This is a genomic window from Streptococcus mitis (genome assembly GCF_946188695.1).
In the GTDB taxonomy this organism is placed as follows: Bacteria; Bacillota; Bacilli; order Lactobacillales; family Streptococcaceae; genus Streptococcus; species Streptococcus mitis_DF.
Genome location: NZ_CAMHWI010000001.1, coordinates 57,672 through 115,342 on the forward strand (window position 1 = coordinate 57,672; position 57,671 = coordinate 115,342).

Sequence of the window (57,671 nt, forward strand, 5' to 3'; positions counted from 1 at the left end):
CATCTGGGATAAAGGGTCTAGAAAACTTATTAGCAAAATAAACACTATACTCATTCCCCAGCCTAGCTTCTACCAAGGCAACCTCTTCTCGGGTAATTTTTTGCAGAGGCGTACCTCCAATAAGTACATAATTATCATAGAGTGTTTGAATCTCGTGGTCTTGAGGTCTCACTCCACGACGAATATTTGTGAAAAAATCAGCCACACCTTCAAAGGTAATCTCTTCTGGCGAACCGAATGTCATCATTAAAATTGCTTTTTTCATAACTGCTTCCTTGTGATATTTTTATCAAGTTTATTTTATCATTTATCCATTAATAAGTAAACGCCAACATAGTGAATTTCCCTAACTTCTGTCTTTTGTTTTTCTCTTCTTTCTATGATACAATGGAAAAAATGAATTCAAAAGGAGTTTTTTATGACTTACCCCAATCTCTTGGACCGCTTCTTGACCTACGTTAAGGTCAACACGCGCTCTGATGAACACTCTACTACTACTCCAAGTACACAGAGTCAGGTTGATTTCGCAACCAATGTCCTAATCCCTGAAATGAAACGTGTCGGACTGCAAAACGTCTACTACCTTCCAAATGGTTTTGCGATTGGTACCTTGCCAGCCAATGATTCATCTTTAACACGTAAGATTGGTTTCATTTCCCACATGGATACTGCTGATTTTAATGCCGAAGGAGTCAATCCACAGGTAATTGACAACTACGATGGGGGCGTGATTGAACTAGGAAATTCTGGTTTTAAACTAGATCCAGCCGACTTCAAGAGTCTTGAGAAATATCCAGGACAAACGCTCATCACAACCGATGGAACAACCTTGCTAGGAGCTGATGACAAGTCAGGAATTGCTGAGATTATGACTGCCATTGAATATCTGACTGCTCACCCTGAAATCAAGCACTGTGAGATTCGTGTTGGCTTTGGTCCAGATGAAGAAATCGGTGTTGGTGCAAATAAATTTGATGCAGAAGATTTTGATGTTGATTTTGCCTACACAGTTGATGGGGGCCCACTAGGTGAACTTCAGTACGAGACCTTTTCAGCAGCTGGTGCTGAATTGCATTTCCAAGGACGCAATGTCCACCCTGGTACTGCCAAAGGTCAGATGGTCAACGCCCTTCAGCTAGCAATTGATTTTCATAATCAACTTCCAGAGAATGACCGACCTGAGTTAACAGAAGGTTACCAAGGTTTCTATCATCTTATGGATGTGACTGGTAGTGTAGAGGAGGCGAGTGCAAGCTACATCATTCGTGATTTTGAAAAAGATGCCTTTGAAGCGCGTAAAGCAGCTATGCAGTCTATCACTGATAAGATGAATCAAGGACTTGGGAGCGACCGTGTCACCCTAAACTTGACAGATCAGTACTACAATATGAAAGAAGTCATTGAAAAAGATATGACTCCAATTACCATTGCTAAAGCCGTTATGGAAGATCTGGGAATCACTCCTATTATCGAACCAATCCGTGGAGGGACAGACGGCTCTAAGATTTCCTTTATGGGAATCCCAACTCCTAATATCTTTGCTGGTGGCGAGAATATGCACGGACGTTTTGAATACGTTAGCCTTCAGACTATGGAACGTGCACTTGATACCATCATTGGTATCGTAGCTTATAAAGACTAAAAATAGGCTGGGCAAAAACTCAATTTTAAGAGAAAATGAAGTAAATCTTCACACAATAAAACGCATAGTATCAAGGTTTTTGGCTCCTGATACTGTGCGTTTTTTGATTATAAATGCGAATTATTTAGTAGCACTTCTCTTTATTGATGAACTGCTTGAGCTGCTGTGATAAGAGTCAACTTGTACACATCATCTGCATTACATCCACGAGAAAGGTCGTTAACTGGCTTATTCAAACCTTGTAAAACAGGTCCTACGGCCGCAAAGCCACCAAGACGTTCGGCCATCTTGTAGCCGATATTTCCTGCCTCGATACCTGGGAAGATGAAGACATTTGCTTGACCAGCTACTGTACTTCCAGGAGCTTTCAGAGCTGCAGTTTCTGGAACAAAGGCCGCATCAAATTGCAACTCACCATCGATTTCAAGGTCAGGGCGCAAGTCGTGAGCAATTTTAGTTGCTTCAACAACCTTATCAACGCTTTCTCCAAATCCTGAACCTTTAGTAGAATAGCTTAGCATAGCAATTTTAGGCTCGATTCCAAACATCTTAGCTGTAATTGCTGAGTTGATCGCAATTTCAGCCAAGGCTTCTGCATCAGGATTGATATTGATAGCACAGTCTCCAAATAGGTAACGTTCCGTACCACGAACCATGAGGAAGGCACCTGAAGTACGAGTCACATTTGGACGAGTTTTGATGATTTGAAGGGCTGGGCGAACTGTTGAAGCAGTTGAGTGAATAGCTCCAGATACCATTCCATCAACCAAGCCCAAGTAAACCAACATAACACCAAAATAGTTGACATCTTCAACCAAAACCTTGCGTGCATCTTCTTCAGACATTTTGCCCTTGCGACGCTCTACCAAGGCAGCAACCATTTCTTCAAATTGAGGATAATGTTGAGGGTCAATGACTTCATAACCATCCATGATCCCTTCAATTTCAAGATAAATTTTAATTTTTTCAGGATTTCCAAGCAAAACAGGAATCACTTCTGTTTCTTTTACCAAGCGTTTAGTCGCTTGAAGAATACGAGGCTCTTCCCCTTCAGGGAGAACGATACGAGCATTTTTACCAACCAGGTTGGCTTTGAGACTTTCAAAAACTTCCATGAGTTTTCTCCTTTTAGATAATAATTATACTCTGAAACAGTTTTTATAGAGTATTAGTTGATAACTGGGTAATAAGGTTGCTAAAATCATCCGGCAAGGGACTTTCTAACTGCAAATCTTGCTCTAAAAATGGATGATAAAAGGATAGGTAATGGCAATGCAGGGCCTGACGTTGAATGCCGTCGTCCAAGCTACCACCATACAAGTCATCTCCCAACAAAGGAAAACCAATATGAGAAAAATGGACTCGGATTTGGTGGGTTCGACCAGTATGCAAGCGAATGTCGACCAAGTGAATATTCCCATAAGATGCTACAATCTTATATGAAGTATGGGCATACTTTCCACCTTTAGCCACTCTTCGGGTGATAATGGAGTCTTCATCACGCGCAATCGGGGCAATAATTTCCCCCTCTGGCTCCAAGTGTCCATCACCTTTAACCAAAGCAAAGTAGCGTTTTTCAATAGACTTTTTCTGCAACTGCTTGTCTAATCGTGCATGGGCATAGCCGTGCTTAGCAAAGAGCATCAAGCCAGAAGTATCTCTATCAAGCCTGGTCACAATGTGAACCTGCTGATTTTCATAGTTTTGCTTGACATAGTAACCCTTGATAAAATTGGCAATGGTATTGGAGTGATTGACACTAGGAATAGAAGCCACTCCATAGGGTTTATTTAAGACTAGAAAATGGTCATCCTCATAGAGAATATCCAGCGGGCGCTCGATTGCTTCTAGAGTTTCAAAGCCTTCCTCAGCGGGAATGTCAATGGTAACGCGGTCTCCAAGATCCAATAGATACGTTGCATTTTGCGGTTGATCATTAACTAGAATAGCTCCACCTCGAAACTTAATCTTGGCCAAAAGTCCCTTAGAAACCTCGTGCTTTTTCAAAAAGGTCTTAACCTTGACATGTTCATCTGCGATAAATTCAAACCTCATTCGTCCACCTCGCCGATAAAAGCGTCCTTAACGCGGTTCCAGAAACTGGTATGACTAGGTGATGCGACAAAATGAATCTTATGATGGTCGATTTGATACTCGATTCGCTCGATATTGCGGAAGGAATAGACGCTATTGTCAACCGAAATAGTATGGTAATCGTTTCTCGTCGGAATGAGTTCAATCTTATCCTTCTTAGGAACAATAATGGACGAACCGAGCGTACGATAAACACGATTGTTAAGGCTGGCAATTTCCGTTAACTGAAGAGCTTCAATGGTAGGGTGCAAAACAGCTCCACCGAGCGACTTGTTATAGGCTGTACTACCAGTCGGTGTCGAAACTGTTAGCCCATCTCCGCGAAAACGTTCAAAGGGAACACCATTGATGACAATATCTGCCACCATGGTTCGATCAGACCTGCGGATGCTGGCTTCGTTGAGGGCACGAAAAATCTTGACCTCTCCATTTCCAAGAAAAACCTTCACATTTAGAACAGGGTAAGAGACTCTTGCTCCGGTATCTAGCTGCAAATTAGTCACTAGCTTGTCCAACTCAAAATCACGGTAGTCCGTATAGAAGCCCAAATGTCCAGTGTGAACACCGATAAAGCGTACCTTGTCAAGCTGGTTTTCGTACTTATGAAAAGCCGACAAGAGCATGCCATCCCCGCCTATGGAGATGACAATATCCGGATTGGTATCATTGAGTATAAACTGATTTCTCTTCAAACGATCTCGCAATTCATACAAAACCCTTTGACTCTGCGGTTTTCTATTAGCTATCAGATCAATTCGTTTACCTGTATTCTTCATCTGTATCGTCACTGTTTCCTACACCGTCATTTAATTTTCTACTCAAAGGATCAAAAAGAGCCTGGGCTTCCTGGATATCATCTCGAATTTTACCCATTTCTTCATCCAACTGATGGGCAATCTTGGCTGTAATTTCCAGTCTCTTTTTAATTTCCTCTGGGAAATCCCCTTGGTACTTGTAGTTGAGAGAATGTTCTATCGTTGCCCAGAAATTCATGGCCAAGGTACGAATTTGAATTTCCGCCAAAATGGTCTTGGCACCATTGACAGTATCAACCGTATATTCTACTACCACGTGATAGGAACGGTAGCCTGATGCTTTTCGATGAGTAATGTAATCTCGCTCCTGTATAATTCGCATGTCCTGACGCTTGTGCAAAATTTCCACTACTTCCTTGACGTCATCTACAAACTGGACCATCACACGCAAACCAGCAATATCCTGCAAATCGTGTTCCAAGGTTGCATAAGTAATGCCACGACGAACCATTTTTTCCTTGATACTTTCAATCGGCTTGACTCTACCAGTCACAAACTCAATCGGAGAATGCTTATTTTGCTTACGATATTGCTTACGAATACCACGTAGTTTAATCTTTAACTCACCAACAGCTTGAATGTAAGGATCTAGAAATTCTTCCCATTCTATGGTCATATATTCTCCCTTGTTCTCATATTATCCTTCAAAAATATCTTTGATTTTTTCTCCAGATTCATATACAATAAATACAATGCTTATTATACCATAAATCCGCTTTCAACGATAAAGAAAAGGTAAGAAAAATGAAACATTTAGAAATTGAATTGAAAACACTCTTGAAAAAAGATGAATACAATCATCTAAAAGACAAGTTCACAGATGTCACTCCTGTTCTTCAAAAAAATTACTACATGGACACGCTTGATTTTGAACTGCGAGAAAAGAAAGTTGCTATGCGCATTCGAACCTTTGAAGACTGGGCAGAACTAACACTCAAAGTCCCGCAAAGTGTTGGAAATATGGAATACAACCAAAAATTGCAACTAAAAGATGCTGAAAACTATCTAACCAAGGAAGAACTTCCTCAAGGGCTGGTTCTTAATGAATTGGCGAAACATGGTATTCAAAGCAAGAAATGGCAGGTACTCGGTTGTCTAACAACACTTCGCTATGAAATGCAAACAGCTATTGGCCTCATGGCGCTGGATGAAAGTCAGTACTTTGATATGACAGATTACGAATTAGAGCTTGAAGTGGAAAATCACGAGCAAGGCAAACAGGATTTCCAACAATTTTTAGAGGAAAATCAGATTACTTATCAAAAAGCTCCCTCAAAATTGGTCCGATTTGTCAAAAGCATGAAAAATAGCTGAAATAATCTCTATTTTTTGGTAAAATAGAAAAGATAAAATACAAAAATCCCAGTTCATATAGGCTAGGCAGATATGGCTAGGATTTAAAAAGTTTACAGAGGACGGTCTATAATGTCAGATAGAAAAAACATGAAACTTTTCGCACTCAACTCTAACCAAGAGATTGCACAGAAAATTGCTCAAGCTGTTGGTGTCCCACTTGGAAAACTATCATCACGTCAATTTTCAGACGGAGAAATCCAAGTAAATATCGAAGAAAGTGTCCGTGGTTATGATGTTTACATCATCCAATCAACAAGTTTCCCTGTTAACAACCACCTAATGGAATTGTTGATCATGGTTGACGCTTGTGTGCGCGCAAGTGCCCACAGTATCAACGTTGTCCTTCCATATTTTGGCTATGCACGTCAAGACCGCATTGCTTCACCACGTGAGCCACTTACAGCTAAACTAGTTGCTAATATGCTGGTTAAGGCTGGAGTTGACCGTGTCCTTACGCTTGATTTACACGCTGTTCAGGTTCAAGGTTTCTTTGATATTCCTGTCGATAACCTCTATACAGTTCCCCTATTTGCAAAACATTACTGCGATAAGGGGCTCCTTGGGTCAGATGTTGTCGTGGTTAGCCCTAAAAATTCAGGTGTAAAACGTGCTCGTAGCCTGGCTGAATATCTTGATGCTCCTATCGCCATTATCGACTATCCTCAAGACGATGCAACTCGCAACGAAGGTTATATCATCGGTGATGTTGAAGGTAAAAAAGCCATCTTGATTGACGATATTTTAAATACAGGACGTACCTTCTCTGAAGCTGCTAAAATCGTTGAACGTGAAGGGGCTACAGAAATTTATGCTGTTTCTAGCCACGGTCTCTTCGTTGAAGGTGCTGCTGAACTTCTTGACAATACTAATATTAAAGAAATTCTTGTGACTGATTCAGTAGCAACAAAAGAAAAAACTCCTAAAAACGTATGCTACATCACTGCTAGTGAGTTAATTGGTGATGCTATCGTCCGTATCCACGAAAGAAAACCAGTCAGCCCACTCTTTGCCTACAACAAAAAGAAATAAGGTGATTCTTTGATTTATTTGGACAATGCTGCAACGACTCCTATGTCAGCAGTTGCTATTTCAGCTATGACCAAGGTGATGCAAGAAACCCATGGAAACCCTTCTAGTATTCATGGTCATGGTCGTCAAGCTGGCAAACTCTTGCGAGAAGCCCGTCAGGAACTAGCTCAGTTACTAGGGACAAAACCTCAACATATCTTTTTCACTTCTGGTGGGACTGAAGGCAACAATACTGCTATCATTGGGTACTGCCTTCGTCATCAAGAACAAGGAAAACATATCATCACAACTGCCATTGAGCACCATGCCGTCCTTGAAACCATTGATTACTTGGTTCAACACTTCGGTTTTGAAGCAACCATTATCCAGCCAGAAAATCAAGAAATCACAGCCCAACAAATTCAAAAAGCTTTACGTGGCGATACGATTTTGGTTTCAACCATGTTTGCCAATAATGAGACAGGAAACCTACTGCCCATTGCTGAAATTGGCCAAATACTCAAGCAACACCCTGCTGCCTATCATGTCGATGCAGTTCAGGCAATCGGAAAAATCCCTATACACCCAGAAGAATTGGGCATTGATTTTCTCACCGCTTCTGCCCATAAATTCCATGGTCCTAAGGGAATCGGCTTTCTCTACGCATCTGGCATGGACTTTGATTCCTATCTCCATGGCGGAGACCAAGAACAGAAAAAACGTGCAGGGACTGAAAATCTAGCTGCCATAGTGGCTATGGTTGCAGCCCTAAAAGAAGACCTAGAAAAACAAGAAGAACATTTTCAACATGTACAAAATTTAGAAACTGCCTTTCTGGCAGAGCTAGAGGACATTCAATATTACTTGAATAGAGGAGAACATCATCTCCCTTATGTTCTCAATATTGGATTTCCTGGCCAGAAAAATGATCTCTTACTCCTTCGTCTAGATTTGGCTGGAATTTCAATCTCTACTGGCTCAGCCTGTACGGCAGGCATTGTTCAATCCAGCCATGTTCTTGAAGCTATGTATGGGGCAAATTCAGAACGCTTGAAGGAATCCGTTCGTATCAGTTTGTCGCCAGAAAATACTGTTGAAGACCTACAAACCCTCGCAAAAACCTTAAAAGAAATTATCGGAGGTTAGCCATATGGCATTTGAAAAAACCATTCAGTTAAAAAATTGTCGTTACGACTACACTCTTAGCCCTTCTGTTAAAAAATTCACCCTCAAAGACAACACTTTTTTTGAGACAAAGGTTGGTAACTATGAATTGACTCGCCTTTTGGAAAAAGTGCCAAACAGCGGTGAAGGCTTCCAACTCAAAATCATTATTAACAAGGAACTTACAGGGGCTAAAATCAATATCACTGACAAGTTTGGCCTTCGTCTAGTTGATATTTTCAAATCAGAAGACCACCACATTCATCAGGAAAAATTCTACTTCCTCATGGATAGCTTGGTAGAACGTGGTGTCTTTACAAAATCAGAAAGATAGAGCCAAAATGTTTGAACTGACCTATAAGGATAACTATCATGTAGAGCGGACTCTCAAGTATGAAGATTATGAGGCTCTCATGCTGGCTCTGTCAGGATGTGTGACCCTACCAGATACACTTTATGTGACTTCTTTGACTTTTAAGGGCCAGGAAGTTTACCAAGGTCTGGTCGGAGACCTCTACCGTTTTCTATCACATGCAGATTTTTTACATTAAAACTAAGATTTTTCTTAGTTTTTTCTTGTTTTTGTTGATTTTTTCACAATGTTTCTATAAAATAGAAGAATAGAAAGGTTGTGATTTTGTGAAAGATAAACAGTCTGCTATTCCAAAAGCTACAGCAAAAAGACTCTCTCTCTACTATCGAATTTTTAAGAGATTTCATGCAGAAAAGATTGAACGTGCCAACTCTAAGCAAATTGCAGAGGCCATTGGGATTGATTCAGCGACCGTACGTCGTGATTTTTCCTATTTTGGTGAACTAGGTCGGCGTGGATTTGGCTATGATGTCAAAAAACTGATGACATTTTTTGCCGATTTGCTCAATGATAACTCTATTACCAATGTCATGCTGGTTGGTATTGGAAATATGGGCCATGCCCTTCTCCACTACCGCTTCCACGAGCGTAACAAGATGAAGATTATCATGGCTTTTGACCTAGATGACCATCCCGAAGTCGGAACCCAAACTCCTGATGGAATTCCTATTTACGGGATTTCTCAAATCAAGGATAAAATCAAGGATGCTGATGTGAAGACTGCTATCCTGACCGTTCCTAGCGTTAAATCACAAGAGGTTGCCAATCTCTTGGTTGATGCTGGCGTGAAAGGAATTCTCAGTTTTTCACCAGTCCATCTGCATTTACCAAAAGATGTGGTCGTTCAGTATGTCGATTTGACAAGTGAACTCCAAACCCTCCTCTATTTCATGCGAAAAGAGGATTAGAAAGCGAAAATCATTTTATGAAAAAACCAGTTATTGGGATTACAGGAAACGAAAAAACTCATCCAGATGATGACATCATGATGAGCTACGCAGCAAAAGGCTTTGTTGAAGGCGTTAAAGACGCTGGAGGGATTCCCATCATCCTACCGATTGGTAATCAAGAAATGGCCTGCCACTATATCAGTATGATTGACAAGCTCATCTTGACAGGTGGGCAAAATGTTGATCCAAAATTCTATGGTGAACTAAAAACCATTGATAGCGATGACTACCACCTTCAAAGAGATATCTTCGAACTGGCACTCATCAAGGAAGCGATTAAACAGAAAAAGCCCATTTTCTCTGTCTGCCGTGGAACTCAACTCTTTAACGTTGCCATGGGTGGAACTTTGTATCAAAATATCGAAGATCACTGGCAGGATTGTTCCGCAGAGTACACAACCCAACGCTTGGTGACAGAACCTGATACAGTTCTTCGAGAAATCTATGGAGAAATTTCCCATATCAATTCCTTCCACCATCAGAGCATCAAGGATTTAGCACCAAATTTAAAGATTGCGGCTCATGATCCTAAGGATGGCATTATTGAAGCTGTCATGAGTACGGATGATGTTGCCTTTCTCGGTGTCCAATGGCACCCAGAATTTCTATTTGAAAATCGTCCCAAAGATAAAAACCTCTTTGACTATGTCGTTAATGAACTTTAGATTAAATCCGTCTTTTCACGGTAACTAAAGTAACTAGAATGTGAGACAATCAAATGGTCCAAGAGGACAATTCCCATCAGGTCGCAGGCTTCTTTCACAAGTTTAGTGACATGATCATCATTTCGGCTAGGCGCTACCGCTCCTGAAGGATGATTATGGACCAAGATGAGTGAAGTCGCCATATGCTTGATAGCATAGTGAAGAATCTCTCGCGGCTCAGCGATACTACGAGTTGCAGAACCGATAAAAATGGTCTGTTGATGGATGATTTGATTTTGAGTATTGAGATAGAGCGCCACCAGGTGCTCTTGTTTTTTATCCCCCAATTCCTGTTGCATCTTCTTGGCCAACTTTTGACTGCTGAGAATACTTTCCATCTCAATAGTCTCATGTTTATGAATACGATACCCCAGTTCAATCATTGCTTGTAATTCTATGGCCTTAACGCGCCCGATACCAGATAGACTCTGCAATTCCTGCAGGGTCATTTTTTTCAAATCCGTTAGGCTTGAAAGATTGCTCAAGACTTTCTGGGCAATTTCAAAAACGCTAGCTTGACGTGTTCCTGTCCTGAGTAAAATAGCTAGCAACTCTTGGTTACTGAGTGCTTCAACTCCTTCTTTGGCCAGTCTTTCTCTTGGCAGCAGTGAATCTTCTTGGAATGAAATACTGTACATAAAAATCCTCCTCACTTTATTATTCGTGAGAAGGATGGAAAATTAGATTTTTTTCTCAATTGGAGCCACACTGGCTAAAAGTTTTTTCAAACCTACTTCTGGGAAATTGATTTTTAATTCCTGAGTAGCTCCGTTACCTGAAACTTCCAGAACAGTTCCCTCTCCCCACTTCTTGTGGAGGGCAATGTCACCAATGGACCAACTTGCCTCATTAGAAGATGATTTTGCACCAGCTGTAAATTGACCAAATGGGAGACCGCTTGACTGGATAGTTTTTGGAGCTGCACTGCGTTTACGGTCTTGGAGTGCCTGCGCCAAACTCATACCTTGACCGAAGGCAACCCCACCACTGCTATAAGATGCCTTAAAGCTTGAATTTGAAGGACGAGCCAGACCTTGATACTCAAGCAAGTCTGAACTGATTTCGTTAATAAATCGGGTCGGACGGTTGTAGTTGGTACGACCAAAAAGCAGGCGCGAGTTGGCATTGGTCAGATAGAGAATTTTCTCTGCACGCGTAATACCTACATAGGCAAGACGACGCTCTTCTTCTAATTCATCTTGATCTTCAGCCGCACGGCTAAGCGGAAAGACATTTTCTTCCATACCAATCAAAAATACAACTGGAAACTCAAGACCCTTAGCAGCATGCAGGGTCATCAAGGTCACTTCTGATGTCTCCTGACTACCTGAATCTGTATCCGCAATCAAGGCCAAGTCATTTAAGAAACGACTCAGTTTGTCCAAACCAGTTTCATCTTCGGGCACATCAGAGGTGTCATCAAAGTTTTTCGTCACAGAGAGGAACTCTTCGATATTTTCAACCCGAGCCTTGCTTTCTAGAGTCGCTTGGACATTAAGAATATCGACATAACCTGTTTTTTCTAGAACCGCCTCAACCAACTCAGTGATACTTAATTGGTCCAGTTGCTCCCGCAAATCCAGAACCATATTGGCAAAATCCCAAATTGACTGGGCTGCTTTACCCTTGATACCAGATAACATGATATTAGCTGAAGCATCTAGCATGGACATGTTTTGCATATTGGCAAAATCACGGATTTTCTCAACAGTACCTGGGCCAATTCCACGTTTAGGCTCGTTGATAATACGCTCAAAACTGATATTGTCACTCAAATTAGCAATGAGGTTGAGATAAGCAATAATATCACGGATTTCCTTACGGCTGTAGAACTTGGTCCCGCCGACCATTGTATAAGGAATATTGGACTTGAGCAGGGCTTCCTCAATAGTACGAGACTGCGCATTAGTACGATAGAGAACTGCAAAATCCTTGTGAAGGAAGTTTTGACTGCGACTAAGTTCATCTATAGTTCTAGCTACAAATACAGCCTCATCCAGCTCATCATCGGCACGATAGTAAACAATTTGTTCCCCATCAGCATTTTGAGTCCAGAGATTCTTAGGACGGCGGTTTTTATTGTTTTTAATGACCTCGTTGGCTGCTTGGAGAATTGTTTTAGTGGAACGGTAATTCTCCTCCAACAAAACAACCTTGGCTTGGGGATAATCTTTCTCGAAATCCAAAATATTCTGCATATCAGCACCACGCCAACCGTAGATAGACTGGTCCGCATCCCCAACCACACAGATGTTTTTAAAGCGCGAAGCCAAGAGTTTGACCAGTTGGTACTGAGCGTGGTTGGTATCTTGGTACTCATCAACATGGATGTATTGGAATTTCTGTTGATAGTAAGTCAAAACATCAGGATTTTGATCAAAGAGACGCAAGGTCAGCATAATCAAATCATCAAAGTCAACAGACTCCGACTGACGCAATTCTTTTTGGTAAGCCGTGTAACACTGGGCCACGATTTGCGTGTACATATCTCCAGCTTGGGCAGCATAAGCTACATCATCAATCAAATCATTCTTAGCATTGGAAATAGTTCCTAAGATGCTCCGATCATTCCATTTTTTCGGATCCAAGTTCAACTGCTTGAGAATCCGTTTCATGAGCGTTCGCTGTTCACCAGGATCAACAATTGTAAAATTACGGTTGTAGCCAATATGGTCCGCATCGCGACGCAAAATACGAACACACATGGAGTGGAAGGTTGCAATCAGACAATCCTGAGTAGCTGGATTGAGGCTATAAGCACGCTCTTTCATCTCACGCGCAGCCTTGTTGGTAAAGGTAATGGCCAAGATATTCCATGGATTGACCATCTTTTCATCAATCAAATAAGCGATACGGTGGGTCAAAACTCGTGTCTTTCCAGAACCAGCCCCCGCCATGATCAACAAGGGACCTTCTGTCGTTTGCACCGCCTCAGCCTGACGGTCATTCATTCCATTTAATAGTGCGTTCATCTTCTCTTCCTTACTCTTGAAGTCAATATTTCTATTATATCAGAATTCAAGGAAAATATCTTTACCTAGACTGGTTACGTGTAGAAGGCAACTCCTTATATCTAGATAAAAAATGAGCTTGGATATTATTTCCAAACTCATTTGAATTCAATTAAACTATTAGAACAAGCCTAGAACAGTTCCATCGCTTTCAACATCCATGTTGAGAGCTGCTGGACGTCTTGGTAGGCCTGGCATGGTCATGACATCGCCAGTTAAGGCAACGATAAAGCCTGCACCTAATTTTGGTACCAATTCACGAATAGTAATTTCAAAGTTTTCAGGTGCTCCAAGTGCATTTGGATTGTCTGAGAAACTATATTGAGTTTTAGCCATACAAATCGGCAATTTGTCCCAACCGTTTTGAACGATTTGAGCAATTTGTGTTTGAGCTTTCTTCTCAAAGTTTACTTTGCTACCACGGTAGATTTCAGTAACAATCTTTTCAATCTTTTCTTGGACAGAAAGGTCATTGTCATACAAACGTTTATAGTTAGCTGGGGTTTCAGCGATAGTTTTGACAACTGTTTTGGCAAGTGCTACTCCACCTTCTGCACCATCAGCCCAGACACTTGCTAGTTCAACTGGCACATCAATAGAAGCACAGAGTTCTTTCAAGGCTGCAATTTCAGCTTCTGTATCAGAGACAAATTCATTAATAGCTACTACTGCAGGAATACCGAACTTACGGATATTTTCAACGTGGCGTTTCAAGTTAGCAAAACCGGCACGAACCGCCTCCACATTTTCCTCTGTCAAAGCGTCTTTAGCCACACCACCATTCATCTTAAGGGCTCGAAGGGTTGCGACAATAACTACTGCATCTGGAGATGTTGGCAAGTTTGGTGTCTTAATATCAAGGAATTTCTCGGCACCAAGGTCTGCACCAAAACCAGCTTCAGTAACTGTGTAATCAGCCAAGTGAAGGGCTGTTGTAGTTGCTAAGACAGAGTTACATCCGTGAGCAATATTGGCAAATGGACCACCGTGCACAAAAGCAGGTGTTCCATAAATTGTCTGAACCAAGTTTGGTTTAATAGCATCCTTCAAAATCAAAGCCAAGGCACCTTCAACCTGCAAATCACCTACAGAAACTGGTGTACGGTCGTAACGATAACCAATAACAATATTAGCCAAACGGCGTTTCAAGTCCTCGATGTCCGTAGCCAAGCAAAGAATCGCCATGATTTCGGAAGCGACGGTAATGTCAAAGCCATCCTCACGAGGAATACCGTTTAGAGGGCCACCAAGTCCTACGGTCACGTGACGAAGTGCTCGGTCGTTCAAGTCCACTACACGTTTCCAGAGAATACGACGTTGGTCAATTCCCAACTCATTTCCTTGGTGCAAGTGGTTGTCAATCAAGGCAGAAAGAGCATTGTTAGCAGTTGTAATGGCATGCATATCCCCAGTAAAATGAAGGTTGATGTCTTCCATTGGCAAAACTTGGGCATAACCACCACCTGCCGCACCACCCTTAATTCCCATTACTGGACCAAGAGATGGTTCGCGAATAGCAATCATGGTTTTCTTGCCGATTTTGTTTAAGGCATCTGCAAGACCAATGGTAATGGTTGATTTTCCTTCACCTGCAGGTGTTGGGTTGATGGCAGTAACCAGAATCAATTTTCCAACTGGATTGCTCTCAACTGCACGAATTTTATCAAAGCTGAGCTTAGCCTTGTACTTTCCGTACAACTCCAAATCGTCGTAAGAAATACCAAGTTTCTCTACAACATCAACGATTGGCTTCAACTCAATACTCTGTGCGATTTCAATATCTGTTTTCATTCAAAACTCCTCTAACCTCTTATATGATAATTCATTATATCACAAAACAAGATTTTTAACATCCCAAAACTCTCTAAACGTTCGTAAATATCCCTGTTTTTAAGGTTTTTAGTGTCCTTTCTTAAATTTTATATGGCTTTATAGTTTGAAACTATAGTAAATCTTCGTTTTTACCAAAAATTTATCGCTTTCATTTTACTTACCGTTTATTTTTGTGTACAATAGTTCTATGAAAATTTTAGTTACATCGGGCGGTACCAGTGAAGCCATCGATAGCGTCCGCTCTATCACTAACCATTCTACAGGTCGCTTGGGCAAAATCATCACAGAAACTTTGCTTGCTGCAGGGCATGAAGTTTGTTTGATAACAACAAAACGAGCTGTAAAGCCAGAAGCACATTCCAACCTAAGCATTCGAGAAATTAACAATACCAAGGACCTTCTACTGGAAATGCAAGAACGTGTTAAGGACTATCAGGTCTTGATTCACTCAATGGCTGTTTCTGACTACACTCCTGTCTATATGACAGGGCTGGAGGAAGTTCAATCTAGTTCCAATCTGGAAAAATTTTTAAGCAAGCAGAATCATCAAGCTAAGATTTCTTCAACTGACGAGGTTCAGGTTTTGTTCCTAAAAAAGACACCCAAAATCATCTCTCTAGTCAAGGAATGGAATCCTGCTATTCATCTGATTGGTTTCAAACTGCTGGTTGATGTCTCTAAGGATTATCTCATCGAGATTGCCAGAAAAAGTCTTATCAAAAACCAAGCTGACTTAATCATTGCGAATGATCTGACTCAAATCTCACCAAACCAACATCGTGCAATCTTTGTTGAAAAAAATCAGCTTCAAACAGTCCAGACTAAAGAAGAAATTGCAGAACTCCTCCTTGAAAAAATTCAAGCCTATCATTCATAGAAAGGAAAGCTATGGCACATATTCTCTTTGCTGTAACGGGCTCAATCGCCTCTTACAAGTCGGCAGATTTAGTCAGTTCTCTAAAAAAACAAGGCCACCAAGTCACTGTTTTAATGACTCAGGCTGCTACAGAGTTTATCCAACCTTTGACACTACAGGTACTCTCACAGAATCCTGTCCACTTGGATGTCATGAAGGAACCCTATCCTGATCAGGTCAATCATATCGAACTTGGAAAAAAAGCAGATTTATTCATCGTGGCCCCTGCAACAGCTAACACTATTGCAAAACTAGCCCATGGTTTTGCGGACAACATGGTAACTTGTACGGCTCTAGCATTGCCCAGTCATATTCCTAAACTAATAGCTCCTGCTATGAATGCAAAAATGTATGACCATCCAGCAACTCAGACTAATCTGAAAACATTAGAAGCCTACGGCTATCAGCTGATTGCTCCTAAGGAATCCCTACTAGCTTGTGGAGACCACGGACGAGGAGCCTTAGCTGACCTCACAATTATTTTAAAAAGAATAAAGGAAACTCTCGATGAAAAAACGCTCTAATATTGCACCTATTGCTATCTTTTTTGCAACCATGCTTGTGATTCATTTTCTAAGCTCACTTATCTTTAACCTTTTTCCATTCCCAATCAAACCAACCATCGTTCATATCCCTGTCATTATTGCCAGCATTATCTACGGTCCACGAGTTGGGGTTACACTTGGATTTTTGATGGGACTACTTAGCTTGACAGTTAATACGATTACAATTCTACCGACAAGCTACCTCTTCTCCCCATTTGTACCAAACGGAAACATATACTCAGCTATCATTGCTATCGTCCCACGTATTTTGATTGGTTTAACTCCGTATCTAGTTTATAAACTGATGAAAAATAAAACTGGTCTTATTTTAGCTGGTGCCCTTGGTTCACTTACCAACACAGTCTTTGTACTTGGTGGAATTTTCTACCTTTTTGGAAATGTTTTTGATGGTAATATCCAAAAACTCCTAGCAACTGTTATCTCAACAAATTCGATTGCTGAATTAGTTATTTCCGCAGTTCTAACCCTAGCTATTGTTCCAAGACTACAAACCTTGAAAAAATAAAAACATCTCCACTTTCAAGCTTGAAGGTGGAGATTTTGCTCTATACAGTTTTTTTTTAGTGAAATCTTTACCAATATTTATACTCAATGAAAATCAAAGAGCAAACTAGGAAGCAAGCTGCATGTTGTTCAAAACACAGTTTTGAGGTTATGGATTGAAGCTGATGTGGTTTGAAGAGATTTTCTAAAAGTATTAACTTAAAAACGACCTATAAACTTAAGTAAATCCTTGCTTTATTGTCTTGTTTATAGTACTATACTAGTGTATATACAGTTAAAAGGAGATTCTTATGAATACACGGAAAAAGACACAATTTATGACAATGACTGCCCTTTTAACGGCTATTGCGATTTTGATTCCAATTGTTATGCCTTTTAAGATTGTCATTCCTCCTGCTTCCTATACTTTAGGAAGCCACATCGCTATTTTTATTGCCATGTTCTTATCGCCCTTGATGGCTGTTTTTGTCATCCTAGCCTCTAGTTTTGGATTCTTGATGGCCGGCTATCCCATGGTTATCGTTTTTCGAGCTTTTTCCCATATCTTTTTTGGGACTTTTGGGGCTCTTTACCTACAAAAATTCCCCGATACCCTAGATAAACCAAAAGCTTCCTGGATTTTCAATTTTGTGTTAGCGCTTGTCCATGCCCTTGCTGAAGTATTAGCCTGTGTCCTTTTTTACGCAACTTCTGGTACCAATGTAGAAAATATGTTTTATGTTCTATTTGTACTAGTTGGATTTGGCACAATTATCCATAGTATGGTAGACTATACATTAGCACTAGCTGTCTATAAAGTGCTTCGAAAACGCCGTTAAAAAGGAAAAGCTATGACAAAAGATCGCAAACATGCTCTGCTCCAACTCTTGAGAGAAGCTTCTAAAGCCCTTAATGGCCAAAGTTTGGCGGAACATTTTCATGTCACACGTCAGGTCATTGTGCAGGACATTGCAATTTTGAGAGCCGATGGCGCTCCTATCCTATCCACCAATCGTGGCTACATCTATAAGCAAATTGAAACCAATCCTTATGTTCACAAACTTTTCAAAGTGAAACATGAAGTTGAAGAAATCGGTCAAGAACTCCTTGCTATCGTAGATAATGGTGGACGTGTTCAAAACACTTTGATTGACCATCCCGTTTATGGAGAAATCGAAACCTTGCTGAAACTGTCTTGTCGCCGAGACGTGCAACATTTTCTTGAACAAGTCGAGCATTCTGACTTTAGACCTCTGTCTGAATTGACAGATGGCATCCATTACCACCTAGTCGAAGCTGAAACACAACAAGACCTCCGCTATATCGAGGAGGCCTTGGATCAGCTAGGTTATTTAGTAAAGGATTAGAAAATTTTCTTTTCCCAATCGACTTCTGTACGGCGAGGGTAGAAAAATTCAGATTTGTCCGGAGCTTCCATTATCTCCATCAAAGGTAGCATATCATAGGCCAGATCCAAGTTTGGAATCTGGTCTTTTTGCACCCAAGAAAGTTCTCCAAATCCAAAAGATTGAGACCTTTATATAGAATCAGCTATAGCAGGCTCTAAAGACTATCCGCTTGATTTTATATTGAAAAGCTTCTCCTTAATTTTTCACAATTTCGTTCCCTTAATTTTACTTTCGAGCAATAAACATACCATATTCTTTAGGAATAATTAACTTACCCTTATGAAAATGTACTTCCAATCTTTTACGAATGACTTTTTCTTCTAGCGAACCTATTTCTGAAATTCCTTTAAAGGATTGGATGTATTTAACTAGATCATCTATGCTAGTTACCTGTAACTCATCATCATAGAGTAATGTATCGACAGAGTTAAAATACCTACTCAGGTAGCTTTTACCATTTTGTAAAGTAAAAGTTTTATTTTCCAAATCTTGATTAACCTCATCTTTAAATAAACTTGCCAAATAATCTACAACTCCATTTTCACCAAATGTAGCACAGTAAAAAATTCCGCCTGTTTTTAAGACTCTATTCACCTCAGAGAGAGCTTTAGGAATATCATTCACATGATGTAGAAGCATATTAGCAATAACAATATCAAACGTTTCATCCTCAAAAGAAATCTTTTGAATATCCATTATCTCATAGTTAACATTGTCTCTATTTCCAATCACTGATCTCGTTGTTCTCACCATATCTTTAGAAAAATCTGTAATAACCAACTGCTTCATTTTATCTATAGAATCACTATTACTTTTCCACAGTTCTCCTGTACCACATCCCAATTCTAGAACCTTTACTTCATTAGTGATTTGGTAGTTGGAAAATATCCAATTATTAAATCCTAATTTATTTTTTGAATACTTCTTATGCAATTCTACTCGAATATCAAGATTATCATGACTTTTATATTGTTCAATTACTTTATCAATCATTTTCTGGTACTTCCTTTCATATTGTAAGATTATACCATAAAATAAAACAATCTCCGATTTCAAAATTGAAGATGGAGATTGTTCAAGATATAGATAGGAAATTTAGCAATATTCAGTTGACTTACACCGCCATACTTAGCCTATATTTCAGTACCGTACTTTAAAAGATAACACCTATCAACTAATCATAGAACTAAAAAGTTTCTTTCTCCCAGCCATCTTCTGTACGGTGGCGGTAGAAAAATTCAGATTTGTCAGGAGCTTCCATCATCTCCATCAAGGGTAACATATCATAGGCCAGATCCAAGTTTGGAATCTGGTCTTTTTTCACCCAAGAAACTTCTCCTTCATCTGAAGAGCGAAGGGTACCAGAGAAGTCAGTCGCCTTATAACAAACGACAATATAGCGCCCACCTGTATCTAGTGGCCAATTTTTAATGCCGACAAGTTGAGGATTTTGGATAGTCAACCCTGTTTCTTCATATATTTCACGAATGACAGACTCCGCAAAAGCCTCACCATCCTCGACATGACCACCCGGAAAAGCATAACCAAACCAGCGATTGTTTTCAGGAGTGCGGTACTGCATAACCACGCGCTGGGTTTCGAGGTCTTCAATCAGACAAATGTTTGTTAAAATTGTTAATTGGGAACGGGACATATTTTCTCCTCTAGGTAACATTCTAATCCAACGCCTTGACTTCCAGCATCATATCACGTATCTGAGCTGCTAGTTCAAAGTCAAGCACTTCAACGGCTTCTTGCATTTGTTTTTCAAGTTTCTTGACAAGTTCTTTGCGTTCTTGTTTGTTGAGGCTATTGATATCGATTTCCTTGTCCTGTTCCTTATCAACTGCCTTGGTCACAGCAATCAGGTCACGGATTTCTTTCTTAATAGTTTGTGGAACGATACCATGTTCTTCATTATAGGCCATCTGGATTTTCCGACGGCGGGCAGTTTCATCGATAGCACGTTGCATAGACTGAGTCATCGTGTCCGCGTACATGATGACATGACCTTCACTGTTACGGGCAGCACGACCAATGGTCTGGATGAGGCCACGCTCATTTCGTAGGAAGCCTTCCTTATCAGCATCGAGAATAGCAACCAAGCTTACCTCAGGAACGTCAATCCCTTCACGGAGCAGGTTAATTCCGACCAAGACATCAAAGACACCCAAGCGCAGGTCACGGATAATCTCAGTCCGTTCCAAGGTCTTGATATCCGAGTGCATGTACTTGACCTTAATGCCCATTTCCTTGAAGTAGTCAGTTAAGTCCTCTGCCATTTTCTTAGTCAAGGTGGTGATAAAGGTTCGCTCGTTCTTTTCAACACGGGCATTAATTTCACCTAAGAGGTCATCAATCTGTCCCATAGTCGGACGGACTTCCACCTCAGGATCCAAAAGCCCTGTCGGACGAATGATTTGCTCAATCACTGTCTCGGTCTGTTCATTTTCATAGTCACCAGGTGTCGCTGAAACGTAGACAATCTGGTGCACATGACTTTCAAACTCTTCACGACGGAGAGGACGATTGTCCAGAGCAGACGGCAAACGGAAACCATAATTAACCAGCATTTCCTTACGCGAACGGTCTCCATTGTACATGCCTTTTATTTGTCCCATAGTCATGTGACTCTCGTCAATCATAATTAAAAAATCATCTGGGAAGAAGTCGAGAAGCGTATAAGGAGGCTCACCCTCACTCCGTCCATCCATGTGACGTGAATAGTTCTCAACCCCGTTGGTATAGCCCATCTCACGCAACATTTCGATATCATACTCTGTCCGCTGTTTCAAACGTTGAGCTTCTAGCAATTTGCCTTCCTTCTCAAAGACAGCTAGTTGCTCTTCTAATTCTGCTTGAATCTTTGCAATGGCCACTTCCATGTGGTCGTCATTGGTCACAAAGTGAGTGGCTGGGAAAATCGCCAGGTGATCCACTTCTCCCAACACCTGACCTGTCAGAGCCTCAACTTCACGAATACGTTCAATCTCATCACCAAAGAACTCCACTCGAAAAGCATGCTCATCACGAGAGGCTGGGAAAATCTCCACCACATCCCCACGCACACGAAATCTTCCCCGTTGGAAATCAATATCATTGCGCTCAAACTGAATATCGACCAAGTCATTCAAGAGTTTATCACGAGAAATCTCTAGACCAGGACGGAGACTCACGACACTATCAGCGTATTCCTTGGGCGAACCCAAACCATAGATACAAGAGACTGAAGCCACGACAATAACATCATTACGCTCCAGTAGGGCCGAAGTCGCTGAGTGGCGGAGCTTATCAATCTCGTCATTGACAGAGCTGTCCTTTTCAATATAGGTGTCACTGGAAGGGACATAGGCCTCAGGTTGGTAATAATCATAGTAAGATACGAAGTACTCAACAGCATTTTCAGGGAAAAATTCCTTAAATTCTCCATAGAGCTGTCCTGCCAGAGTCTTATTGTGGGCGATGACCAGAGTTGGTTTATTGACTTTGGAAATGACCTGACTCATGGTATAGGTCTTCCCTGTACCAGTCGCCCCCATCAGAATCTGAGCTTTTTCTCCACCCTCGATATTATCTACCAACTGCTCGATAGCTTGTGGTTGGTCTCCTGATGGTTGATATTTTGATACTAGTTTAAATTGATTATCTGTAATGCGATTGATCATAAGAATCCTCTCTTCATGTGATATTTCTATTTTAGCATACTTGTAACATTTTCACGAAGAAAAGGACGGACCGAAGTCACATCCTTTCATTTTCTTTCTTTAATTGATAAGCGAGATAGATAATCAGTAGTAACAAGACTAAACTTGTCATGATAGAACCTTCAATCCCAAAAGAACCTCCTGATAGCCAGCTCTGATCGCCTTGTGGTAAAAAGGTCATCAATGACGTTCCTGATGGTTGACCACTAACTAAAATCCCAAAGAGATTACCCTGAGCAAAATTCCAGGCCCCATGAATACCTGCAATACCCCAAACTGTATCAGTTTTGAGAAGGTAAAGTGACATGGCAACTCCGAATAAGAAGAGATTCACTAGAGATAGAGGGGTGAGACCCGAATTGCCCATATGAAGCAGGGTAAAGAACAGGCTAGATATAAGAACAGCAAGCTTTAGATTGGTTCTTGAGGCCAATTGAGGAAGGAGCCAAGCACGGGACACCACTTCTTCTGCTGTCCCCTGTAAAATCCAAAACGGAATGGTAAAAATAACAAAGGCAAGCGAATAAGGATTTAAGTGAATAGACTCAAAACGATATTGCCCCACGGCCACTAAACCTAACAAGGTCAGAAGAAAAAGTGCCAGGCCTAGGCAAAATCCTTTAAAGAGATTGCTGAGGAAATTCTCTCTATAAAATCCCAAAGTTCGAATAGGTCTTTTCTCAACTTTTCTAGTCCATCTGAACACAGTGTTAAGAATAAAACCAAAGGCTAGCAATTCTAAAATTAAACGAAAATCACCTGTTTTATCCGTCAAGCTCTGATGCAAGGTCTGCAAGTAGGTTGCAAGATTTTGACCAGCCTCTCCAAAATTTCTAGCAAGTCCGATGAGAGCTAACAAACTAATACCATACAGAGTATAAGCCACAAACTCTCCTATGAAGACAAAAGCAAAGGCTAACAAGGGGCTTGTGTAAATGTTTAAACTCATTTTTGAAGCTTGGAAGTCTTTAAATATTCTTTTGTTCTTCATATCCCTGTCCTCTTTTCTTCTATATATACTCTTATTATAGCACTTTTTAATAGCAATTCAAGAAAGAAAAGAAATAATCAATGTCATATTTTCTGACACAGAAATATAAAAATTTGCCTTTTTTTACTTTTTCTGATATAATGGGAAAATATTCGGAAAAGGAGACTAAAAATGAAGAAAAAATTTCTAGCATTTTTGCTAATTTTATTCCCAATTTTCTCATTAGGTATTGCCAAAGCAGAGACAATTAAGATTGTGTCTGATACCGCCTATGCACCTTTTGAGTTTAAAGATTCAGATCAAACTTATAAAGGAATTGATGTTGACATTATTAACAAAGTCGCAGAAATTAAAGGGTGGAACATTCAGATGTCCTATCCTGGATTTGACGCAGCGGTAAATGCGGTTCAAGCTGGTCAAGCTGACGCTATCATGGCAGGGATGACAAAGACGAAAGAACGTGAAAAAGTTTTCACCATGTCTGATACTTACTATGATACAAAAGTTGTCATTGCTACTACAAAGGCACACAAGATTAGCAAGTACGACCAATTAACTGGCAAAACCGTTGGTGTTAAAAACGGAACAGCCGCTCAACGTTTTCTTGAAACAATCAAAGATAAATACGGCTTTACTATTAAAACATTTGACACTAGTGATTTGATGAACAACAGCTTGAGTGCTGGTGCCATCGATGCCATGATGGATGACAAACCTGTTATCGAGTATGCCATTAACCAAGGGCAAGACCTCCATATTGAAATGGACGGTGAAGCTGTAGGAAGCTTTGCTTTCGGTGTGAAAAAAGGAAGCAAATACGAGCACCTGGTTACTGAATTTAACCAAGCCTTGGCTGAAATGAAAAAAGATGGTAGTCTTGATAAAATCATCAAGAAATGGACTGCTTCATCATCTTCAGCAGTTCCAACTACAACTACTCTAGCAGGCTTAAAAGCTATTCCTGTTAAAGCTAAATACATCATTGCCAGCGATTCTTCTTTTGCACCTTTTGTTTTCCAAAACTCAAGCAACCAATTTACTGGTATTGATATGGAATTGATTAAGGCAATCGCTAAAGACCAAGGTTTTGAAATTGAAATCACCAACCCTGGTTTTGATGCCGCTATCAGTGCTGTTCAAGCTGGACAAGCTGATGGTATCATTGCTGGTATGTCTGTTACAGATGCTCGTAAGGCAACTTTTGACTTCTCAGAATCCTACTACACTGCCAATACTATCCTTGGTGTCAAAGAATCAAGTACCATTGCTTCTTATGAAGATTTGAAAGGGAAGACAGTCGGTGTTAAAAACGGAACTGCTTCTCAAACCTTCCTAACAGAAAATCAAAGCAAATACGGCTACAAAATCAAAACCTTCGCTGATGGTTCGTCAATGTATGATAGTTTAAACACTGGTGCCATCGATGCCGTTATGGATGATGAGCCTGTTCTCAAATATTCTATCAGCCAAGGACAAAAATTGAAAACTCCAATCGCTGGAACTCCAATAGGTGAAACAGCATTTGCCGTTAAAAAAGGAGCAAATCCAGAATTGATTGAAATGTTCAACAACGGACTTGCAAACCTTAAAGCAAACGGTGAATTCCAAAAAATTCTTGACAAATACCTAGCTAGCGAATCTTCATCTGCTTCAACAAGCACTGTTGATGAGACAACTATCTGGGGCTTGCTTCAAAATAACTACAAACAGCTCCTTAGCGGTCTTGGTATCACTCTTGCTCTAGCTCTTATCTCATTTGCTATTGCTATTGTTATCGGGATTATCTTCGGTATGTTTAGTGTCAGCCCCTACAAATCTCTTCGTGTGATTTCTGAGATTTTCGTTGACGTTATCCGTGGTATTCCTTTGATGATTCTTGCAGCCTTCATCTTCTGGGGAATTCCAAACTTCATCGAGTCTATCACAGGCCAACAAAGTCCAATTAACGACTTCGTAGCCGGTACCATTGCCCTCTCACTCAATGCGGCTGCTTATATCGCTGAAATCGTTCGTGGTGGTATTCAGGCCGTTCCAGTTGGTCAAATGGAAGCCAGCCGAAGCTTGGGGATCTCTTATGGAAAAACCATGCGTAAGATTATCTTGCCACAAGCAACTAAATTGATGTTGCCAAACTTTGTCAACCAATTCGTTATCGCTCTTAAAGATACAACCATCGTATCTGCTATCGGTTTGGTTGAACTCTTCCAAACTGGTAAGATTATCATCGCCCGTAACTACCAAAGTTTCAAGATGTATGCAATCCTTGCTATCTTCTATCTTGTAATTATCACACTTTTGACTAGACTAGCGAAACGCTTAGAAAAGAGGATTCGTTAATGGCAAAATTAAAAATTGATGTAAATGATTTACACAAAAACTACGGAAAAAATGAAGTCCTAAAAGGAATCACGACTAAGTTCTATGAAGGAGATGTTGTTTGTATCATCGGTCCTTCAGGTTCTGGTAAGTCAACCTTCCTCCGTAGCCTCAATCTTCTAGAAGAAGTCACTAGCGGTCACATCACTGTGAACGGCTATGACTTAACTGAAAAAACAACCAATGTTGACCACGTCCGTGAAAATATCGGCATGGTTTTCCAACACTTCAACCTCTTCCCTCATATGTCTGTATTGGACAACATTACCTTTGCCCCTATTGAGCACAAGTTGATGACTAAGGAAGAAGCTGAGAAATTGGGAATGGAGTTGCTTGACAAGGTTGGGCTAGCAGATAAAGCTAATGCCAACCCAGATAGCCTATCAGGTGGTCAAAAACAACGTGTGGCCATCGCTCGTGGACTTGCAATGAATCCAGACATCATGCTCTTCGATGAACCAACTTCTGCCCTTGACCCTGAGATGGTCGGGGACGTACTAAACGTTATGAAGGAATTGGCTGAGCAAGGTATGACCATGATTATCGTAACCCATGAGATGGGATTTGCCCGTCAGGTTGCCAACCGAGTTATCTTTACTGCAGATGGCGAGTTCCTTGAAGACGGAACACCAGATCAAATCTTTGACAACCCACAACACCCACGTCTGAAAGAGTTCTTGGACAAGGTATTAAACGTTTAAACTTAAACTGTAAGGATTTCCTTGCAGTTTTTTTCTATCTCGTATTGGATTTTTTGATTTTTCGGAAAATTATGTTAGAATTAAATTTATGAAATGAGGTTTCCTCATACCTAGCAAGACTAGGAATAAAAATAGAAATTAGGTAGCTAGATGTCATCTAAGGTTATTGTTACAATTTTCGGTGCGAGTGGAGACCTGGCTAAACGCAAGCTCTACCCTTCCCTTTTTAGACTATATAAATCCGGCAATCTTTCCGAACACTTTGCAGTCATTGGAACTGCTCGTCGTCCTTGGAGCAAGGAATATTTTGAATCTGTTGTAGTCGAATCAATCCTTGATTTGGCAGATAGTACCGAACAAGCTCAGGAGTTCGCTAGTCACTTCTACTATCAAAGTCATGATGTCAATGATACAGAACACTACATTGCTCTACGTCAATTGCAGGCTGAACTAAATGACAAGTACCAAGCTGAACACAACAAGCTCTTCTTCTTGTCTATGGCACCTCAGTTCTTTGGAACTATCGCCAAACACCTCAAGTCTGAAAACATTGTGGATGGTAAAGGTTTTGAGCGCTTAATCGTTGAAAAACCATTTGGTACAGATTACGCAACTGCAAGCAAGTTGAATGACGAGCTCCTAGCAACATTTGACGAAGAACAAATTTTCCGTATTGACCATTATCTTGGTAAGGAAATGATCCAAAGCATCTTTGCAGTTCGCTTTGCAAACTTGATTTTTGAAAACGTTTGGAACAAAGACTTTATCGACAATGTTCAAATTACCTTTGCGGAGCGCTTGGGTGTAGAAGAACGTGGTGGCTACTATGACCAATCTGGTGCCCTCCGCGACATGGTACAGAACCATACTCTACAACTGCTTTCCCTCCTTGCTATGGACAAACCAGCAAACTTCACAAAAGACGAGATTCGTGCTGAAAAGATTAAGGTCTTTAAAAACCTCTATCATCCAACTGATGAAGAACTTAAAGAACACTTTATCCGTGGTCAATACCGTTCAGGTAAGATTGATGGCATGAAATACATCTCTTATCGTAGCGAGCCAAATGTGAATCCAGAATCTACAACTGAAACCTTTGCATCTGGTGCCTTCTTTGTTGATAGCGATCGATTCCGTGGTGTTCCTTTCTTCTTCCGTACTGGTAAACGTCTGACTGAAAAAGGAACTCATGTCAACATCGTCTTTAAACAAATGGATTCTATCTTTGGAGAACCACTTGCTCCAAACATTTTGACCATCTATATCCAACCAACAGAAGGTTTCTCTCTCAGTCTAAATGGGAAGCAGGTAGGAGAAGAATTTAACTTGGCTCCTAACTCACTGGATTACCGTACAGATGCGACCGCAACTGGTGCTTCTCCAGAACCATACGAGAAATTGATTTATGATGTCCTAAATAACAACTCAACTAACTTTAGCCACTGGGATGAGGTTGGTGCGTCATGGAAATTGATTGACCGTATCGAAGAACTCTGGGCTGAAAATGGTGCCCCACTTCATGACTATAAAGCTGGAAGCATGGGACCTCAAGCAAGCTTTGACTTACTTGAAAAATTCGGTGCCAAATGGACTTGGCAACCAGATATCGCCTATCGTCAAGATGGTCGTTTAGAATAAAAAAAATTCCTGCAAGTTTGTTCCTTGCAGGATTTTTGTTTCTGATTAGATTAAGCCTTCCAAGAGACCCTTCATAAAGTTTTCTGAGTTAAACTCTCCAATATCATCGATTTTTTCACCAAATCCAATCAATTTTACAGGAATATTGAGTTCTTCACGGATGGCTAGAACCACACCACCTCGAGCAGTTCCATCAATCTTAGTCAAGACAATTCCTGTCAAAGGCGTAATTTTTGAAAATTCTTTGGCCTGTACCAGGGCATTTTGACCTGTTGATGCATCAAGAGCCAAGAAAGTTTCATGTGGTGCTTCTGGTACAACACGTTTGATGATACGACCAATCTTTTCCAACTCAGCCATGAGGTTATCCTTGTTTTGCAGACGACCAGCGGTGTCAATCATAAGAATATCGATACCTTCAGCTACAGCACGTTCCATGCCATCAAAGACTACACTGGCTGGGTCAGCTTTTTCAGGTCCAGTCACAACTGGAACATCCACACGGCGTCCCCATTCTGCTAGCTGTGCAACTGCACCTGCACGGAAGGTATCTGCCGCAACCAGCATGACCTTCTTACCAGCTTGTTTGTAGCGGTGAGCTAGTTTCCCGATAGAAGTTGTTTTCCCAACACCATTCACACCAACAAAGAGCATGATCGTCAAGCCATCTTGGAAGTGGATGCTTTCATCGTAGTTGCCATCCTTTTCATAAAGCTCAACCAATTTCTCAATAATGACACGGCGTAGTGCATCAGGTTTTTTGGCGTTTTCAAGCTTGGCTTCGTAGCGTAGCTCCTCGGTTAAGTTAGAAGCGACCTGTACACCAACGTCACTCATGATCAGTAATTCTTCCAGTTCCTCGAAGAATTCTTCATCGACAGAGCGGAAATTAGCAAAGAAGGCGTTCAAGCGAGCTCCGAAACCTGTACGAGTTTTCTTAAGACTACGGTCATATTTTTCCTGAACAGTCTCTTCTACTTGAGTCATTTCTGGTTCAAGCACTTCAGAACTATTTTCTTCTACAGTCTCTAGGAGCTCAGTATTCTCTTCCTCTGTGACTTCTTCTGAGTTTGGCAATTCTTCGACTTCTTCTTGATGAACCTCTACAGCTGGCTCTGAATCCTGACTCTCTTCAACTGTGTCTTGATTTTCCTCTTCTTCAGAACTTTTAACCTCTGCTTCTTCTTGAGGAACTTCCTCAGCTTCTGTAAGGGCAGGCTCAGTAGCTTCAGACAAATCAAGATTTTCCAGAGCTTCTTTTACAACTTCTTCGATTTTAGGTTCTTCTTTTTTTCCGAATAGACGGTCAAATAATCCCATATCTTAGTTCTCCTTTAGCACATATTCTTCGATAGCCCAGGCGACAGCCTCTTCATCGTTGGTCATTGGCGTCACCACATTTGCGACTGCCTTGACTTCAGGAACAGCATTTTGCATGGCAACACCGAGCCCTGCCCATTCAATCATAGAAAGGTCATTTGCCTCGTCACCACAAGCCATGACTTGGCTTTGATCAATTCCAAGATGGCTGATTAGTTTTGCTAAACCTGTTGCTTTATGAACATTCTTTGGTGACCACTCTAGCAACATTTCACGCGATTTAAAGATTTCATATTGATCAAACAATTCTTGCGAAATCTTCTGAATGGCTGCATCCAAGGGTTCTTGAGCAAAGGCAGTCACGCATTTATTGTAGGTCATTTGACTAGACAAGTCTTCAAAGGCCACTGGAACAAAGGTCAATGCTGGATTAAATTTGGCATAAAGACTTTCTTGGTCCGATTGGATTTGATAAACAGTTCCTTCTGAGATGGCATCAATAGGCAGTGATAATTTCTCTGTTTCCTCATACAAGCGTGTCACATCACCATATGAAAAGACTGTTTTATCAAGAATTTCTCCTGTATTTTTCTGAACCAAACCACCATTAAAAGTAATCGTATACTCATCTTCGTGGCCGTCAGTCCCTAGCTCATGAAGGAAGAAATCCATAGCTTTTAAGGGACGACCCGTTGTCAATACAACCTTGATCCCGCGATCACGCGCAGCTTTCAAGGTTGCCTTGGTCCGATCCGTCAGCCTTTTATCAGTAGTCAGCAAGGTCCCATCCAAGTCCAATGCAATCAATTTTATATCTGCCATTATAAGCCCTCCATATAAGCTATAACCGACTGGTCCTTATGGTGACCAATCACAGTCTCTGCTAATTCTAAAATTTCTGGTCGTGCATTTTCAGGAGCTACAGGATGTCCCACAACCTGCATCATGTGCAAGTCATTAAGATTGTCTCCAAAAGCCATAACCTGATCCATTGTGATACCAAGTTTTTTAGCTAATTCAACAATAGCCACTCCCTTATCGACATAGTCCAGAACAATATCAATGGATTCAAAGCCAGTTGTCATGGCTTTAACACCAGTAACATGTTCGTTTACCCAAGCTTCTCCAGCTTCAAGCGTTTCTTCTGTGAAGTTGGTTGTAAATTTGAAAATGTCATCTGTAATATCTTCAAGACTCGCTACTTTTTGGATATTTTCATTATAGTGCTGACTCTCTTTCAAATAGGTCTCATCAACCGTATCTAGAACATAAGATCCCTTCTTCCCAGTCAAGAGCAATTTATTGATATCTACATAAGGTGACGTTTTCAGCTTTTCAAAAGTCGTCAAATAAAACTCACGAGACATGGTCGCTTCATACAAGTCCTGACCTTGATATTCGACCAAACTGCCATTTTCCGCAATGAAAATAATATCCTCACGAACATCTGAAAATAATTTTTCTAGAGATAGAAATCCTCGACCCGAAGCTACCGCAAAATAAATCCCTTTTTCCTTGTAGGAAGCCAAAAGTGACTTGAGGCGATCCATATCAAAGCGCCCATTCCCATCTAGGAAGGTTCCGTCCATATCCGTTGCTACTAGTTTAATTGTCATCCTTCAATACTTTCTAAATCTTTTAACTTAACTGAAACAATCTTTGAGACACCTGATTCTTGCATGGTCACTCCATAGATAGAATCGGCCGCTGCCATGGTTCCCTTACGGTGAGTTACGACGATAAACTGGCTATCCTTGTCAAAGCGATTAAGGTAATCGCCAAAACGTTTGACATTGGCTTCGTCCAGTGCCGCCTCTACCTCATCTAAGATAACAAATGGGATAGTCTTAACTCGAATGATAGAGAAGAGCAAAGCAAGAGCTGATAAGGCTTTTTCACCACCACTCATGAGGTTAAGCGACTGGATTTTCTTACCTGGAGGTTGAACAGAAATCTCAACCCCAGCTGTCAGCAGGTCTCCCTCAGTCAAAATCAGGTCAGCCTGACCTCCGCCAAACATCTGCTTGAAGGTCACTTTAAAGGACTCACGAATGGCCTCAAAGGTTGATTTAAAGCGTTCTTTTACCTCATCATTCATCTCTGTAATAGTCTCAAGAAGCAGGTTTTTCGCTGACAAAATATCATCTCGCTGGCTATTTAGGAAATCCAAACGACTGTGAACTTCTTCGTACTGTTCAATAGCATCCAAATTGACAGGACCCAGTGAGCGAATAGCCTTCTCTAAATCTTTAACCTCTTGCTCTGCCAGATTGAGATTTTCCAACTCATGCGCCTTTTCAAGAGCTTCAGTATAGCTAATCTGATACTGGTCTGTTAATTGACTTTGTAGATAGCGCAAGCGCTCGCTGACCTTTTCTTTCTTGGCTTCAGCACGAGTTTGCTTGCGAATCCACTCTTCATTCTGCTGGCGAGCCTGTTCCAAATGACTGGCAATATCATCCAGCTGACCTTCTATATCATCCAATTCAAACTGCTTGCGAATCAAACCTTGTTGGAGGTTTGTTTTCTGAGTTTTGGCTTCATCCGCCTGCTGACTGAGCAAATCCGTATCAACTTTCTCAAGATTATCAACCTTTTCTTGAAGAAGGCGCTGGATTTCCTCTTGTTCGATATCTAAATTATCCAATTCCTTGCCTAAACGCTCAATATCAGCCACTTCATAACGTTTTTGCCCTTGCAGTTCTGTCTTAAGCAAGCGAGCTTGCGCTAGCTGTTCTTGCAAGTTCTGATAACGTTCTTGGATGGCATTTTTGTTAGACTTAATCTCTTCAATCTCAGCTTCTAGATTTTGCTTGTCACTGGTGATTGTAGCAAGGCGCTCTTGGCATTTTTCCTTATCTGCTTGCCAATCTCCTTCAGAAAGACGATCTAATTCCTCTTCTTGGAGTTTCCAAAGAGTTTCTAATTCTTCGACTTGCTGACTGGTCTGCTGATAAGCAAGGGACAAGCCTTGCTCCTGAATACGAGCCTGCTCCCCCTGAGATTTGATGGCTTCTAATGATTCGGTCAATCTAGCAATCTCATCTTGTAAGGTCTTCAAAGCCACTTCTTCTGAACGAAGGCTTGCTTCCTCTTCAGCAATTTCTTTTTGTAATTGCTCCAGTTCTGGTTTGATGAAGATGCTGTTGTTCTGACGATTGGCTCCACCTGCATAGGAACCACCTGTACGAAGCTCTGTCCCATCCAATGTCACCATGCGAACCTGATAACGAACTTGTCGAGCAGCTTCACGCGCATGTTCTACGGTATCAAAGATAGCCGTCGCAGCTAGCAAGTTCTTGAAAATGGCTTCCAGTCTAGTATCGAAAGTAACTAACTCATCTGCCATGCCCAGAAATCCTGGACTTGCAGCAATAGCATCTTGGTTCTGACTAGAAATCGTACGCGCCTTGATCGTTGTCAAAGGAAGAAAGGTTGCACGACCTGCTCTGTTTCGTTTGAGGAAATCAATCGCCTTGGTTGCCGACTCTTCATCTTCTACGATGATATGCTGACTACTGGCTCCAAGCGCAATCTCTAGGGCAGTTTGATAATGCACATCAAAAGTCAGGTGCTCACTGACTGCACCAATAATCCCACCAAGGCGATCTTTTTCTTGGAGAACACTCTTAACACCTGCATAAAAGTTACTATGATTTCTCAGGATATTTTCCAAACTTTGGGCTCTAGCCTGCTTGTTTTTGAGACTATCCAGACGGTCAAAGAGTTGACTTTGTTGAGCTTGATAGGAAGCTTTCTGCTCCTCTTGCTCCTTGGCACAGACTTGGTAGTCGGCCAATAATTTTTGAACTTGCTCCTTGGCAGTTTCAAGCTCCGCCTTTTGCTGCCTAGCTTTCTCTTTAACTGTAGCCAGCTGTTCTTTGAGTTTTTGTAGTTGATCTGCTTGTTTTTGAGAAAGCTGACGACTATTTTCCAACTCATTCTCGATACGGGTCAACTGGTTTGAGACATCGGCTTCTTCCTGTAAAAGCGCCACAAAGCGTTCACGCAAAAGCTCAATCATCTGATCAGGATCATCTGAAAAAGCCAGCAATTCAGCTTCTAAACGATTGAGTTTTTGATTATTTTGGACTAGATTTTCCTCTAAAAGTGCTAAAGAGCTTTCTTTAGCAGATTTTTCTTTGCTGAGTGATTTTCTCTTATCCTCCAAAGCAGCTAAACGAGCTTGTGCTTCCTGTTGATTCAGGGCTACTTGCTCAGATTCTAATTTCGATAGGGCTAATTTTCTCTCTAAATCACTAATCAGACTGGTCAAATCCATCAAACTGCTTTGATCTTTGGACATTTCAGCCTGTAAATCTTGGCGTTGCTTTTTAAGAGCTTGATTTTCTTCTTCTAATTGTTCACGCTTTTGGTAGTAGCTCGTCAAGAGTTCCTGAACCTGAGCCAACTCTTCTTCTGTCGAGTCTAGTTCAGCCTTATTTTCCTTGATTTGAGCAACCAGCACGTCTAAATAAATAGCTTTGCGTTGACCTTCCAAGTCTAAAAACTTACGAGCATTTTCAGCTTGCTTCTCAAGGGGTTTGATTTGATTATCTAACTCATAGATAATGTCTTCAAGACGGTCCAGATTATCCTGAGTTTGTTGCAGTTTACTCTCAGTTTCTTTTCTACGAGTCTTGTATTTCAAAACTCCTGCAGCTTCTTCGAAAATAGCACGACGTTCCTCAGGCTTGGAGTTGAAAATCTCCTCAACCTTCCCTTGGGAAATGATAGAGAAGGAATCTCGTCCCAAACCTGTATCCAAGAAAAGATCATGAATATCACGCAGACGGACTTTTTTACCGTCAATCTTATATTCACTATCTCCACTACGATAGATATGACGTTCGACCCTGATTTCTTGACCAGCATCCTTGATAAATCCGTCATGATTATCCAGAGTCACAACTACAGAAGCATAATTGAGCGGTTTGCGGCTTTCGGTCCCAGCAAAGATAACATCCGGCATCTTGCCGCCACGGAGGCTCTTAACACTGGACTCCCCCAAGGCCCAACGCAGACTTTCTGTAATATTCGACTTTCCAGATCCATTGGGTCCAACAACTGCCGTCACACCTTTGTCAAAGACGACCTTGGTCTTGTCAGCAAAAGACTTGAATCCCTGAATTTCGATTTCCTTTAAATACATGAATCCAGCCCTTTCTCAACGGCATTTTTGGCAGCTTCTTGCTCTGCTAATTTCTTAGAACGACCTTGACCTTGACCAATGCTCTTGCCTTCAACAAGAACTTCTACATCAAAAACCTTATCGTGGGCAGGACCCGTTTCAGAAATTACCTGATAACGAATAGCCACATCCCCATTGACTTGAAGTAACTCTTGAAGATGGGTTTTGTAGTCTGTAATCATCTCAAACTCGCCTGCTTCAACCTTAGGAATCATGACTTGGTAGATAAATTCCTTGACCTTGGCCACATCCTTGTCCAAAAGGAGGGCACCAAGAAAGGCTTCGAAGGCATCACCAAGAATGGTATCACGATTGCGCCCACCAGACTTTTCTTCTCCCTTACCCAGCTTGATAAACTGATCAAACTGGCAGTCACGCGCAAAACCAGCCAAACTCTCCTCACGGACAATCATGGCACGGAGTTTAGACAAGTCCCCTTCAGGCTTTTTAGGATATTTTTTATACAGATATTCTGAAATCAATAACTGTAGAACAGCGTCTCCTAAAAATTCCAAGCGTTCATTGTGTGAAATTTTTAAGAGGCGGTGCTCATTGGCATAACTCGTATGAGTAAAGGCAGTTTCCAGTAACTTTTTGTCTGCAAATTCGATTGCAAAATGGTTCTTTAGTACAGTTTGTAATTCTTTCATACCAACCTCTTTCTAACTGATAACAGTCCTTTTTATTATATCAAAAAAAGCCCCCTGAGTCACTTTAAAACGGGACTGGAGGAGATTTGAGTATTCATTGAAATGAGATTTTCAGTTTTAGTGGCAAATTTGAGGCAGGATAAATAAAAAGCCCCATTAAAGGCTTTTTAGGATGTTTACATCCACCCTGAGGGAATCGAACCCCCATCTCAAGAACCGGAATCTTACGTGATATCCATTACACTAAGGGTGGAAACTTGTTTTATTATAACAGAAATTTGCTCTAATAACAAGTTTTTTTCTGGTCAGATAGCCCGTCTTAGTGGGAAGCATCCCCATTCCAGATAGAGTTTTTCACGATCACATAATCAACGTGTTTAAGGTCAGCAACCTGACGTCCACCTGCATAAGAAATAGCACTTTGAAGGTCTTGTTCCATCTCAGTCAAAGTATCTTGCAAATGACCTTTGGCAGGAAGCAAGATGCGTTTGCCTTCGACGTTTTTATAAGCTCCTTTTTGATATTGTGAAGCTGAACCATAGTACTCTTTAAACTGTTCACCATCAACTTCAATCGTTTTTCCTGGACTTTCGATGTGTCCTGCAAATAGGGAACCAACCATAACCATACTGGCACCAAAACGGATAGACTTGGCAATATCACCGTGAGTACGAATCCCTCCATCAGCAATAATCGGTTTACGGGCAGCCTTAGCACACCAGCGTAGTGCAGCCAACTGCCAACCACCTGTACCAAAACCAGTCTTGACCTTGGTGATACAAACCTTACCAGGGCCGATTCCGACCTTAGTGGCATCCGCACCCGCATTTTCCAACTCGCGAACTGCTTCTGGTGTTCCCACATTTCCAGCAATGACAAAAGTATCTGGCAATTCTTTCTTGATGTGTTGAATCATAGAAATCACGCTATCCGCATGACCATGAGCAATATCAATCGTGATGTACTCAGGAGCATCAGCCTTGAGCTGGCTAACAAAATCATACTCATAGTCCTTAACACCGACAGAGATAGAAGCAATGAGCCCTTGATCGTGCATACGTTTGATAAAGGGAATGCGTCCTGCCTCATCAAAACGATGCATAATGTAGAAGTAGCCCCCTTTAGCCAGTTGCTCTGCTACATTTTCATCCAAAATCGTTTGCATATTAGCTGGTACAACAGGTAGATTAAAGGTGTGATTTCCTAGAGTGACGCTTGTATCCGCTTCTGCACGGCTTTTAATCACACATTTATTTGGAATCAATTGAATATCTTCGTAATCAAAAATTGGAAATTCATTTAACATATCGATGTCTCGTTTCTTTTATAATGACCTACCTATGCTCTCGCATCACTACGTCTTTTCCGACGTTTCCTTAATTTATTATAAACTAAAGTACAGTTTTTGTCAAATAATTTTATGAATTAAAATTTATCGTTCGTTTTTTACTCGTATTAAAAACAAAAGAAAGAGGAGAGCCGATTATTTTCTCCCCACTCCTTCTCTATCCTAATAATACTCTCCCTGACGGTAGTCCCATGAGTTAAATGTATCTGACAGGTGCATCATGATTTTATCAATATCAAGCCCTTTACGAATAACGACTGGTGCTGGTGAAGTTGAACGTGCTCCTCCTTGTTCTGGGATGAGCTTACCATCTTTATCGACCATAGACACCATCACACCTTGCTCGTAGCGAGTTTCAATCGTTTTGTCAGGTTGGATGGAAGCCACATAGTCGTCTGCTTCAATGACAAGGTCCACTGCTCCTTCGATACGTTCTCCAATACCTTCAACCTTACCACGGTTTCCTTTTCCAGATGGGTTTGCAGATGAGGCATAAACCATTTTACCTTCTTCCCAAAGTTTGGCAGCTAATTGTTCACCAGCCTTACCAAACTTGATAACAAAACAGCTAGTACCACGCACGTCAGTCATAAGTTCTTCACGACCATCACCATATGCTTTGAGTTTTTCAAAAGCTTCTGGTTTCCAAGGAAGGATACAACCAAGGAGAATGTCTTCGTCCCAATGTTTTTGGTAGAAGGCTTCAATTTCTGGGTTGAGTTGTGCTAAAGCGCGAAGCTCGTCCATGCTACCACAAAGTACAACACCTGGTTTGTTACGGTTACGTTCTTTGGCTGCGAACTTACGCTCAAGTCCTGCCTTATCGCTGGTCATGATAATGTAACCAACTTTAGTAGGGCAAACGATACATCCGCCCTCACCTTTTAAAATGTCATAGCCTTCTTGTGAAAGTGTTCCGTTCCATTGAATGTGTTTTGTCATAGTTCTATATTTCCTTTTCTATTTTTTCTAATCCTGCCAGTAGGCTGGTCGTTGTTTTTCATAGGCAGCAATCAAGTCTTCATACTGCAAAGTAATACCGATATCATCTAAACCATTTAAGAGTTTATGTTTCCATTCGCTATCAATTTCGAAAGTAAATTTTCCAACTGGTGAGATGATTTTTTGTTGTTCTAAGTCCACAGTTACCTGGTCAGTCGGTTTAAGCCGGGCTAGCTTTTCTCTAACCTCTCTAGGCTGAACAATTGGTAACATGCCATTATTAAGTTCATTATTGTAATGAATGTCACCGAAAGAGCCTGCAATCACGACCTTAAAACCATAATCTGCTAGAGCCCAAGCTGCGTGTTCCCTCGAAGAACCTGCCCCAAAGTTATCCCCTGAGATGAGGATACTGGCTTTGCGATATTCAGGTCGGTTAAAGACAAAGTCTGGATCCTCAGTATAGTTATCGTCCAGATAACGCCAAGCATACATGAGATACTTACCAAAGCCTTTCTTATCAATTAACTTGAGAAACTGCTTGGGTAGGATTTGGTCGGTATCGATGTTATCATTCATGAGAGGAACGGTCGTTCCCGTATAAACTGTAAATTTCTCCATATCCTCTCCTTACTGGGCTTCTGGCATTTGCCGAACATCTACGAAGCGCCCTGCGATAGCTGCCGCAGCTGCCATGGCTGGACTGCAGAGATGGGTCTTAGCACCAAATCCCTGTCTATCTTCAAAGTTACGGTTGCTGGTTGAGGCACAGTGAACACCATCAGGGACCTTGTCAGGATTCATCCCTAGGCACATTGAGCAACCTGGGTCTCTCCACTCAAAGCCAGCATCTAGGAAAACTTTATCCAAGCCCAATTTCTCCGCAGCTCGTTTGACAGGACGAGAGCCTGGAACTACGATAGCCGTTAAATTAGGAGCGATTTTCTTTCCTTTGACAAATCGCGCAGCCAGCTGCAAGTCGCTGAGACGAGCATTGGTACATGAACCTATAAAGATATAGCCTAATTCAATATCTGCTGGCTTTTGACCAGGCTCCAAGTCCATGTAATTATAAGCGCGCTCATCATTCATATCCTTAATTTCTGGGAATCTACTGTCAAAGTCAACCCCCATAGCAGGATTGGTTCCCCAAGTAACCATAGGAGCTAGGTCTGAGACATCCATCCGGATAACTTTATCGTAAACAGCATCATCATCGCTGACAATTGTTTTCCAATCAGCCACAGCCTCTTCGAAATTCGCTGGAACACATTCGCGTCCCTTGAGATAATCATAGGTAGTCTGATCTGGATTCATGATCCCCATCTTAGATCCAAACTCGATGGACATATTGCAGATGGTCATTCGCTCTTCCATGCTCAGTGCATCAATAGCTTGTCCACGATATTCCACCACATAGCCAACACCACAGGCAACGCCGTACTTGGCAATCAAGGCTAAAATGAAGTCCTTGGAATAAACTCCCTTTTGTGGAACTCCTGTAAATTCTACCAGCATTTTCTTGGGTTTAACCTGCCAGAGGGTCTGGGTAGCAAAGACATGTTCGACCTCACTGGTCCCAATTCCAAAGGCGATCGCTCCGAAAGCCCCGTGGGTTGCTGTATGGCTGTCTCCACAGACGATGAATTTCCCTGGTTGGGTCCGTCCTGTTTCTGGACCTACCATATGAACGATTCCCTGCTTCTCTGAACCGTGGGCCGCATGTTCGATCCCAAATTCCTCAACATTTTCAGCAAGCTTATCAATTTGCGCTTTAGAAATTACATCTCGAATATCGTAGATATTGACCGTCGGGACATTGTGGTCAAAGGTTCCAAATGTCAAGTCTGGCCGTCTCAATCTGCGACCTGCATCTCGTAATCCTTGAAAAGCCTGAGGACTGGTCACTTCATGAATATAGTGCTGGTCCACATACATGAGTTGGGGCTGCCCCTCTTCTCCTGTGATGACATGACGGTCCCATAATTTATCAAAAATCGATTTTCCTGCCATCCATTACCTCCAAATAAAATATAAGGCTACTAGTGTGGTTATCATCCCAAGAAACCAAACTGTTTTAAAGTACCATTTTCTAGTCTTGTGGTGAAAAGTGATCCCTGCTAGCCAAGCTCCAAAACCACCACAAGTAAAAGCTAAAATAAGAAAGATTTTCTCAGGGATGCGCCAAGCTTTTCTCCTTGCCTTTGATTTGTCAATGCCATAAATCAAGAAAATCATGACATTCCAAATCAAAAGGACTAGAGTAATTTTTTCGTCTAACGTCATAACCTTGCAATGATAGCTTCCGTCATTTCCTTGGTCGAAGCCTGTCCACCTATATCTCTTGTTAAAATGCCAGCCGCTAAACTGGCCTCAACAGCACGCTCTATACGCTCTGCATCCTCATAACGACCAAAGCTATCTCTCAACATCATGGCAACTGATAAAATCATGGAAATAGGATTGGCAATTCCTTGACCTGCAATATCGGGTGCCGAACCGTGAATGGGCTCATAGAGACTTGGACCCTTTTCAGAATGACTGGCTGATGGCATAACCCCAAGTGTGCCAGATAGAACGCTTGATTCATCAGATAAGATATCTCCGAAAAGATTCTCCGTCACGATGACATCGAACTTGGCAGGATTGGTAATCATGAGCATTGCAGCTGAGTCTACCAGCTGGTGTTCCAAGGTTACATCTGGGAAATCCTGCGCGACTTCCTCAGCTACTTTCCGCCAGAGTTTTGAGGTCGCTAGAACATTTTGCTTATCGATACTAGTAACGATTTTTCTGCGATTTCTTGCAATTTCAAAGGCTTTGCGAATAATCCGCTCTACTTCCTCATAGCTATAGTCGTTGATATCACGCGCTTTTCGCTCTTCAAGGATATGGTCCCCAAAGTATATACCACCTGTCAACTCACGCACCACGACAAAGTCTACACCAGCAATTCGTTCTGGTTTGAGTGGTGACAAATGCTTGAGACTATCAAAGATTTTTACCGGGCGAATATTGGCGTAAAGATTGAGTTCCTTACGGAGAGCCAGCAGGCCTTGTTCAGGGCGAATCGCTGCTCCATCATACTGAGGACTACCGATAGCTGCTAAGAGAATGGCATCTGCTTCTCTACATGCCTTGAGGGTTTCATCAGGTAAAGGATGCCCCTCTGCATCAATACCTGCACCTCCAAAAGGTCGTCTATCAATCTCATAGTCAAAACCTGTTTTTTCAGCTAGAGCCTCCAGAACCTCTAAACCAGCCTCCATGATTTCTGGGCCGATTCCGTCCCCTGCTAGAGCTACTATTTTCTTTGTCATAGCCTTCTCCTTTACACACTAGGCATATCGCGATATGAAACGCTACGTCCCATCTCACCTGCATTCTCTTTTTGAACAAAGGTATTAGCGTTAATATAGGCAATAGCCGAAGCCTTCAGTACATCGAAATCAAGACCTGCTGCATTAAAGATGGTTTCTGTATCTCTGTTTTCAACAGTGACCAAGACCCGAGCCTGGGCATCAATTCCATCTGTTACCGCATCAATGGTATAGGACACCAAGCGAACTGATTGGTTAAAGAACTTGTCGATAGCATTAAAGATTGCTTCAACGGAACCTTGCCCTGTCGCATTAAATTCAACCTTCTCACCATCCATATTTGCTAGGCTAACGAGCGCTTCGATGTCATTATCTGCATGAGTTTGAAGTTGTAAATCATCAAAATGGAAGCCTTCTGGGTTTTCAACCATAGTTCCAGCGACCAGCGCACGAATATCTGCATCTGTAATTTCTTGTTTCTTATCGGCCAGTGCCTTGAACTTAGCAAAGAGTGGTTTGATATCCTCTTCTGTAAAGTCTAGGGCCAATTCTCTTAGTTTCTCAACAAAGGCATGGCGACCAGACAATTTACCAAGCGGAAGACTATTGCTCTTAACACCGACCAATTCAGGGGTGATAATCTCATAAGTAAGAGGATTTTTAAGGACTCCGTCTTGATGAATACCAGATTCGTGAGAGAAGGCATTGCCACCAACCACAGCCTTGTTTTTAGGAACTGGAATACCAGAGAAGCGAGAAACCATTTCTGACGTATTTATTGTTTCATTTAGGACAATACTGGTTTCTGCTTGATAGTAATCTTGGCGAATATTGAGGGCCACTGCAATTTCTTCCAAAGCAGCATTTCCAGCTCGCTCCCCAATACCATTGATAGTTCCTTCAACACGTCCTGCACCATTCTTGACAGCAGCAAGGCTATTTGCCACTGCCATTCCAAGGTCATCGTGACAATGAGGCGAATAGATAATCTGACGATCTGTCTTAACATTCTCAATCAAGTATTTGAAGATAGCTCCGTACTCTTCTGGCGTGGTAAATCCTACTGTGTCAGGGATATTGATATAAGACGCCCCTGCATCAACCGCTGTTTGAACAACTTGCAAGAGGAAATCCAACTCTGTTCTAGTTGCATCTTCAGGAGAGAATTCGACCACTTCAAACTTAGAACGAGCATAGGAAACATGCTCCTTAATAGCGACCAAAATTTCTTCCTTGCTCTTATTAAGCTTATACTTGCGATGAATCGGACTGGTAGCAATAAAAACGTGAACTTGTGGATACTTGGCGTCCTTGAGGGCCTCGTAGCAAGCATCAATATCAGACTTGACCGAACGTGCCAAACCAGTCACCGCTGTTTTCTTCAAGACCTTAGCAATCTCCTGCACTGCCGTAAATGAGTCTGGGCTAGCCGCTGGAAAACCAGCTTCAATGGCCGAAATGCCCCATTTCTCCAGCTGCCTTGCTATGGCAATTTTTTCTTTGATTGAAAAGTTAACACCCGGCGTCTGCTCTCCATCCCGAAGGCTGGTATCTAGAAATTCAACTGTTCTCATAAGATTTCCCCTTTTCCAAATGTGGTTTTTAAAAAAACATCTCGCTTAGAAGTCCAAGCGAGATGTTGATTCACTCCCGCTTGGTAAGCCAAACAGGACTAATGCTTTTTGCACTAGCCCGAGTACCTCAACAACAAAGCAAATTGATTAAACTTAGCTGTTTTCATGTTTGACTTTCTCCTTCGTTTGATATCTTGTTTAGTATTTTAGCATAGCTAAAAACACTTGTCAAGAAAAAATCCAATATTTTCTGAAAATTTCTTCAGTATAGAATATTTAGCTAATTGAAAGTTCTTGAAAATCCTTGAAAGATCTTATTTTTTAGAGGTTAAATTCCAACTTCTTTCTATCAATTCTAGGACTGCTGAATCTGACAAGGTATCATCAAAAGCCACACTAATCCAGTAACGTTTGTTCATATGGTAAGCTGGATAAATACCCTTTTGTGAAAGTAAGTTCGCTACTTGATCGTGTTTGAGATTGACTGCTTCCACTAATCCTTCTCTATCCTTTTCCAGCTTATCCCCAGAAATTCTCATCAAAACAGCATACCACCTTTGATTGCCTTCATGTCTTAACACTGCCGTATCAGGCGATTTCTCCCACAGATACTCCAGCTGATTTCCGTACTTTTCCTGAACCTGAGCCATAATACGCTTAGTCTGAGGACAGATATAATCCTGCACATCAAAACAGGCCTTCCTAATCTGGTAAAGAATCTCCAAACAAGCCTCACGGACACTTGCAACAAAACTTCCTCTCATACTTTCCATATGGACTTGAGGATAAAGATCACCCGTTTCCTGGTCAAAGACCTGAAAACTCACATTATCAGCAGTGATGGACACAACCATGACAAAGTCACCTTGCAAAATCTGGCAACTATAAGTCCAAACTCCACTACTTTCTAAAAAACCATAGGCACGAGCCTTTTCTTGATTAAACTGATAGGATTTAAAAATTTCAAACATAAGTGAAAACTGCTACCAAAAGCTAGCAGTTCCTTTCTATTTTTTAAAAGACAACCTTGGTTCCATGCAATTGTGTCACGCCCAACTGGTCGATAAAGGTTTGACGATTATCCAAGTCAATCCCCCCACCTGGTAAGATTTCAATTTTACCTTTAGCATGTTCCAAAATTCTGTGATAATGAGCAAAACGTTTGTCTAGTGAATCGCCAGATACACCAGCACGAGTTAGGATCCGAGTGACACCAGCTTGGCTGAGCCAGTCAATAGCTTCCAACTGGTCTTCGTCACTCAATTCATCAAAGGCCATGTGGAAGACAATTTCCATCCCCTTTGATGCAGCAATCAGCTTCTCAAGATTAGCTTTATCCAACTTCTTCTCAGCAGTTAAGGCACCAAATACAACCCCTTGACTTCCAGCCTGAGCAGTCAAACGAATATCTTCTAGCATGATAGCAATTTCCATATCATTATAAACAAAGTCGCCACCACGTGGACGAATCATAGTCATAATGGTCGTATTGTAGTTAGCTGCCAGTTCAACCGCCGCCTTGGTCACTCCATAGCTGGGTGTTGTTCCACCAACTGCTAGATTATCACAGAGTTCGATTCGACGAGCTCCAGCCTGCATCGCTTTTTCAAGCAAGGTCACATTTTCAGCACAAAATTCGTAAATCATTTGATTCTCCTTGAGTATTACTTTGAATTTATTATATCATATTGTTGTGAATATGCTTTCATTTTTATCAAGGGAAATAGTTACAAATTTTACTTATTCTTTGTCTGGAATGACCTTGAAGAGATAATAGGTGATAAAGATGGTCAAAGCTCCTAGAGCGATTTTGACTGGTAAAAGAGGTGCAAAATAAATGGAAATTCCCATCAAGATGTAGATGGATACGATGATTTTTTTCTTACGTTCACGCGCAATAGACTTGGTCTCACGAAAATCAGCTACATATGCTTGATAGAGTTTGGTATGATACAACCAATCTTCGAAGCGCTTGGAACTTCTGGAGAAACAAGCAATAGACAACAAAAGGAAAGGCGTTGTCGGCAACAAGGGTAAAACAACCCCAACAATAGCCAAGGCCAGTGATAAAAAACCAATAATAAGATAAATAATACGCATAACTACTCCTAATTAAAATAATCTTCTTCTAGTTTCGCATACAATGATGAATTTTGTCAAGCTCCAACCAAAAAGAGCCTGAAATTCACTTTCAGGACTCTCCTCTTATTTAATCTTTTCTTCTTCGTAGTCACCGTTACTACAAACAACCTGCTTGCCACCACCACGGACTTTTTTCTCCATGAGGAAATTGCCACATTTTGGACAATCACGACCAACAGGCTTGTCCCAAGAAGTAAATTCACATTCTGGATAGCGATTGCAACCATAGAAGAGGCGGTTACGTTTGGTTTTACGCTCAATGATTTGTCCCTGATGACAACTTGGACACTCAACACCGATTTCTTTCACGATTGCTTGGGTATGGCGGCAATCTGGGAAATTGCTACAAGCGTAGAACTTACCAAAACGACCAAGTTTAATGACCATTGGACTGCCACAGACTTCACAGTCAAATCCAGCTGGTTCATCCTTGATTTGGATTTTCTCCATTTCTTCTTCAGCCTTGGCCACTTCTTTAGAGAATGGTTTATAAAAGGCGTCAATAACACGTTGCCACTGCTCTTTTCCGACTTCGACATCATCCAGCTTGCCTTCCATTTCAGCTGTGAAGGTCACGTTTACTATATCTGGGAAATATTCAACGATGAGCTTGTTGACAATTTCACCCAACTCTGTCGGTTCAAAGCGTTTGGCTGCAAGGCGAACATAATAACGTTTCTGAATGGTTTCAATAGTTGGTGCGTAGGTTGATGGACGTCCAACCCCATTTTCCTCCAAGGTCTTGATCAAGGTCGCTTCAGAATAGCGAGCAGGCGGTTGTGTGAAATGTTGCTCTGGTTTGCTATTGACCTGCTTGACCATATCTCCAACAGCCATATCTGGTAACATCTTATTCTTATCAGAATCATTATAAATGGCAAGATAACCATCAAACTTAACCTGACTACCATTGGCAGCAAATTGGATCCCGTTTTGAGACAATTTAACAGCCATGGTATCAAAGACGGCCGCTGTCATCTGGCTAGCCACAAAACGATTCCAGATAAGGGTATAAAGCTTGAGCTGATCCTTATCCAGATACTTAGCAATACTTTCAGGTGTATTAAAGACACTAGACGGACGAATAGCCTCGTGGGCATCCTGAGCTCCTGATGCATTTTTGACCTTGCTACCATGCTTAGAATACTTGCTACCAAAACGGTCCGTAATGAAACTTGCTGCTTCGTTCTGCGCTACTGGACTGATACGAGTTGAGTCTGTACGCATATAGGTAATCAAACCTTGGACACCAGACCCAATATTAATCCCTTCATAGAGCTGTTGGGCAACCATCATGGTCTTTCGAGTACGGAAATTGATTTTATTAGCAGCATCCATCTGCATAGATGAAGTGGTATAAGGTAAAGGAGCATTACGTTTGCGCTCTTTCTTATCTACCTGATCCACTGAAAAGTCTTTACTAGTTAGACGAGATAAGACTTCCTTAACCTCGTCATTGCTAGTCAGTTTCAGCTTTTTACCATCTACTCCATAGAAAGCAGCCTGGAATTGCTTGGTTCCCTTTTTAAAGACAGCATCAATTGTCCAATATTCCTCTGGCTGGAAAGCATTGATTTCATTCTCACGATCAATGATTAACTTAAGCGCAATAGACTGAACGCGACCTGCTGACAAGCCCTTCTTGACCTTCTTCCACAAAATAGGCGAAATCGAGTACCCCACCAAGCGGTCTAGGACACGACGAGCCTGTTGGGCATCGACCAAGTCCATATCAATCTTACGAGGTTCTTTAAAAGCATTTTTGACCGCATCCTTGGTGATTTCATTGAAGACCACACGGTTGGCATCATTTTCATCCAAGTTGAGAATATGGGCCAAATGCCAAGAAATCGCTTCTCCTTCTCGGTCCGGGTCACTCGCCAGAAAGACTTTATTAGCTTTTTTGGCTTCTTTTTTCAAGTCATTAATGAGTGGACCTTTTCCTCGGATATTGATATATTGCGGTTCATAATTATTTTCAATATCGACGGACATACTGGATCTCTTCAAATCACGGATATGCCCGACACTGGCTAAAACCTTGTAGTTCCTGCCTAGATATTTTTCAATCGTTTTCGCCTTAGCAGGCGACTCCACGATGACTAGATTTTTTTTAACTGTTGATTTTTTCTTTTTTGTTGCCGTAGCCACAGTATCACACCTTTTCAAAGTAATAAACTTTATAAAGTGTAAACCATTTTGCCATAACTGTCAAGACTTAGCTCCTATATATAGAAGAAAAGTTTGTCTAGTAAGCGAAATTTCGTCTTAAAATTCAAATTCCGCAAGAACATCCTTCCCACTGGTGACCAATTTTGCTCCTTCTTGAATCAAATGATGGCAACCGTCTGATAGTCCATCTAAAATGCTACCAGGAATAGCAAAGACATCGCGCCCTTCCTCCATTGCTCGCTCACAGGTAATGAGACTCCCCGAGCGCATCTTAGCCTCTGCTACAATCACACCACGGCAAAGTCCAGAAATAATGCGATTACGGGCAGGAAAATGAAATTTCAGAGGCTGTTCGCCAGGTCCATATTCACTAAGAACCAGATGGTCATTTCCGATATAGTCTTGCAAACGTTTATTGGCTTTAGGATAAAACACATCCAGACCTGTTCCAATCACTGCAATGGTTTTTCCACCATTCTGGAGAGCTGCCATATGAGCTGCTGTGTCAATGCCCTTGGCTAATCCACTGACGATAACCAGTTCATTTTCCAAACCCTGAATGACTTTTTCAACTGACTTAGCTCCCTGTTTGCTACAAGCGCGACTACCCACAACCGCTACCTTTGGAAATTTCAAGAGATCCAGATTGCCCTTGTAAAATAAAAGCACAGGTGCATCATAAATTTCACTTAGATCCCAAGGATAACAGTCATCTAAAATAGAGAAAGATGGAAATTTTTGAAATTCCTTCTCCAAATACGCATCGTCTATCTGAAAATAACGTTCCATAAAAACGGCTGGATTTCGGCAACCTGATATATCTGCAATGTCACCCAACAAAAGTTCTTGATCAACACTTTCACCGTATTCTAGTACTTTCAAAATCTGTTGATTGGTCAAACCTGATTTTTTTAATTTATAGATTTCATAGTTTGTGATTTTCATAAATAGCCCCATTTCTTTTTCTACTCATCTATCTATTCGTAAAAAAATCAAAAAAACATCCGACTATTTTAGCCAGATGTTGGAATTTTTAATTTTCGTTTTTAAGAATTTCTTCTAATTTATGATAATCTTGAACACTATCAATTTCATAGATGCTATTGCCTTCTAATTCTTCAACATAGACATCTAGCTCTTTGATATTATCCTTAACCATATTGTCCCAGTAGAGATCTACAAATTCACCACTTGCATAGGCCTTATCGATAAAGCTGACAATCTTTTCTGCTGTTGGAGCATCCCAGAAAGAGACACCACTAAGGATACGACCAGCCTTGCTATCAACAGTAATGTCTTGAACCTTATAGTCATCTCCATAGACCAAGAACCATTCGTTGGTACAATCTTCACGATAAACACTAAAATAAGTCGAACGTGTCAAATCATTGCGGAACATATTTTTGAAGAGATAGTTATCTGCATCAATAACATAGCTGTTAGCCAATTCTTCTTTTACAAGATAGAGAGAGTAAAAGTTATTGTAGTCAGCGTATTTATCATTGAAAACGAGGCGAACTCCATATTTTTCTTTTAAGTAATCGAATTGTTCTTTAAGGTAACCAACGATGATGATGATGTCATTGATTCCTTTTTCTTTGAGAAACTCAATTTGGTATTCGATCAAAGGTTTCTGATTAACCTGAACCAAGGCTTTAGGGGTATTTTCGGTCATAGGACGCAAGCGAGTTCCCAATCCCGCTGCTAAGATAATGGCTTTCACACGAATCTCCTTTATTCTTTAATAATAATATAAACTCCAGCAATGACGACAAGTGACGTAATAATTGTCAGCATATCTAGCGGTGCACCCAAGAAAACAACTGCAAACAAGACTGTCCATACTACATAGCTCACGTTCAAGCCTGTAGCCTTGGCTGGTTGCAAGCGATTGATAGCGATATAATAAGCCAGGTAGGAAATCATATCAAAGGCCGCAAAGACAATCATAAGACCTAGCAATTGTCCATTGGCCACTTCTGCAAATGACTGATGAGAGAAGAGCACAATCACAAGATAGGACAAGAATGAAGTTACTTGACGGATCAAGAGAGCCTCGATTTCACTCAATTCACTTTCCATGGCAAAGGAGCTAAGAACACTCTCACTTCCCCATGCAATAGCACAAATCAAAGCACAGAGAATCCCAATGTAGAAGGAATTGACCTGTTCAACCTTATAGGTCTGAGCAATTATCCCTCCAATAATCAAGACAATCCCAAACACAGTATTTTTCGAAATCTTGTGCTTCAAAAAGAAGAAAGCCAATAAAACTGAAATCGCAGGGTAAATAGCCGATACAGATGAAGCTAAGGAACTTCCGATATACTTAACCGCATAAAGATTGGCCTGCATACCGATAGGGCCTGCTAGCAAGGCTCCGATGATAACACTAACATTGCGAATATTTAAGAAAATTGAGAGACGAACTTTTCCTTCTTTTACCAAGAGAAAAGCTAGTAAGATAAAGATACTCAAGAAATCGTGAGCAGCGGCCACCACAAAGGGCGACAAATCTGTAAAAATCGAAAAGATATAAGCACTAATCGTTAGACCTAAACCCCAGAAAATACCTGAGAGTAGACCAAAAGAAACTCCATTTTTATTTTTCATCTGAACCTCCATAATATGACAAACCTTTAACAGCTCTTTGGTAACGACTCACACCATAGTCACCAAAATCTGCACCTTGCTCTTCTTTGTAGACTGTCCATAGACTCCAAATAGCATCTTGCAAAATTTTATAGATTGCAATCTTTTCACGAGAGACAGGTGTTTGCTCACTCTCATAGTGAGACAAGAAGTCTTCTTCCTCTTGACGAGTGAATTCAGACTCTAAAAAGAGGGCAGCCAAATCCCACATTGGATCGTTCATTGATGAATATTCCCAGTCAATCAGATAAAGTCGTCCTTGTGGTGACTCGATAAAGTTTTCAGGCACCAAATCGATATGACAAGATTTTCTGTCAACACCTAAGTCAGCCAGTCTTTTCTCTAAGGAGAAGACTTCTTCTCGAACAGCTTCATAGTTGACATAAGGGATTTTCTCTTCAATCAAGGATTCGTATTTTTTGATTTCTTCAAAAGGAGCAAATTCTCCTCTTAACTCCTTACCAGATGCATGAATAGTTTGTAATATTGGAGCAATTTTGTCAAATTTGGTCTTGATTGACGTTGAATCAAGCGTAATCGCAGATTCGATATACTCATTTACTTTGATACCAGCATCAATATCAAAAAGATAATTTTTTACATCTAGGTCTAAATCTTTAAGTAGTTCAAGATTGTACTTTTCATCTTGACGATTGATCAGCTTTTCTGTCCCTTTACCAAAGAACTTAACGATGTATTGCTTATTTGTTGTTTTGACCAAATAGTTTTGATTGGTCATTCCCCCCAGTTGTTCAACACTGAGGACTTCCTCTTCTTGACTAAGTAGGGAAGAAATTTTTTCTTTAATGATTTTCTCCACAATTAACCTCCAGCACTTATACTTCCCACTTAAACACGGTTTTAAAGGCTGTGTTTAAATCGGTTGCAAAGACACGGTGAATATCTTTAATTTCTCTTACAGGTTCTTCTAGATAAAGGATATTTTTAAGACGATTGGCGAATTTCTTGACTTCCATCATTTGGATTGCATTTTCAAAATCAATGCGACCAGAACGAGAGGAACCAACCAAGAGCAAGCCTTTTTCTAAGGCATCGCGTGTATTGAGATTGACTTTATACTCGCTAACACCCATCATGAGAATCGTTCCCTGAGGACGAATATAGCGAATCAAGTCATTAATGGCTGGTCCAGTACCATCACCACCACAACACTCAAAAGCATGGTCAAAGGTCAAATCTTCAGGAATATTATCAGTAATATGGCATTCTTTGGCAAATGAGAAAAGTTCCAATTTTTCCCAATGACGACCAATAACCACAATCTCTGCTTCTGGCAAAGTATAGTTGATAATATTGGCAACCACAAATGCTAAACTTCCATCTCCAATAACGGCGATTCGGTCCCGCTTGCTATGAGCGAGGGTCAATAGACGATTCATAGCGTGCATGCCGACACTGACAAACTCTGTAATCGCTGCAACCGTGTCTTCAATGGCATCATAAGCCACCACACGGTCTTTAGGGAGAGAAACAAACTCTCTCATAAAGCCATCAAAACCACTAGACAAGAAATGGGTCCCTGTCATGTAGTTCTCATAGAATTCTTCATCACTCTGCATAGGAGGCTGATTTGGAATCATGACAACTTTTTGACCAACCTCATAGGTTCCCGTCGGGTCAGAAATAACGGTTCCACATGACTCGTGAATCATCGCCATTGGAAGCTTTTTATTCAAAATCTTGGGATCACGTTTTCCTTGGTAGTAACGCTGATCCGCATGACAGACCGCCATATAATTAGGGCGGATGAGGATATGATTCTCTTGGTCAATAGCCTCTTCCTGATATTTGACATTGATAAACTTAGGCTTAGTTAGTTGATAAATTTGATTAATCATTTTACTAGTCTTTCTCAATCATACTTTTTGCAATCTTCAAATCTGTTACGGTTGTGATTTTAAGATTTGAATATTCACCCTTGGCCAAGGCCACATCTTTTCCTTTAATGACAAATATTTTACATGCATCTGTCAAGATTTCCTTCTCTTCAGCAGAGAGAGAACCGTAAAGGTCCATGAAGTCCTTGCAACGGAATGTTTGAGGTGTTTGTCCTTGATAAAGGTGAGCACGATTTGGAATATCTGTAATAAATTGACCATTGGTACTTTCAACGATAGTATCAACCGCTTCTACCACTGTATCCACTGCGTCATGATTTTGGGCAAGTTGGATATTGTCCTGAATCATGCGAAGTGTAATAAATGGACGAACAGAATCATGGGTAACAACGATATCCTCTGAAGTAAGCGGACGATAAGCATCAATGGCTTCAATGATTTTCTCAATACTTGTATTGCGGTCAGCACCACCTTTTGTAATGATGATACGTTCCTTATGAAGAGGAAGATATTTATCTACAAGATCTTCTGCATGAGAAACCCAGTCTCCATGAACCCCAACTACAATTTTTTCAATACTTGGTTCCAAGACAAATTTTTCAATTGTATGAATCAAAATAGGTCGATCACCTAGCTCTAAAAATTGTTTTGGCAAGTTACTGATTCCCATGCGTGTGCCAGTTCCACCAGCAAGAATTCCTGCATAAATCATCTATTTTCTCCTTTGTCTTACTAAAAAAACTTATTCTCTCTATTATACCACAATCTAGTCCTATCATGAAAGAAATACCGACCCTCCCGTTCTAGAATAGAAGGTTTAAGGAGTTCTATTATTCAAAGAAACTAGTCCATTTCTAGTAATGACTAGGAATTCTGTAGTCATTACCAATAAATGGCTGTGAAATTTTAGAGTTCTTCAGAATAATATAGTTTTCTTAAAGAAAGCTTAAAATAAAACTTTGGAACTTCAAAGTGATTACTTGACTTATACTCAATGAAAATCAAAAAGCAAACTAGGAAGCTAGCCGTAAGCTGTACTTGAGTACGGTAAGGCGACGCTGACGTGGTTTGAATTTGATTTTCGAAGAGTATTACTGCCCTTCATTTCTTATTAGCTGACTTTATGATATAATGAAAAACGAGGTAAATTGAATGAAAAGTATAAAATTAAATGCTCTATCTTATATGGGAATTCGTGTCTTGAATATTATTTTTCCCATCTTAACTGGTACCTACGTCGCGCGTGTCTTGGACCGAACTGACTATGGTTACTTCAACTCAGTTGACACTATTTTGTCATTTTTCTTGCCCTTTGCGACTTATGGGGTCTATAACTACGGTTTACGGGCCATCAGTAATGTCAAGGATAACAAAAAGGATCTTAATAGAACCTTCTCTAGTCTTTTTTATTTGTGCATAGCTTGTACGATTTTGACCACTGCTGTCTATATCCTAGCCTATCCTCTCTTCTTTACTGATAATCCAATCATCAAAAAAGTCTACCTTGTTATGGGGATTCAACTCATTGCCCAGATTTTTTCAATCGAGTGGGTCAATGAAGCTCTGGAAAATTACAGTTTTCTCTTTTACAAGACTGCCTTCATCCGTATCCTGATGCTGGTATCTATTTTCCTGTTTGTCAAAAATGAACACGATATTGTTGTCTATACACTTGTGATGAGTTTATCGACACTGATTAACTATCTGATTAGTTATTTTTGGATTAAAAGAGACATTAAGCTTGTTAAAATTCACATAAGTGATTTTAAACCGCTTTTTCTCCCTCTAACAGCCATGTTGGTCTTTGCTAATGCCAATATGCTCTTCACTTTTTTGGATCGTCTCTTCCTCGTTAAAACAGGGATTGATGTCAACGTTAGTTACTATACCATGGCTCAGCGAATTGTGACCGTTATAGCTGGAGTTGTAACAGGAGCTATCGGAGTGAGTGTGCCTCGTCTCAGTTACTATCTGGGGAAAGGAGACAAAGAAGCCTATGTTTCTCTGGTTAACAGAGGAAGTCGAATCTTTAACTTCTTTATCATTCCACTGAGTTTCGGACTCATGGTTTTAGGACCAAATGCTATCCTACTTTATGGTAGTGAAAAATATATCGGAGGCGGTATCTTAACCTCTCTCTTCGCTTTTCGCACGATTATCCTGGCACTGGATACCATTCTTGGTTCCCAAATTCTCTTTACAAATGGCTATGAAAAACGAATCACAGTCTATACAGTCTTTGCAGGATTACTCAATTTGGGCTTAAATAGTCTCCTCTTTTTCAACCACATCGTGGCTCCTGAATACTACTTACTGACAACTATGCTATCAGAGGCCTCTCTACTTGTTTTCTATATCATTTTCATCCATAGAAAACAACTCATCCACTTAGGACATATCTTTAGCTATACTGTTCGATACTCGCTCTTTTCACTTTCCTTTGTAGGAATTTATTTCCTGATTAATTTCTTGTATCCCGTGGATATGGTCATTAATTTGCCATTTTTGATTAATACTGGTTTAATTGTCTTGCTATCAGCCATCTCTTATATTGGTCTACTTGTCTTCACCAAAGATAGCATTTTCTATGAATTTTTAAACCATGTCCTAGCCTTAAAAAATAAATTCAAAAAATCTTAGGAGTATAGAATGAAACAACTAACCATTGAAGATGCCAAACAAATTGAATTAGAAATTTTGGATTATATTGATACTCTCTGTAAAAAGCACAATATCAACTATATTATTAACTACGGTACTCTGATTGGGGCGGTTCGACATCAGGGCTTTATTCCTTGGGACGACGATATTGACCTGTCCATGCCTCGAGAAGACTACCAACGATTTATAAACATTTTTCAAAAGGAAAAAAGCAAATATAAGCTCCTTTCCTTAGAAACTGATAAGAACTACTTTAACAACTTTATCAAAATGACCGACAGTACAACTAAAATTATTGATACTCGGAATACAAAAACCTATGAGTCAGGTGTTTTTATCGATATTTTCCCTATGGATCGCTTTGATGACCCTAAGGTCATTGATATTTGTTATAAGCTGGAAAGCTTCAAACTTCTGTCTTTCAGTAAACATAAAAATATTGTCTATAAAGATAGCCTCTTAAAAGATTGGATACGAACAGCCTTCTGGTTACTCCTTCGACCTGTTTCTCCTCGTTATTTCGCACATAAAATCGAGAAAGAAATTCAAAAATATAGTCGTGAAAATGGGCAGTATATGGCTTTTATCCCTTCTAAATTTAAGGAAAAGGAAGTCTTCCCAAGTGGTACCTTCGATAAAACAATCGATTTACCCTTTGAGAATTTGACCCTTCCTGCGCCAGAAAAATTTGATACTATTTTGACACAATTTTATGGAGATTATATGACCCTACCACCAGAAGAAAAACGCTTCTACAGTCATGAATTTCACGCTTATAAATTGGAGGATTAGGATGCAATATTTAGAAAAAGAAGAAATTAAAGAAATTCAACTAGCCCTGCTAGACTATATTGATGAGACTTGTAAGAAACATGATATTCCTTATTTTCTAAGTTATGGAACCATGCTTGGAGCTATCCGCCACAAAGGTATGATTCCCTGGGACGATGATATTGATATTTCCCTTTATCGTGAAGATTATGAGCGCTTATTGAAGATTATTGAGGAAGAAAATCACCCTCGCTACAAGGTTCTTTCCTACGATACATCTTCTTGGTACTTCCATAATTTCGCATCGATTTTGGACACTTCTACTGTTATCGAAGACCATGTTAAGTACAAGCGTCATGACACCAGTCTCTTTATCGATGTCTTCCCAATTGATCGCTTTACAGACTTGAGCATTGTCGACAAGAGTTATAAGTATGTAGCCCTTCGTCAACTAGCTTATATCAAAAAATCACGCGCAGTTCACGGTGATAGCAAATTAAAAGATTTTCTAAGATTATGTAGCTGGTACGCCCTCCGATTGGTCAATCCCCGTTACTTTTACAAGAAAATTGATCAACTAGTCAAAAATGCTACAACCAACACTCCTCAATATGAAGGAGGAATTGGGATTGGTAAGGAAGGTATGAAAGAAGTCTTCCCAGTTGATACCTTTAAAGAACTCATCTTAACTGAGTTTGAAGGCCGTATGTTACCAGTTCCTAAAAAATATGACCAATTTTTAACCCAGATGTATGGCGATTATATGACACCACCATCAAAAGAAATGCAAGAATGGTATAGTCACAGTATTAAAGCTTATCGCGAAAGCTGATTAAGGACGACCATATAAACTACAAAAAGGCTGGGGAAAAACTCAATTTCAGGAGAAAATGAAGTAATTATTCCTACAACAAAACGCATAATATCAGGTCTTGAACACCTAAATATTATGCGTTTTTAATTTTTCTTCAATCCATTACAATAGATAGAGAACTCAATTTCTTATAAGTAAAGGAATTTGAAAATAGCTACTGCCGCAATTGCTGCTGCGATCGGTGCTACTACTGGTACCCAAGAGTACCACCATTTTGAATCGCCTTTGTGCTCACCAAGAACTGATTTTGGAAGGAAAGCATGAAGGAGACGTGGTCCCAAGTCACGGGCTGGGTTCAAGGCAGGTCCTGTAGGTCCACCAAGTGATGTTACCAAGGCCATAACAAGGAATCCAAGTGCCAAGTGAGCTACTGAAAGTCCTGAAGCAGTATGTGGTGCTACTTGGGCTTTGATTGCTAAATCAGAAAAGTCAACATTTTGACCTGCTTGACTAGCCATTTGTTTCATGTATTGAAGCACTTCAGAACCAAAGAAGTTTTTAGTCATTCCAAGGGCTGCAAAGAAAAGAACAAATGATCCAACAAACTCATTTACAAAACCATTAACAGTTGCTGCAAAATGTGATTCTTTTGTACCATTATCCAAACTTGAAATTGTTGAGAAAGTACCCAAAATGTTGTTTGGATTTTCAGTTTTCAAGTAGTATGGGCGGTGTGTTGCCACAACCAAGGCTTGACCAAAGATAGCACCCAAAACTTGTGCGATGATATAAGGCGCAACTTGAGCCCAAGGGAAAAGACCGCTGATTGCAAGTCCAAGAGTGAAGGCTGGGTTGATGTGGTTACCAGATACGTTACCAAACATCAAGGCTGGGATCATAACCCCCATACCATAACCAACAGCGATAACGATCCAGCCACTTTGGTGACCTTTCGTACCTTTAAGTTCAACGTTGGCAACTGCACCATTTCCAAGAATGATCAAAATAGCAGTTCCCAAAAATTCAGTGGCATATTTAATTGCCCATGTGAAATCCATTTGATAGATTCTCCTTAAAATTTTTTAGACAATCCTTATTCTATCAATTTTTACATCTTTTAGCAACTACTTTCCCGAAAGATTGTGATAGAAAACGGTTCCAAATCTTATAAACTAATCTTTGTTTTCAAGATATCCCCAGTTCATTATGTTATCTACGCTAATCTGATGCTTTTATGTCAATTCCTCCTGATACATAGTATAGGGAATAAGAAGTATCTTTCCCCATTCACCAATCAGAGTTTTGCTATGAAAACAAAACTCTATCCTTCTAATGAAACAATCTTAACCTGATTTATATAAAAATTCTCGTCACATTTCCATAAAAGCTCAGCCATATTTTTGTAAGAAATGGATTTATCGTGATCTGCTCTAATCGTAAGATTATAACCACTTTCATTCCTATCCATGTCAATATTTAGATTGTAAAATCCCTTCTGTTCAATGAGAATATTCAAGGTATCTATTGAAGGTTTATTGGTTACAAATCCAGTCATTCTGATATGATAATGAGTATCGCTTTTCAAAAATTTGGAGCTACTTTTCTGAACAGAGACAACAATTAAACTGCAAAATAAGCCTAGAAAAGCAAAACCTGCTCCAATCGCCATCCCAATACCTGCAGTTACCCAAATACCAACTGCTGTGGTGATACCACTGATTTTTTTATCCCTCATGAAAATAATACCACCGCCAATGAAACTAATTCCACTGACAATTTGGGCCGCAACCCTAGAAGTATCATCATTAGGCGTATCCAAGAAAGCTTCTTTTGATAAAATCATCATTAAAGTTGCAGTTAAGGCAACTAAGATATGAGTCTTTCTCCCAGCCTGCTTGTGCTTAGACTTTCTTTCATAGCCAATGATAAAACCAGAAAAACAAGATAATAAAATGAGAATAATATATCGGACTTCAATCGGTAGAGCTATCGTATCAAGCATTATTTTCCTCCTCTATCACTCATAATTTTATATTATAGTCCTAGTTGAAACTTTTTCAAGAGAATATATTAGTTGAAAATTGTCCTTTTTAAAACAAAAAACCGCAGTTACCCTCTAGTAATAACTTGCAGTTTTCTGTAACTAATGGATTCTTACAATGTCTCAAACAATTCTTGCATTTGCACATCATCTGGAACCAGTTTTAAGTAAGCTTGTGCATTGACTTTGGCTTCCTCAAAGTAGCCCAATTCACGCAAGAGATAGATATAGTGTTCCAGAAACTCTGGATTGTCCTTTAAATCTACTGCCAACTCTTGGTAAAGCTCATAGGCAGTATCCAAATCGTCCATTTCTTGATAGGAACGAGCAATCATCCACTTGGTCAAGAGATTTTCTGGCTCCTCACTTTGCAAGTCTAGAATGTCTTCATAACGTTCCTGCTCCAGATAAATAGTTGCTAGACGGAGTAAGATTTCTTCCGTATCCTCAGCATCTTCTTTAGCAGTAAGGAGGTAGTTC

At 40.6% G+C, this 57,671-nt stretch carries 56 protein-coding genes, 1 tRNA gene and 1 pseudogene (2 of these 58 cut by a window edge); 19 read left to right on the forward strand and 39 right to left on the reverse strand.

Going from position 1 to position 57,671, the window contains the following annotated elements:
• Positions 1-265 carry the start of a ferrochelatase gene (gene hemH, locus N8L33_RS00205; protein ID WP_261057976.1) on the reverse strand. The gene continues 830 nt to the left of window position 1, outside the view, so only the first 265 of its 1,095 coding nucleotides appear in the window; the start codon lies at positions 263-265; the stop codon falls past the left edge of the window.
• Between the two features lie 153 nt (positions 266-418).
• Between hemH and pepT the strand changes: the two genes are divergently transcribed.
• Positions 419-1,642, forward strand: a complete 1,224-nt coding sequence (gene pepT / locus N8L33_RS00210; protein ID WP_261057977.1) for a peptidase T — start codon at positions 419-421, stop codon at positions 1,640-1,642.
• Between the two features lie 140 nt (positions 1,643-1,782).
• Here the strand turns inward: pepT and pta are convergent, their stop codons facing one another.
• From pta to yjbM, 4 genes are read right to left on the reverse strand one after another with little or no spacing between them, the layout of a single operon-like run.
• Complete coding sequence (gene pta, locus N8L33_RS00215; protein ID WP_000451580.1) at positions 1,783-2,757, reverse strand: phosphate acetyltransferase; 975 nt, start codon at positions 2,755-2,757, stop codon at positions 1,783-1,785.
• A gap of 43 nt (positions 2,758-2,800) precedes the next feature.
• The gene (locus N8L33_RS00220) at positions 2,801-3,697 is read right to left on the reverse strand and encodes an RluA family pseudouridine synthase (protein ID WP_261057978.1); all 897 of its coding nucleotides are present in this window, start codon (positions 3,695-3,697) and stop codon (positions 2,801-2,803) included.
• Positions 3,694-4,512 carry an NAD kinase gene (locus tag N8L33_RS00225; protein WP_033677288.1) on the reverse strand — a complete coding sequence of 273 codons (819 nt, stop codon included), beginning with the start codon at positions 4,510-4,512 and terminating at the stop codon, positions 3,694-3,696. The genes N8L33_RS00220 and N8L33_RS00225 overlap by 4 nt, the downstream gene beginning before the upstream one ends.
• Complete coding sequence (gene yjbM / locus N8L33_RS00230; protein ID WP_261057979.1) at positions 4,496-5,167, reverse strand: GTP diphosphokinase; 672 nt, start codon at positions 5,165-5,167, stop codon at positions 4,496-4,498. The genes N8L33_RS00225 and yjbM overlap by 17 nt, the downstream gene beginning before the upstream one ends.
• Positions 5,168-5,295: 128 nt before the next feature.
• On the opposite strand from yjbM, the gene N8L33_RS00235 reads away from it, so the two are divergent.
• The 7 genes from N8L33_RS00235 to N8L33_RS00265 all read left to right on the forward strand — a co-directional run bounded on the left by N8L33_RS00235 (position 5,296) and on the right by N8L33_RS00265 (position 10,067).
• Positions 5,296-5,865, forward strand: coding sequence for a CYTH domain-containing protein (locus tag N8L33_RS00235; protein ID WP_261057980.1), 570 nt, complete (start codon positions 5,296-5,298; stop codon positions 5,863-5,865).
• 111 nt (positions 5,866-5,976) lie between these two features.
• On the forward strand, positions 5,977-6,936 hold the full coding sequence (locus N8L33_RS00240; RefSeq protein WP_001283823.1) for a ribose-phosphate diphosphokinase: 960 nt from the start codon (positions 5,977-5,979) through the stop codon (positions 6,934-6,936).
• Between the two features lie 9 nt (positions 6,937-6,945).
• Positions 6,946-8,061: a cysteine desulfurase family protein gene (locus N8L33_RS00245; RefSeq protein WP_000639650.1), complete on the forward strand. Its 1,116-nt coding sequence runs from the start codon at positions 6,946-6,948 to the stop codon at positions 8,059-8,061.
• Between the two features lie 4 nt (positions 8,062-8,065).
• Positions 8,066-8,413, forward strand: a complete 348-nt coding sequence (locus N8L33_RS00250) for a DUF1831 domain-containing protein (RefSeq protein WP_000863540.1) — start codon at positions 8,066-8,068, stop codon at positions 8,411-8,413.
• A gap of 7 nt (positions 8,414-8,420) precedes the next feature.
• Positions 8,421-8,630, forward strand: a complete 210-nt coding sequence (locus N8L33_RS00255) for a DUF4649 family protein (RefSeq protein ID WP_004254203.1) — start codon at positions 8,421-8,423, stop codon at positions 8,628-8,630.
• 88 nt (positions 8,631-8,718) lie between these two features.
• Complete coding sequence (locus tag N8L33_RS00260; protein ID WP_000653417.1) at positions 8,719-9,360, forward strand: redox-sensing transcriptional repressor Rex; 642 nt, start codon at positions 8,719-8,721, stop codon at positions 9,358-9,360.
• A gap of 17 nt (positions 9,361-9,377) precedes the next feature.
• Positions 9,378-10,067, forward strand: a complete 690-nt coding sequence (locus N8L33_RS00265; RefSeq protein ID WP_261043120.1) for a gamma-glutamyl-gamma-aminobutyrate hydrolase family protein — start codon at positions 9,378-9,380, stop codon at positions 10,065-10,067.
• Here N8L33_RS00265 and radC read toward each other — a convergent pair.
• The 3 genes from radC to N8L33_RS00280 all read right to left on the reverse strand — a co-directional run bounded on the left by radC (position 10,064) and on the right by N8L33_RS00280 (position 14,908).
• Positions 10,064-10,744, reverse strand: coding sequence for a RadC family protein (radC, locus tag N8L33_RS00270; protein ID WP_261057981.1), 681 nt, complete (start codon positions 10,742-10,744; stop codon positions 10,064-10,066). The two genes, N8L33_RS00265 and radC, sit on opposite strands and share 4 nt — an antisense overlap.
• Positions 10,745-10,786: 42 nt before the next feature.
• Complete coding sequence (gene pcrA, locus N8L33_RS00275) at positions 10,787-13,078, reverse strand: DNA helicase PcrA (protein WP_261057982.1); 2,292 nt, start codon at positions 13,076-13,078, stop codon at positions 10,787-10,789.
• 159 nt (positions 13,079-13,237) lie between these two features.
• Positions 13,238-14,908: a formate--tetrahydrofolate ligase gene (locus N8L33_RS00280; RefSeq protein ID WP_261057983.1), complete on the reverse strand. Its 1,671-nt coding sequence runs from the start codon at positions 14,906-14,908 to the stop codon at positions 13,238-13,240.
• Between the two features lie 229 nt (positions 14,909-15,137).
• On the opposite strand from N8L33_RS00280, the gene coaB reads away from it, so the two are divergent.
• From coaB to N8L33_RS00305, 5 genes are all read left to right on the forward strand, one after another.
• The gene (coaB, locus tag N8L33_RS00285; protein ID WP_261057984.1) at positions 15,138-15,827 is read left to right on the forward strand and encodes a phosphopantothenate--cysteine ligase; all 690 of its coding nucleotides are present in this window, start codon (positions 15,138-15,140) and stop codon (positions 15,825-15,827) included.
• Positions 15,828-15,838: 11 nt separating this feature from the next.
• Positions 15,839-16,390 carry a phosphopantothenoylcysteine decarboxylase gene (gene coaC, locus N8L33_RS00290; protein WP_261057985.1) on the forward strand — a complete coding sequence of 184 codons (552 nt, stop codon included), beginning with the start codon at positions 15,839-15,841 and terminating at the stop codon, positions 16,388-16,390.
• On the forward strand, positions 16,374-16,937 hold the full coding sequence (locus N8L33_RS00295) for an ECF transporter S component (protein ID WP_000747412.1): 564 nt from the start codon (positions 16,374-16,376) through the stop codon (positions 16,935-16,937). Before coaC ends, N8L33_RS00295 begins: the two co-directional genes overlap by 17 nt.
• Before the next feature lie 289 nt (positions 16,938-17,226).
• Positions 17,227-17,754 carry an ECF transporter S component gene (locus N8L33_RS00300; protein ID WP_101784782.1) on the forward strand — a complete coding sequence of 176 codons (528 nt, stop codon included), beginning with the start codon at positions 17,227-17,229 and terminating at the stop codon, positions 17,752-17,754.
• Between the two features lie 12 nt (positions 17,755-17,766).
• Positions 17,767-18,282 (forward strand): transcription repressor NadR, encoded by a 516-nt coding sequence (locus N8L33_RS00305; protein ID WP_101784780.1) that lies wholly within the window; start codon positions 17,767-17,769, stop codon positions 18,280-18,282.
• On the opposite strand, the pseudogene N8L33_RS00310 reads toward N8L33_RS00305, so the two are convergent.
• The 5 genes and pseudogenes from N8L33_RS00310 to N8L33_RS00330 form a co-directional block, all read right to left on the reverse strand.
• Positions 18,279-18,431 (reverse strand): annotated as a pseudogene (locus N8L33_RS00310) (8-oxo-dGTP diphosphatase); the annotation flags it as partial. The gene N8L33_RS00305 and the pseudogene N8L33_RS00310 overlap by 4 nt on opposite strands.
• Before the next feature lie 118 nt (positions 18,432-18,549).
• Positions 18,550-19,317: a class I SAM-dependent methyltransferase gene (locus N8L33_RS00315; protein WP_261057986.1), complete on the reverse strand. Its 768-nt coding sequence runs from the start codon at positions 19,315-19,317 to the stop codon at positions 18,550-18,552.
• Between the two features lie 193 nt (positions 19,318-19,510).
• The gene (locus tag N8L33_RS00320) at positions 19,511-19,978 is read right to left on the reverse strand and encodes an 8-oxo-dGTP diphosphatase (RefSeq protein ID WP_261057987.1); all 468 of its coding nucleotides are present in this window, start codon (positions 19,976-19,978) and stop codon (positions 19,511-19,513) included.
• Between the two features lie 22 nt (positions 19,979-20,000).
• Complete coding sequence (gene uvrB, locus N8L33_RS00325; RefSeq protein ID WP_261057988.1) at positions 20,001-21,989, reverse strand: excinuclease ABC subunit UvrB; 1,989 nt, start codon at positions 21,987-21,989, stop codon at positions 20,001-20,003.
• Between the two features lie 76 nt (positions 21,990-22,065).
• Positions 22,066-23,019, reverse strand: coding sequence for a CPBP family intramembrane glutamic endopeptidase (locus N8L33_RS00330; protein WP_261057989.1), 954 nt, complete (start codon positions 23,017-23,019; stop codon positions 22,066-22,068).
• Positions 23,020-23,190: 171 nt separating this feature from the next.
• On the opposite strand from N8L33_RS00330, the gene N8L33_RS00335 reads away from it, so the two are divergent.
• The 3 genes from N8L33_RS00335 to zwf all read left to right on the forward strand — a co-directional run bounded on the left by N8L33_RS00335 (position 23,191) and on the right by zwf (position 27,734).
• Positions 23,191-25,356 (forward strand): ABC transporter substrate-binding protein/permease, encoded by a 2,166-nt coding sequence (locus tag N8L33_RS00335; RefSeq protein ID WP_000726249.1) that lies wholly within the window; start codon positions 23,191-23,193, stop codon positions 25,354-25,356.
• Complete coding sequence (locus tag N8L33_RS00340) at positions 25,356-26,096, forward strand: amino acid ABC transporter ATP-binding protein (RefSeq protein ID WP_084924299.1); 741 nt, start codon at positions 25,356-25,358, stop codon at positions 26,094-26,096. The genes N8L33_RS00335 and N8L33_RS00340 overlap by 1 nt, the downstream gene beginning before the upstream one ends.
• A gap of 150 nt (positions 26,097-26,246) precedes the next feature.
• Positions 26,247-27,734 (forward strand): glucose-6-phosphate dehydrogenase, encoded by a 1,488-nt coding sequence (gene zwf, locus N8L33_RS00345; RefSeq protein ID WP_261057990.1) that lies wholly within the window; start codon positions 26,247-26,249, stop codon positions 27,732-27,734.
• Positions 27,735-27,779: 45 nt separating this feature from the next.
• Here the strand turns inward: zwf and ftsY are convergent, their stop codons facing one another.
• The 23 genes from ftsY to N8L33_RS00460 form a co-directional block, all read right to left on the reverse strand.
• Positions 27,780-29,054: a signal recognition particle-docking protein FtsY gene (ftsY, locus tag N8L33_RS00350; protein WP_261057991.1), complete on the reverse strand. Its 1,275-nt coding sequence runs from the start codon at positions 29,052-29,054 to the stop codon at positions 27,780-27,782.
• Positions 29,055-29,057: 3 nt separating this feature from the next.
• On the reverse strand, positions 29,058-29,876 hold the full coding sequence (locus N8L33_RS00355) for a Cof-type HAD-IIB family hydrolase (protein ID WP_261057992.1): 819 nt from the start codon (positions 29,874-29,876) through the stop codon (positions 29,058-29,060).
• The gene (locus N8L33_RS00360; protein ID WP_261057993.1) at positions 29,876-30,670 is read right to left on the reverse strand and encodes a Cof-type HAD-IIB family hydrolase; all 795 of its coding nucleotides are present in this window, start codon (positions 30,668-30,670) and stop codon (positions 29,876-29,878) included. Before N8L33_RS00360 ends, N8L33_RS00355 begins: the two co-directional genes overlap by 1 nt.
• Positions 30,667-34,206: a chromosome segregation protein SMC gene (smc, locus tag N8L33_RS00365; protein ID WP_261057994.1), complete on the reverse strand. Its 3,540-nt coding sequence runs from the start codon at positions 34,204-34,206 to the stop codon at positions 30,667-30,669. The genes N8L33_RS00360 and smc overlap by 4 nt, the downstream gene beginning before the upstream one ends.
• The gene (rnc, locus tag N8L33_RS00370) at positions 34,197-34,895 is read right to left on the reverse strand and encodes a ribonuclease III (RefSeq protein WP_000661480.1); all 699 of its coding nucleotides are present in this window, start codon (positions 34,893-34,895) and stop codon (positions 34,197-34,199) included. Before rnc ends, smc begins: the two co-directional genes overlap by 10 nt.
• A gap of 181 nt (positions 34,896-35,076) precedes the next feature.
• Positions 35,077-35,148: transfer RNA gene (locus tag N8L33_RS00375), tRNA-Arg, on the reverse strand.
• Positions 35,149-35,214: 66 nt separating this feature from the next.
• On the reverse strand, positions 35,215-36,201 hold the full coding sequence (locus N8L33_RS00380; RefSeq protein WP_261057995.1) for a GMP reductase: 987 nt from the start codon (positions 36,199-36,201) through the stop codon (positions 35,215-35,217).
• A gap of 204 nt (positions 36,202-36,405) precedes the next feature.
• A complete protein-coding gene (locus tag N8L33_RS00385; protein WP_000160498.1) occupies positions 36,406-37,185 on the reverse strand; it encodes an L-threonylcarbamoyladenylate synthase in 780 nt (259 codons plus the stop codon).
• Positions 37,186-37,212: 27 nt separating this feature from the next.
• On the reverse strand, positions 37,213-37,806 hold the full coding sequence (leuD, locus tag N8L33_RS00390) for a 3-isopropylmalate dehydratase small subunit (RefSeq protein WP_261057996.1): 594 nt from the start codon (positions 37,804-37,806) through the stop codon (positions 37,213-37,215).
• A 9-nt stretch (positions 37,807-37,815) separates the two neighbouring features.
• Complete coding sequence (leuC, locus tag N8L33_RS00395; protein WP_261057997.1) at positions 37,816-39,198, reverse strand: 3-isopropylmalate dehydratase large subunit; 1,383 nt, start codon at positions 39,196-39,198, stop codon at positions 37,816-37,818.
• A gap of 3 nt (positions 39,199-39,201) precedes the next feature.
• Positions 39,202-39,471 (reverse strand): DUF1294 domain-containing protein, encoded by a 270-nt coding sequence (locus N8L33_RS00400; protein ID WP_261057998.1) that lies wholly within the window; start codon positions 39,469-39,471, stop codon positions 39,202-39,204.
• Entirely contained in the window at positions 39,468-40,505 is a 1,038-nt protein-coding gene (gene leuB / locus N8L33_RS00405; protein WP_261057999.1) for a 3-isopropylmalate dehydrogenase, read from the reverse strand. Before leuB ends, N8L33_RS00400 begins: the two co-directional genes overlap by 4 nt.
• Positions 40,506-40,516: 11 nt before the next feature.
• Positions 40,517-42,079 (reverse strand): 2-isopropylmalate synthase, encoded by a 1,563-nt coding sequence (locus N8L33_RS00410; RefSeq protein ID WP_261058000.1) that lies wholly within the window; start codon positions 42,077-42,079, stop codon positions 40,517-40,519.
• A gap of 314 nt (positions 42,080-42,393) precedes the next feature.
• Entirely contained in the window at positions 42,394-43,050 is a 657-nt protein-coding gene (locus N8L33_RS00415; protein ID WP_261058001.1) for an MmcQ/YjbR family DNA-binding protein, read from the reverse strand.
• Between the two features lie 43 nt (positions 43,051-43,093).
• Positions 43,094-43,726 carry a copper homeostasis protein CutC gene (locus tag N8L33_RS00420; RefSeq protein ID WP_261058002.1) on the reverse strand — a complete coding sequence of 211 codons (633 nt, stop codon included), beginning with the start codon at positions 43,724-43,726 and terminating at the stop codon, positions 43,094-43,096.
• Between the two features lie 93 nt (positions 43,727-43,819).
• Entirely contained in the window at positions 43,820-44,179 is a 360-nt protein-coding gene (locus N8L33_RS00425; protein WP_261058003.1) for a YbaN family protein, read from the reverse strand.
• Positions 44,180-44,284: 105 nt separating this feature from the next.
• Positions 44,285-46,372, reverse strand: coding sequence for a type I DNA topoisomerase (gene topA, locus N8L33_RS00430; protein ID WP_261058004.1), 2,088 nt, complete (start codon positions 46,370-46,372; stop codon positions 44,285-44,287).
• Positions 46,373-46,489: 117 nt separating this feature from the next.
• Positions 46,490-47,338, reverse strand: coding sequence for a DNA-processing protein DprA (gene dprA / locus N8L33_RS00435; protein WP_261058005.1), 849 nt, complete (start codon positions 47,336-47,338; stop codon positions 46,490-46,492).
• Positions 47,339-47,426: 88 nt separating this feature from the next.
• Entirely contained in the window at positions 47,427-48,116 is a 690-nt protein-coding gene (locus N8L33_RS00440; protein WP_000643974.1) for a sugar phosphate nucleotidyltransferase, read from the reverse strand.
• Positions 48,117-48,127: 11 nt separating this feature from the next.
• A complete protein-coding gene (locus tag N8L33_RS00445) occupies positions 48,128-49,006 on the reverse strand; it encodes a DMT family transporter (protein ID WP_203176500.1) in 879 nt (292 codons plus the stop codon).
• The gene (locus N8L33_RS00450) at positions 48,996-49,865 is read right to left on the reverse strand and encodes a phosphotransferase family protein (RefSeq protein WP_000411220.1); all 870 of its coding nucleotides are present in this window, start codon (positions 49,863-49,865) and stop codon (positions 48,996-48,998) included. Before N8L33_RS00450 ends, N8L33_RS00445 begins: the two co-directional genes overlap by 11 nt.
• Positions 49,866-49,881: 16 nt before the next feature.
• A complete protein-coding gene (locus N8L33_RS00455) occupies positions 49,882-50,904 on the reverse strand; it encodes a ribitol-5-phosphate dehydrogenase (RefSeq protein WP_203176496.1) in 1,023 nt (340 codons plus the stop codon).
• 4 nt (positions 50,905-50,908) lie between these two features.
• A complete protein-coding gene (locus N8L33_RS00460; protein WP_023940235.1) occupies positions 50,909-51,616 on the reverse strand; it encodes an IspD/TarI family cytidylyltransferase in 708 nt (235 codons plus the stop codon).
• Positions 51,617-52,056: 440 nt separating this feature from the next.
• Between N8L33_RS00460 and tacF the strand changes: the two genes are divergently transcribed.
• Genes tacF through N8L33_RS00475 form a run of 3 tightly spaced genes read left to right on the forward strand, consistent with a single transcriptional unit; the run spans position 52,057 to position 55,168 of the window.
• A complete protein-coding gene (tacF, locus tag N8L33_RS00465) occupies positions 52,057-53,544 on the forward strand; it encodes an oligosaccharide flippase family protein (protein WP_203176494.1) in 1,488 nt (495 codons plus the stop codon).
• A gap of 9 nt (positions 53,545-53,553) precedes the next feature.
• Positions 53,554-54,357, forward strand: a complete 804-nt coding sequence (locus N8L33_RS00470) for a LicD family protein (RefSeq protein ID WP_261058006.1) — start codon at positions 53,554-53,556, stop codon at positions 54,355-54,357.
• 1 nt (position 54,358) lies between these two features.
• Entirely contained in the window at positions 54,359-55,168 is an 810-nt protein-coding gene (locus tag N8L33_RS00475) for a LicD family protein (RefSeq protein WP_153192431.1), read from the forward strand.
• A gap of 170 nt (positions 55,169-55,338) precedes the next feature.
• Here the strand turns inward: N8L33_RS00475 and gla are convergent, their stop codons facing one another.
• From gla to N8L33_RS00490, 3 genes are all read right to left on the reverse strand, one after another.
• A complete protein-coding gene (gene gla / locus N8L33_RS00480; protein WP_049491488.1) occupies positions 55,339-56,208 on the reverse strand; it encodes an aquaglyceroporin Gla in 870 nt (289 codons plus the stop codon).
• Between the two features lie 263 nt (positions 56,209-56,471).
• Positions 56,472-57,152: an MgtC/SapB family protein gene (locus N8L33_RS00485; RefSeq protein WP_153192433.1), complete on the reverse strand. Its 681-nt coding sequence runs from the start codon at positions 57,150-57,152 to the stop codon at positions 56,472-56,474.
• Between the two features lie 152 nt (positions 57,153-57,304).
• Positions 57,305-57,671: the 3' end of a tetratricopeptide repeat protein gene (locus tag N8L33_RS00490; protein WP_180948743.1), read on the reverse strand. 863 nt of this gene lie beyond the right edge of the window; only the last 367 of its 1,230 coding nucleotides appear in the window; the start codon falls outside the window, past its right edge; it ends in the stop codon at positions 57,305-57,307.

Bases quoted from the DNA above. Each gene is read 5' to 3' on its own strand.
- N8L33_RS00410 (WP_261058000.1), bottom strand. From the start codon at position 42,079: ATGAGAACAGTTGAATTTCTAGATACCAGCCTTCGGGATGGAGAGCAG.
- N8L33_RS00225 (WP_033677288.1), bottom strand. From the start codon at position 4,512: ATGAAGAATACAGGTAAACGAATTGATCTGATAGCTAATAGAAAACCG.
- N8L33_RS00475 (WP_153192431.1), top strand. From the start codon at position 54,359: ATGCAATATTTAGAAAAAGAAGAAATTAAAGAAATTCAACTAGCCCTG.
- ftsY (WP_261057991.1), bottom strand. From the start codon at position 29,054: ATGGGATTATTTGACCGTCTATTCGGAAAAAAAGAAGAACCTAAAATC.
- N8L33_RS00425 (WP_261058003.1), bottom strand. From the start codon at position 44,179: ATGCGTATTATTTATCTTATTATTGGTTTTTTATCACTGGCCTTGGCT.
- N8L33_RS00295 (WP_000747412.1), top strand. From the start codon at position 16,374: ATGAAAAAACGCTCTAATATTGCACCTATTGCTATCTTTTTTGCAACC.
- leuB (WP_261057999.1), bottom strand. From the start codon at position 40,505: ATGACAAAGAAAATAGTAGCTCTAGCAGGGGACGGAATCGGCCCAGAA.
- N8L33_RS00340 (WP_084924299.1), top strand. From the start codon at position 25,356: ATGGCAAAATTAAAAATTGATGTAAATGATTTACACAAAAACTACGGA.
- N8L33_RS00400 (WP_261057998.1), bottom strand. From the start codon at position 39,471: ATGACGTTAGACGAAAAAATTACTCTAGTCCTTTTGATTTGGAATGTC.
- N8L33_RS00455 (WP_203176496.1), bottom strand. From the start codon at position 50,904: ATGATTAATCAAATTTATCAACTAACTAAGCCTAAGTTTATCAATGTC.
- coaC (WP_261057985.1), top strand. From the start codon at position 15,839: ATGGCACATATTCTCTTTGCTGTAACGGGCTCAATCGCCTCTTACAAG.
- uvrB (WP_261057988.1), bottom strand. From the start codon at position 21,989: ATGATCAATCGCATTACAGATAATCAATTTAAACTAGTATCAAAATAT.
- leuC (WP_261057997.1), bottom strand. From the start codon at position 39,198: ATGGCAGGAAAATCGATTTTTGATAAATTATGGGACCGTCATGTCATC.
- radC (WP_261057981.1), bottom strand. From the start codon at position 10,744: ATGTACAGTATTTCATTCCAAGAAGATTCACTGCTGCCAAGAGAAAGA.
- N8L33_RS00265 (WP_261043120.1), top strand. From the start codon at position 9,378: ATGAAAAAACCAGTTATTGGGATTACAGGAAACGAAAAAACTCATCCA.
- N8L33_RS00240 (WP_001283823.1), top strand. From the start codon at position 5,977: ATGTCAGATAGAAAAAACATGAAACTTTTCGCACTCAACTCTAACCAA.
- N8L33_RS00305 (WP_101784780.1), top strand. From the start codon at position 17,767: ATGACAAAAGATCGCAAACATGCTCTGCTCCAACTCTTGAGAGAAGCT.
- pcrA (WP_261057982.1), bottom strand. From the start codon at position 13,078: ATGAACGCACTATTAAATGGAATGAATGACCGTCAGGCTGAGGCGGTG.
- N8L33_RS00300 (WP_101784782.1), top strand. From the start codon at position 17,227: ATGAATACACGGAAAAAGACACAATTTATGACAATGACTGCCCTTTTA.
- N8L33_RS00355 (WP_261057992.1), bottom strand. From the start codon at position 29,876: ATGGCAGATATAAAATTGATTGCATTGGACTTGGATGGGACCTTGCTG.
- yjbM (WP_261057979.1), bottom strand. From the start codon at position 5,167: ATGACCATAGAATGGGAAGAATTTCTAGATCCTTACATTCAAGCTGTT.
- pta (WP_000451580.1), bottom strand. From the start codon at position 2,757: ATGGAAGTTTTTGAAAGTCTCAAAGCCAACCTGGTTGGTAAAAATGCT.
- N8L33_RS00420 (WP_261058002.1), bottom strand. From the start codon at position 43,726: ATGATTTACGAATTTTGTGCTGAAAATGTGACCTTGCTTGAAAAAGCG.
- N8L33_RS00335 (WP_000726249.1), top strand. From the start codon at position 23,191: ATGAAGAAAAAATTTCTAGCATTTTTGCTAATTTTATTCCCAATTTTC.
- N8L33_RS00460 (WP_023940235.1), bottom strand. From the start codon at position 51,616: ATGATTTATGCAGGAATTCTTGCTGGTGGAACTGGCACACGCATGGGA.
- N8L33_RS00330 (WP_261057989.1), bottom strand. From the start codon at position 23,019: ATGAAGAACAAAAGAATATTTAAAGACTTCCAAGCTTCAAAAATGAGT.
- N8L33_RS00235 (WP_261057980.1), top strand. From the start codon at position 5,296: ATGAAACATTTAGAAATTGAATTGAAAACACTCTTGAAAAAAGATGAA.
- N8L33_RS00255 (WP_004254203.1), top strand. From the start codon at position 8,421: ATGTTTGAACTGACCTATAAGGATAACTATCATGTAGAGCGGACTCTC.
- N8L33_RS00250 (WP_000863540.1), top strand. From the start codon at position 8,066: ATGGCATTTGAAAAAACCATTCAGTTAAAAAATTGTCGTTACGACTAC.
- pepT (WP_261057977.1), top strand. From the start codon at position 419: ATGACTTACCCCAATCTCTTGGACCGCTTCTTGACCTACGTTAAGGTC.
- dprA (WP_261058005.1), bottom strand. From the start codon at position 47,338: ATGAAAATCACAAACTATGAAATCTATAAATTAAAAAAATCAGGTTTG.
- N8L33_RS00315 (WP_261057986.1), bottom strand. From the start codon at position 19,317: ATGATTGATAAAGTAATTGAACAATATAAAAGTCATGATAATCTTGAT.
- N8L33_RS00320 (WP_261057987.1), bottom strand. From the start codon at position 19,978: ATGTCCCGTTCCCAATTAACAATTTTAACAAACATTTGTCTGATTGAA.
- smc (WP_261057994.1), bottom strand. From the start codon at position 34,206: ATGTATTTAAAGGAAATCGAAATTCAGGGATTCAAGTCTTTTGCTGAC.
- N8L33_RS00360 (WP_261057993.1), bottom strand. From the start codon at position 30,670: ATGACAATTAAACTAGTAGCAACGGATATGGACGGAACCTTCCTAGAT.
- tacF (WP_203176494.1), top strand. From the start codon at position 52,057: ATGAAAAGTATAAAATTAAATGCTCTATCTTATATGGGAATTCGTGTC.
- N8L33_RS00415 (WP_261058001.1), bottom strand. From the start codon at position 43,050: ATGTTTGAAATTTTTAAATCCTATCAGTTTAATCAAGAAAAGGCTCGT.
- N8L33_RS00220 (WP_261057978.1), bottom strand. From the start codon at position 3,697: ATGAGGTTTGAATTTATCGCAGATGAACATGTCAAGGTTAAGACCTTT.
- rnc (WP_000661480.1), bottom strand. From the start codon at position 34,895: ATGAAAGAATTACAAACTGTACTAAAGAACCATTTTGCAATCGAATTT.
- N8L33_RS00380 (WP_261057995.1), bottom strand. From the start codon at position 36,201: ATGTTAAATGAATTTCCAATTTTTGATTACGAAGATATTCAATTGATT.
- N8L33_RS00280 (WP_261057983.1), bottom strand. From the start codon at position 14,908: ATGAAAACAGATATTGAAATCGCACAGAGTATTGAGTTGAAGCCAATC.
- N8L33_RS00385 (WP_000160498.1), bottom strand. From the start codon at position 37,185: ATGACAAAACACATTCAATGGAACGGAACACTTTCACAAGAAGGCTAT.
- N8L33_RS00445 (WP_203176500.1), bottom strand. From the start codon at position 49,006: ATGAAAAATAAAAATGGAGTTTCTTTTGGTCTACTCTCAGGTATTTTC.
- leuD (WP_261057996.1), bottom strand. From the start codon at position 37,806: ATGGAGAAATTTACAGTTTATACGGGAACGACCGTTCCTCTCATGAAT.
- N8L33_RS00470 (WP_261058006.1), top strand. From the start codon at position 53,554: ATGAAACAACTAACCATTGAAGATGCCAAACAAATTGAATTAGAAATT.
- gla (WP_049491488.1), bottom strand. From the start codon at position 56,208: ATGGATTTCACATGGGCAATTAAATATGCCACTGAATTTTTGGGAACT.
- coaB (WP_261057984.1), top strand. From the start codon at position 15,138: ATGAAAATTTTAGTTACATCGGGCGGTACCAGTGAAGCCATCGATAGC.
- zwf (WP_261057990.1), top strand. From the start codon at position 26,247: ATGTCATCTAAGGTTATTGTTACAATTTTCGGTGCGAGTGGAGACCTG.
- N8L33_RS00485 (WP_153192433.1), bottom strand. From the start codon at position 57,152: ATGCTTGATACGATAGCTCTACCGATTGAAGTCCGATATATTATTCTC.